General features: G+C 42.0%; 52 protein-coding genes and 2 CRISPR repeat arrays (2 of these 54 cut by a window edge). Of the genes, 18 read left to right on the forward strand and 34 right to left on the reverse strand.

Annotation, left to right across the window (positions count from 1 at the left end):
• The 3 genes from J8M00_RS16775 to J8M00_RS16790 form a co-directional block, all read right to left on the reverse strand.
• Positions 1 to 1421: the 5' portion of a S8 family serine peptidase gene (locus J8M00_RS16775; protein WP_211011684.1), read on the reverse strand. Its footprint begins 592 nt before the window's first position; 1421 of the gene's 2013 nt are visible here — the first part of the coding sequence; its start codon is at positions 1419 to 1421; its stop codon lies off the left edge, out of view.
• A gap of 323 nt (positions 1422 to 1744) precedes the next feature.
• Positions 1745 to 3835 (reverse strand): S8 family serine peptidase, encoded by a 2091-nt coding sequence (locus J8M00_RS28325; RefSeq protein ID WP_247687431.1) that lies wholly within the window; start codon positions 3833 to 3835, stop codon positions 1745 to 1747.
• Positions 3836 to 4413: 578 nt separating this feature from the next.
• Positions 4414 to 5253, reverse strand: coding sequence for a helix-turn-helix domain-containing protein (locus J8M00_RS16790; RefSeq protein WP_211011685.1), 840 nt, complete (start codon positions 5251 to 5253; stop codon positions 4414 to 4416).
• A 464-nt stretch (positions 5254 to 5717) separates the two neighbouring features.
• On the opposite strand from J8M00_RS16790, the gene J8M00_RS16795 reads away from it, so the two are divergent.
• Both J8M00_RS16795 and J8M00_RS16800 read left to right on the forward strand, forming a co-directional pair.
• Positions 5718 to 6596, forward strand: coding sequence for a DMT family transporter (locus J8M00_RS16795; RefSeq protein ID WP_211011686.1), 879 nt, complete (start codon positions 5718 to 5720; stop codon positions 6594 to 6596).
• Between the two features lie 41 nt (positions 6597 to 6637).
• Entirely contained in the window at positions 6638 to 7165 is a 528-nt protein-coding gene (locus tag J8M00_RS16800; RefSeq protein ID WP_211011687.1) for a hypothetical protein, read from the forward strand.
• A gap of 45 nt (positions 7166 to 7210) precedes the next feature.
• Here the strand turns inward: J8M00_RS16800 and J8M00_RS16805 are convergent, their stop codons facing one another.
• The 4 genes from J8M00_RS16805 to J8M00_RS16820 all read right to left on the reverse strand — a co-directional run bounded on the left by J8M00_RS16805 (position 7211) and on the right by J8M00_RS16820 (position 11927).
• A complete protein-coding gene (locus tag J8M00_RS16805; protein ID WP_211011688.1) occupies positions 7211 to 8227 on the reverse strand; it encodes a serine hydrolase domain-containing protein in 1017 nt (338 codons plus the stop codon).
• Positions 8228 to 8341: 114 nt separating this feature from the next.
• A complete protein-coding gene (locus tag J8M00_RS16810) occupies positions 8342 to 9340 on the reverse strand; it encodes an AraC family transcriptional regulator (RefSeq protein ID WP_211011689.1) in 999 nt (332 codons plus the stop codon).
• Positions 9341 to 9346: 6 nt separating this feature from the next.
• Positions 9347 to 10120: an SDR family NAD(P)-dependent oxidoreductase gene (locus J8M00_RS16815; protein WP_211011690.1), complete on the reverse strand. Its 774-nt coding sequence runs from the start codon at positions 10118 to 10120 to the stop codon at positions 9347 to 9349.
• 883 nt (positions 10121 to 11003) lie between these two features.
• The gene (locus J8M00_RS16820) at positions 11004 to 11927 is read right to left on the reverse strand and encodes a DMT family transporter (RefSeq protein WP_211011691.1); all 924 of its coding nucleotides are present in this window, start codon (positions 11925 to 11927) and stop codon (positions 11004 to 11006) included.
• Positions 11928 to 12127: 200 nt separating this feature from the next.
• On the opposite strand from J8M00_RS16820, the gene J8M00_RS16825 reads away from it, so the two are divergent.
• Positions 12128 to 13189: a bifunctional transcriptional activator/DNA repair enzyme AdaA gene (locus tag J8M00_RS16825; protein ID WP_211011692.1), complete on the forward strand. Its 1062-nt coding sequence runs from the start codon at positions 12128 to 12130 to the stop codon at positions 13187 to 13189.
• A 1132-nt stretch (positions 13190 to 14321) separates the two neighbouring features.
• Positions 14322 to 14649: direct repeats of the CRISPR family, unit length 28 nt; unit sequence TTTCTAAGCTGCCTGCGTGGCAGTGAAG.
• A 149-nt stretch (positions 14650 to 14798) separates the two neighbouring features.
• On the opposite strand, the gene cas6f is transcribed toward J8M00_RS16825, so the two are convergent.
• From cas6f to J8M00_RS16890, 13 genes are all read right to left on the reverse strand, one after another.
• Entirely contained in the window at positions 14799 to 15434 is a 636-nt protein-coding gene (gene cas6f, locus J8M00_RS16830; protein ID WP_211011693.1) for a type I-F CRISPR-associated endoribonuclease Cas6/Csy4, read from the reverse strand.
• Between the two features lie 7 nt (positions 15435 to 15441).
• Positions 15442 to 16512 (reverse strand): type I-F CRISPR-associated protein Csy3, encoded by a 1071-nt coding sequence (gene csy3 / locus J8M00_RS16835; RefSeq protein ID WP_348772559.1) that lies wholly within the window; start codon positions 16510 to 16512, stop codon positions 15442 to 15444.
• The gene (gene csy2 / locus J8M00_RS16840) at positions 16461 to 17639 is read right to left on the reverse strand and encodes a type I-F CRISPR-associated protein Csy2 (RefSeq protein ID WP_211011694.1); all 1179 of its coding nucleotides are present in this window, start codon (positions 17637 to 17639) and stop codon (positions 16461 to 16463) included. The genes csy3 and csy2 overlap by 52 nt, the downstream gene beginning before the upstream one ends.
• A gap of 2 nt (positions 17640 to 17641) precedes the next feature.
• Positions 17642 to 19138, reverse strand: coding sequence for a type I-F CRISPR-associated protein Csy1 (gene csy1, locus J8M00_RS16845; RefSeq protein WP_211011695.1), 1497 nt, complete (start codon positions 19136 to 19138; stop codon positions 17642 to 17644).
• A 1-nt stretch (position 19139) separates the two neighbouring features.
• Positions 19140 to 22502, reverse strand: a complete 3363-nt coding sequence (gene cas3f, locus J8M00_RS16850) for a type I-F CRISPR-associated helicase Cas3f (protein ID WP_211011696.1) — start codon at positions 22500 to 22502, stop codon at positions 19140 to 19142.
• Positions 22499 to 23512 carry a type I-F CRISPR-associated endonuclease Cas1f gene (gene cas1f / locus J8M00_RS16855; protein ID WP_211011697.1) on the reverse strand — a complete coding sequence of 338 codons (1014 nt, stop codon included), beginning with the start codon at positions 23510 to 23512 and terminating at the stop codon, positions 22499 to 22501. The genes cas3f and cas1f overlap by 4 nt, the downstream gene beginning before the upstream one ends.
• Before the next feature lie 95 nt (positions 23513 to 23607).
• Positions 23608 to 24438 (reverse strand): helix-turn-helix transcriptional regulator, encoded by an 831-nt coding sequence (locus J8M00_RS16860; RefSeq protein ID WP_211011698.1) that lies wholly within the window; start codon positions 24436 to 24438, stop codon positions 23608 to 23610.
• A 1006-nt stretch (positions 24439 to 25444) separates the two neighbouring features.
• Positions 25445 to 26193: a CRISPR direct-repeat array (repeat unit 28 nt; unit sequence TTTCTAAGCTGCCTGCACGGCAGTGAAC).
• A 699-nt stretch (positions 26194 to 26892) separates the two neighbouring features.
• Complete coding sequence (locus J8M00_RS16865) at positions 26893 to 27180, reverse strand: hypothetical protein (RefSeq protein ID WP_211011699.1); 288 nt, start codon at positions 27178 to 27180, stop codon at positions 26893 to 26895.
• Positions 27181 to 27669: 489 nt separating this feature from the next.
• Positions 27670 to 29418, reverse strand: coding sequence for an ABC transporter ATP-binding protein (locus J8M00_RS16870; protein ID WP_211011700.1), 1749 nt, complete (start codon positions 29416 to 29418; stop codon positions 27670 to 27672).
• 14 nt (positions 29419 to 29432) lie between these two features.
• The gene (locus J8M00_RS16875) at positions 29433 to 31244 is read right to left on the reverse strand and encodes an ABC transporter ATP-binding protein (protein WP_211011701.1); all 1812 of its coding nucleotides are present in this window, start codon (positions 31242 to 31244) and stop codon (positions 29433 to 29435) included.
• 437 nt (positions 31245 to 31681) lie between these two features.
• Positions 31682 to 32125 carry a hypothetical protein gene (locus J8M00_RS16880; RefSeq protein ID WP_211011702.1) on the reverse strand — a complete coding sequence of 148 codons (444 nt, stop codon included), beginning with the start codon at positions 32123 to 32125 and terminating at the stop codon, positions 31682 to 31684.
• A gap of 26 nt (positions 32126 to 32151) precedes the next feature.
• Positions 32152 to 32394 (reverse strand): hypothetical protein, encoded by a 243-nt coding sequence (locus J8M00_RS16885; RefSeq protein WP_023400036.1) that lies wholly within the window; start codon positions 32392 to 32394, stop codon positions 32152 to 32154.
• Between the two features lie 97 nt (positions 32395 to 32491).
• Positions 32492 to 32992 carry a hypothetical protein gene (locus tag J8M00_RS16890; protein ID WP_211011703.1) on the reverse strand — a complete coding sequence of 167 codons (501 nt, stop codon included), beginning with the start codon at positions 32990 to 32992 and terminating at the stop codon, positions 32492 to 32494.
• A 110-nt stretch (positions 32993 to 33102) separates the two neighbouring features.
• Here J8M00_RS16890 and J8M00_RS16895 point away from each other — a divergent pair, with 110 nt between their 5' ends.
• The 4 genes from J8M00_RS16895 (at position 33103) to J8M00_RS16910 (ending at position 36071) form a co-directional block, all read left to right on the forward strand.
• Entirely contained in the window at positions 33103 to 33402 is a 300-nt protein-coding gene (locus J8M00_RS16895; RefSeq protein WP_023400038.1) for a helix-turn-helix domain-containing protein, read from the forward strand.
• 216 nt (positions 33403 to 33618) lie between these two features.
• Positions 33619 to 34251 carry a hypothetical protein gene (locus J8M00_RS16900; RefSeq protein ID WP_211011704.1) on the forward strand — a complete coding sequence of 211 codons (633 nt, stop codon included), beginning with the start codon at positions 33619 to 33621 and terminating at the stop codon, positions 34249 to 34251.
• 292 nt (positions 34252 to 34543) lie between these two features.
• Positions 34544 to 35338 (forward strand): tetratricopeptide repeat protein, encoded by a 795-nt coding sequence (locus J8M00_RS16905; RefSeq protein WP_211011705.1) that lies wholly within the window; start codon positions 34544 to 34546, stop codon positions 35336 to 35338.
• Positions 35339 to 35468: 130 nt separating this feature from the next.
• Positions 35469 to 36071, forward strand: a complete 603-nt coding sequence (locus J8M00_RS16910) for a DUF998 domain-containing protein (RefSeq protein WP_211011706.1) — start codon at positions 35469 to 35471, stop codon at positions 36069 to 36071.
• Between the two features lie 70 nt (positions 36072 to 36141).
• On the opposite strand, the gene J8M00_RS16915 is transcribed toward J8M00_RS16910, so the two are convergent.
• Complete coding sequence (locus J8M00_RS16915) at positions 36142 to 36645, reverse strand: pyridoxamine 5'-phosphate oxidase family protein (RefSeq protein WP_211011707.1); 504 nt, start codon at positions 36643 to 36645, stop codon at positions 36142 to 36144.
• A gap of 19 nt (positions 36646 to 36664) precedes the next feature.
• Positions 36665 to 37243 (reverse strand): GrpB family protein, encoded by a 579-nt coding sequence (locus tag J8M00_RS16920; RefSeq protein WP_211011708.1) that lies wholly within the window; start codon positions 37241 to 37243, stop codon positions 36665 to 36667.
• A gap of 96 nt (positions 37244 to 37339) precedes the next feature.
• On the opposite strand from J8M00_RS16920, the gene J8M00_RS16925 reads away from it, so the two are divergent.
• Positions 37340 to 37900, forward strand: coding sequence for a hypothetical protein (locus J8M00_RS16925; RefSeq protein ID WP_211011709.1), 561 nt, complete (start codon positions 37340 to 37342; stop codon positions 37898 to 37900).
• A gap of 54 nt (positions 37901 to 37954) precedes the next feature.
• Positions 37955 to 38362, forward strand: coding sequence for a hypothetical protein (locus J8M00_RS16930; RefSeq protein ID WP_211011710.1), 408 nt, complete (start codon positions 37955 to 37957; stop codon positions 38360 to 38362).
• 133 nt (positions 38363 to 38495) lie between these two features.
• Here the strand turns inward: J8M00_RS16930 and J8M00_RS16935 are convergent, their stop codons facing one another.
• From J8M00_RS16935 to J8M00_RS16945, 3 genes are all read right to left on the reverse strand, one after another.
• Positions 38496 to 39515: a tetratricopeptide repeat protein gene (locus tag J8M00_RS16935; protein ID WP_211011711.1), complete on the reverse strand. Its 1020-nt coding sequence runs from the start codon at positions 39513 to 39515 to the stop codon at positions 38496 to 38498.
• Between the two features lie 93 nt (positions 39516 to 39608).
• Complete coding sequence (locus J8M00_RS16940) at positions 39609 to 40463, reverse strand: cupin domain-containing protein (protein ID WP_211011712.1); 855 nt, start codon at positions 40461 to 40463, stop codon at positions 39609 to 39611.
• Positions 40464 to 40546: 83 nt separating this feature from the next.
• On the reverse strand, positions 40547 to 41419 hold the full coding sequence (locus tag J8M00_RS16945) for a GNAT family N-acetyltransferase (protein ID WP_211011713.1): 873 nt from the start codon (positions 41417 to 41419) through the stop codon (positions 40547 to 40549).
• A gap of 181 nt (positions 41420 to 41600) precedes the next feature.
• Here J8M00_RS16945 and J8M00_RS16950 point away from each other — a divergent pair, with 181 nt between their 5' ends.
• Entirely contained in the window at positions 41601 to 42647 is a 1047-nt protein-coding gene (locus J8M00_RS16950; RefSeq protein ID WP_211011714.1) for a YjgN family protein, read from the forward strand.
• Positions 42631 to 43680 (forward strand): M48 family metallopeptidase, encoded by a 1050-nt coding sequence (locus J8M00_RS16955; RefSeq protein ID WP_211011715.1) that lies wholly within the window; start codon positions 42631 to 42633, stop codon positions 43678 to 43680. Before J8M00_RS16950 ends, J8M00_RS16955 begins: the two co-directional genes overlap by 17 nt.
• A 28-nt stretch (positions 43681 to 43708) precedes the next feature.
• Here the strand turns inward: J8M00_RS16955 and J8M00_RS16960 are convergent, their stop codons facing one another.
• The 4 genes from J8M00_RS16960 to J8M00_RS16975 all read right to left on the reverse strand — a co-directional run bounded on the left by J8M00_RS16960 (position 43709) and on the right by J8M00_RS16975 (position 48000).
• On the reverse strand, positions 43709 to 44677 hold the full coding sequence (locus J8M00_RS16960) for an LNS2 domain-containing protein (protein ID WP_211011716.1): 969 nt from the start codon (positions 44675 to 44677) through the stop codon (positions 43709 to 43711).
• A gap of 213 nt (positions 44678 to 44890) precedes the next feature.
• Positions 44891 to 45298, reverse strand: coding sequence for a hypothetical protein (locus J8M00_RS16965; protein WP_211011717.1), 408 nt, complete (start codon positions 45296 to 45298; stop codon positions 44891 to 44893).
• Between the two features lie 400 nt (positions 45299 to 45698).
• Entirely contained in the window at positions 45699 to 46361 is a 663-nt protein-coding gene (locus J8M00_RS16970) for a M15 family metallopeptidase (RefSeq protein ID WP_211011718.1), read from the reverse strand.
• Positions 46362 to 46671: 310 nt separating this feature from the next.
• On the reverse strand, positions 46672 to 48000 hold the full coding sequence (locus J8M00_RS16975; protein WP_211011719.1) for an ABC1 kinase family protein: 1329 nt from the start codon (positions 47998 to 48000) through the stop codon (positions 46672 to 46674).
• 225 nt (positions 48001 to 48225) lie between these two features.
• On the opposite strand from J8M00_RS16975, the gene J8M00_RS16980 reads away from it, so the two are divergent.
• From J8M00_RS16980 to J8M00_RS16990, 3 genes are all read left to right on the forward strand, one after another.
• Positions 48226 to 48948 carry a substrate-binding periplasmic protein gene (locus tag J8M00_RS16980; RefSeq protein WP_211011720.1) on the forward strand — a complete coding sequence of 241 codons (723 nt, stop codon included), beginning with the start codon at positions 48226 to 48228 and terminating at the stop codon, positions 48946 to 48948.
• A 129-nt stretch (positions 48949 to 49077) separates the two neighbouring features.
• Positions 49078 to 49914 carry a pirin family protein gene (locus tag J8M00_RS16985; RefSeq protein ID WP_211011721.1) on the forward strand — a complete coding sequence of 279 codons (837 nt, stop codon included), beginning with the start codon at positions 49078 to 49080 and terminating at the stop codon, positions 49912 to 49914.
• Positions 49915 to 50038: 124 nt separating this feature from the next.
• On the forward strand, positions 50039 to 50803 hold the full coding sequence (locus J8M00_RS16990; protein WP_211011722.1) for an alpha/beta hydrolase: 765 nt from the start codon (positions 50039 to 50041) through the stop codon (positions 50801 to 50803).
• A 78-nt stretch (positions 50804 to 50881) separates the two neighbouring features.
• Here J8M00_RS16990 and J8M00_RS16995 read toward each other — a convergent pair whose 3' ends face one another.
• The gene (locus J8M00_RS16995; RefSeq protein WP_211011723.1) at positions 50882 to 51355 is read right to left on the reverse strand and encodes an NYN domain-containing protein; all 474 of its coding nucleotides are present in this window, start codon (positions 51353 to 51355) and stop codon (positions 50882 to 50884) included.
• A 121-nt stretch (positions 51356 to 51476) separates the two neighbouring features.
• On the opposite strand from J8M00_RS16995, the gene J8M00_RS17000 reads away from it, so the two are divergent.
• On the forward strand, positions 51477 to 52232 hold the full coding sequence (locus J8M00_RS17000; protein ID WP_211011724.1) for an SDR family oxidoreductase: 756 nt from the start codon (positions 51477 to 51479) through the stop codon (positions 52230 to 52232).
• A 74-nt stretch (positions 52233 to 52306) separates the two neighbouring features.
• On the opposite strand, the gene J8M00_RS17005 is transcribed toward J8M00_RS17000, so the two are convergent.
• Complete coding sequence (locus tag J8M00_RS17005; protein WP_211011725.1) at positions 52307 to 52516, reverse strand: GrpB family protein; 210 nt, start codon at positions 52514 to 52516, stop codon at positions 52307 to 52309.
• Positions 52517 to 52701: 185 nt separating this feature from the next.
• Between J8M00_RS17005 and J8M00_RS17010 the strand changes: the two genes are divergently transcribed.
• Positions 52702 to 53169 (forward strand): GNAT family N-acetyltransferase, encoded by a 468-nt coding sequence (locus J8M00_RS17010; RefSeq protein WP_211011726.1) that lies wholly within the window; start codon positions 52702 to 52704, stop codon positions 53167 to 53169.
• On the opposite strand, the gene J8M00_RS17015 is transcribed toward J8M00_RS17010, so the two are convergent.
• Entirely contained in the window at positions 53151 to 53690 is a 540-nt protein-coding gene (locus J8M00_RS17015) for a dihydrofolate reductase family protein (RefSeq protein WP_211011727.1), read from the reverse strand. The genes J8M00_RS17010 and J8M00_RS17015 overlap by 19 nt on opposite strands.
• Before the next feature lie 102 nt (positions 53691 to 53792).
• Positions 53793 to 54368 (reverse strand): DJ-1/PfpI family protein, encoded by a 576-nt coding sequence (locus J8M00_RS17020; protein ID WP_211011728.1) that lies wholly within the window; start codon positions 54366 to 54368, stop codon positions 53793 to 53795.
• 358 nt (positions 54369 to 54726) lie between these two features.
• Between J8M00_RS17020 and J8M00_RS17025 the strand changes: the two genes are divergently transcribed.
• Complete coding sequence (locus J8M00_RS17025) at positions 54727 to 56889, forward strand: M3 family metallopeptidase (protein ID WP_211011729.1); 2163 nt, start codon at positions 54727 to 54729, stop codon at positions 56887 to 56889.
• A gap of 89 nt (positions 56890 to 56978) precedes the next feature.
• Here J8M00_RS17025 and J8M00_RS17030 read toward each other — a convergent pair whose 3' ends face one another.
• Complete coding sequence (locus J8M00_RS17030) at positions 56979 to 57368, reverse strand: response regulator (protein WP_211011730.1); 390 nt, start codon at positions 57366 to 57368, stop codon at positions 56979 to 56981.
• A gap of 187 nt (positions 57369 to 57555) precedes the next feature.
• Between J8M00_RS17030 and J8M00_RS17035 the strand changes: the two genes are divergently transcribed.
• Positions 57556 to 57671: the 5' end (the start) of a Rho-binding antiterminator gene (locus J8M00_RS17035; RefSeq protein WP_211011731.1), read on the forward strand. The gene runs 133 nt beyond the window's last position; the window shows 116 of its 249 coding nt (coding positions 1-116); the start codon lies at positions 57556 to 57558; its stop codon lies off the right edge, out of view.

Here is a 57671-nt window from a genome sequence, read left to right on the forward strand (position 1 = left end):
CCATCATCAACATCCAGCTGCTTTACCTTAAACCCTTGAATGTTATCTGTGTTTGTCACCTTTAGTTTGACTACATAGTCGCCTTCTTTGGCATACGCGTGGGTAGGGGATCGCTGTGTCGAACTTTTTCCATCACCGAACTCCCAAAAATATGAAACGATCCCTTGGTCATCCTGTGATGCATCTTGAAATGACACGGTTAAATGCGCCGCTTCATAGGTAAAGTCGGCCCGAGGCAAACCGGTTACCGGTTGGCACTCGAGGTTTTTAAGGTATTCATTGGCAGCAAAGGCTTTAACAATACCGAACCCATAGTAATCATCTCGGCCTTGCTCTCCTCTATCTTGAGCAGTTGCTTGCAGAGCTTGGCGGATCTGTGCATTGCTACAATTAGGGTGATGCCCCCAAATTAGTGCCGCAACACCCGAAACATGGGGCGTCGCCATAGAGGTCCCGCTCATAGTTCCATATTGACCTGAATTCAATGTAGAGAGTATGTCTACACCGGGAGCTGCCAACTCAACCTGATCATTATGGGTCGAAAAGCTCGCACGCTCACCTTGCTCATCAACCGCTGCAACTGCGATGACATTGTCATAAGAAGCTGGATAATGCTGGCTTTGCACGCCGCTATTTCCGGCGGCGGCGATGTGCAATACGCCTTGTGCATAAGTATCATTGAAAGCAATACGTTCAGCTTCGGAGGGCTGTCCACCCCCTAAGCTCATGCTGGTAATTTGGGCACCTGCAGCAACACATTGATATATTGCAGCGGCAATATCTGAACCATAGGCCCAGCCCCCGCCGTTATTGAAAACTTTGACAATATGCAAGCCGAGCGTGCCCGAGGGGTTCACGCCGACAACGCCAATATCATTGTTGCCAATCGCAGCAACGGTACCGGCAACATGGGTTCCATGGCCATGACCATCTTGATACCAATGACCGGTGTTGTGCTCTCCATGACCATCACTACCTGTAACCCCCAGATTTGGTAAATCAGGGTGACTCAAGGTATAACCAGTATCTAAAATACACACTTTTCGGTGCGGAGCACCGATATCACGGAGTAGATCTGCTTCGACCATTCTAATGCCGTATGGTGTAGTCTGCGCACTTAAATATCGCTTAGGGTCAACCTCTATTGATTGAACATCAGGATGGTTTTTTAAGCTGAGATACTGATCAGGCGTTAGCGTTAACGCCATTGCATATTGCTCTAAAAGGCGCTGTTTTGGCTGTGTTGATAGTTTTTCAGCTTGTATATCAAGATACCCTTGGGCATGTTCAAGCTGTTGAGCAGCTGAAAGGCCCCGCACTTTAGGGACATTAAATGTCACGATATAACGATTGCCCTCAATGGCAACATGTTTGCTCTGCAGGGCCACTGTGGTGAAATGAGAGAATAAAGATAAAGACAAAACTAAACCCCAAGCAGTTATTTTGCTGGGCTTAAAAAAAACTTTGGCGTTATTCATAATGAGCTCGATTGAAACACCTTGGCCACACGAATTGTGACCAAGGTGGATTAGAATAAAAAGGTGGGCGAACCCACCCCAGGTTGGTTAGCTAATACCAATCGGCATGAACAGAGTCACAAAAATGGCAATTAAATTGCACTCAACACCTCGCAATGCGCTCCAGTTGACGCTAACTACTCAAACGACTGCGATAGGTCATCAGCAAATTTACTCGCTCAAATTTACGCCCCTATGCATACTGATTGGTAAGTAATGAAACCGAATTAGTCACACTGTCCGTTGTTGATCCACACATCCCAGCGGCCAGAATATTGCTCAGGGTTTTTCCGTGTAGACCATTTCGCCGTGTACTTCACGTTGTTGAGGTGGACTTGATCGTCCATTATATAAGTTTTGTTGGCTTGCCAAGCAGGGAGCCCTCCACACGTTTGAACACCTTGATCGACTTTCACTGTCACTTCCTTACTACTGGAAAGCTGAGCTTGGTCTTGCACCGTCAACGTGATTGTATACTCCCCTTTGGTGGCATAAGTGTGTGAAGGTGCTTCGTGTGTGGAGCGATTGCCGTCACCAAAATCCCATTGATAGCTAACAATGCCGTTATCATCCCAAGAATTATTAATAAATTTGACAGTTAAGCCATTTGCTTGAGCGCTGAAATCCGCAGTGGGCGCAACATTGGCTGCATAACAACGGCCTTGTTTTTGCCAAATATCTGGGTAACGCGTTGGATAAGTCGCAAATGTGTCTTGCTTCGCAATATATTTGTAGTTTTGATAAAAAACCCGATCGCCAGGTGCATAAGTTTGATGCACTGAAAATCCAGGCAGCCCTTCACATTCGTCGGGAAGACCACTATCTACAATCACTTCTTGCTGGCTAATGCTCGCTTTACCTTGAGCATCGGTTGCAAGTAAAGTGACATAATAACGACCATCATTTACATAGGTGTAAGTTGGATTTTGCTCCGTTGAAATATCTTTCTCTGGGTTGTTCACATCGTTAAACTGCCAAAAGTGACTTATTACAGCGCTGTCATCGGTGGACTGATCAATAAAAGAGACCGTTTGTGCGTCTATCGAGTGGCTATAGTTTGCCACTGGTTGCTGATTGATCGCACTGTCACAACCATGCTCAGTTAAATAGTCACTGGCAGCTTTAGCCTGAACAATCCCGTAGCCATAGTATTGATCTCGACCTGTTGTGCCTCTATCTTGCGCACTTAGCACCAAAGCATTGCGAATATGCGCGTTAGAACATTCGCGGTGATTACTCCATACCAATGCAGCAACACCTGTCACATGGGGCGTCGCCATCGAGGTACCACTCCACGCTGCATAGCGATTGCCTGGCAAGGTTGAGTTGACCTCCACGCCTGGTGCTGCCAATTCAACTTGACCATGAAACTGAGAAAAACTCGCCCTATTACTGTGTTTGTCAACTGCGGCGACCGATATCACATTGTCATAAGACGCAGGAAAGTGCTCCATTGAAGAGCCATTGTTTCCTGCCGCAGCGATGTGTAAGATACCATCGGCATATGTTCGGTTGAACGCGTCGTTTTCCACCACAGAGAACGAAGTACCGCCCAAACTCATATTAATGATATCAGCACCAGCATCAGCGCACTGATCTACCGCAAACGCAATTTCCGATCCGTAAGTCCACTCACCCTTATCATCAAACACTTTGACAATATGCAACCCAATTGTGCCTGACGGATTTACACCTACCACACCAAGGCCATTTCCACCAAGTGCAGCAATAGTGCCTGCAACATGAGTACCGTGACCATGCCCGTCATGAAACCAATCTCCTGTGTCGTAATCACCATGACCATCATCTCCAGTTACGCCAGTACTCGGTAAGTCAGGATGCTCAGGTGAATAACCGGTATCCATCACACAAACTTTCACATTGCTCGCTTGTGCATCTGACAGCAATCTAGCTTGAACCAAATCTATCCCATAAGGTATGGCTTCAGCAGCCAAATACCGCTTTGGGTCTACTTCAATATAGGCAGTATCTGGATGCTTTAATAACGCTTGATATTGGCGCTCCGATAACTTTGCTGCAAACGCATTTTGACTCGGTAAAGCACGTAAGACTTGGCTATCAATGTCTTTGGCTAAATGTGTCATAAGTTGTGCTTTTGCCTGTGCTAGATGCTCACCTTGCATACCTTGAAGACTCAAACGCTGCGAAATTGCAGTGTCATTCATTTTGACGATATAACGCTGTGAGTCGTCCTGTGCGAGCAAATTATTGGATAACAAGGCACCTAAAAGCCCCAAATTGATCAGCGACAGCTTGCCGCATCTTCGTTTGTCTGTACCAACATATACATTATTCATGATGACTGTCCTTACATGCTCATAATTAAGTGTTTTGTATGCTGAAAAGCTCCACGCGTAACAAAACATCTTTCATTTCAGCCACATGCAAATCCCCTTTTAGCGATAAATCACGATATAGAGGTGTTACTAACTTTTTGCAATCTAGGTGAGCATTGCATTACACCAAGCTAATCACACTAGATGTGGCCCCGAAAACCGCCCTATTGTCTGTTTCATTTTATCTATATAAATCATAAGCTCGAACACAATGTATACAATATAAATTTGATTGCATACATATTTTTAACTTTTAATTCACACAAAGATGAGTTTGAAGTGTGTTGTTAGGCGCAAACCGGGAATACTCACCAGTTAAATTCACTGACAATTTAAAACCGACATAACAGCAAGTATGTGGCCTTAAAGCTTAAAACTCTGAGTGATTGATATGTAAGCCTGTTGTCGCATTACAATGATGGCAACATGTAAACATCAATGTTGTTTGGTCAGCTAGAAACACGTTACTTTGCAACAAACTCAACACAAAAATCGTGTATCGGCTGCACATATTAGTACTTATTGTCACTGCTATTTACTTATAATGACTGCGCTCCAAGCCACTGAACTCTAAATTGTTGGGGTGAAACGCCAGTCTGTTTTTTGAAGAATCGGCAAAAATAGCTGGCGTCGTCATACCCCAGCTCATAGGAAACTGTTTTGATATTTTTATTTGAAAAAGCAAGTAAGCGCCTTGATTCAACAAGTACTTTTTCATGCAGTAATTGAGTTACAGATTTACCAAATTGTGCTTTGGCTAGCTCACTTAATCGCTTATTTGTCATCGCTAACTGTCGCGCGTAAAAACGGGTATCCTTGTGCTGAGAGAAGTTGTCGTCGATAAGCTTCAGCAACTGGATCATTCTTTGGTCTTGCCGAGTCTGCGAGAATGCCTCAGGGCCTAGGTATCGCATGACATAGCGTAAAAAAGAGACCAGAAGGTTACTCATCATATCTCTATCAGGAGATGCTAAAGCCAACTCATCCTCAATGATCTTTATCAAACTCCTTAAGTGCTGATCACCTACTTCATCTAACGTGATGAAAGGTACATCGCTGCGATTTTGCAAAAAGAGTTTACCAATAGGCTGCTGACTTTTAATCTGGGAGTCAATAAATTCGGCGTTAAAGGAAATTGCATAAATATTGTCCGGCAGTTCGTGAACGTCATGGACCTGCCCGGGTGTAATAAAGAACATTCTGCTCGGTAACATAGCATACTCTACAAAATCTATACTCTGTTTCCCCTCACCGGAAAGAACCCAAAAAACCTCAAAATATTCATGTCGATGGGGCTGTGGAGATTCAGGCTCTGCATCGACATCTAAAAACTCTACATCAAATGATGTCCCTTTAGGCAACCTTTTGGTATCTAGCATGTTTCCTCCAACAAGTAAGCGTGTAGATAAAGTTGACTATCACGCCCTAAGAATTCAACCTCTTAGAATGGTTCCCTTGTCCATGACATGTATATAAGCTTTCACTTTGCCTCGAGGCACAATAGTAGAAAGTCAAAGTATGCAGTACCACGACAAATTTTAAAGCGCATAATTCAACTAATTTATAGGATTATGTGAACATTTTGGAAAGCCAACCTAATTGAAAGAAGGTAACGCAAACACTTCATCAAAACACCATCTAGATATTAAAGTACTATCAAGAAGAACCCGAAGAAGAGGCAAAGTCATTTAAATTAGGAAGTTAATAATACTTCTAAGGCAATTGCTGAAAACACCCCACACTTCTTGGGCAAAAAGTGCCACAAAATAGAAAGATCATCCATTTATCAACATCTGAGAGAGTGAAAAAATAATTGCACATTTTTTATATCTCAGGTGGAACAATGAACATAAATACTCTGTTTTCAAACACGCAGTTTCTAGGACTATCTACCGCGATACTAGGGATATTATTAATGAGCTTTGACCCCATATTCATTCGATATGCGGGTGTGGGCGGAACTGATACTGTTTTCCTTTTCGGGTTATTTACCGCGATATCCATGCCTGTCTTTTTAGCCATAACAGATAAAAGAGGAATTTACCGCGCAGTTAAACAAAGCGGTTGGCCGCTTGTCGTAGCTAGTCTGTTAATGCTATTGGGCAGTAGCACCTTCGTGGTCAGCGTGAAACATACCACAATAGCAAATACCTTTTTAATCCTTGCGACTACGCCAGTGATTTCAGCACTATTTAGCTGGCTCATTTTACGTGAAAAGTTAAACAAAGATATCTGGATGCCCATAACCTTGTTACTCTTTGGCGTCATTATTGTTGCCAAAGGGTCGTTGTCTTCTCTTAATTGGTTTGGAGACGCCATGGCACTGCTCTCAGTAACAAGCCTTTCTTTACTTTTTGTTTTACTTAGAAAATACCAACAAATAAGTAAAATCGCGGCAGTTGGTTTGGCTGGCATGCTGATAGCCTTAACCATGTTTTATTATGCCGATCCGGCAAGTTACACCACCAATACTTGGCTCATAATGGCTGCAATGGGTTTATTTACAGCCCCATTGGGCAGAGTGTTGTCTATGATGGCGACAACTTACATTAGCGCCGCTGAAGTGTCCATGACCCTCGTGCTCGAAGCCGTCTTTGCTACCTTTTGGGCCTATCTATTTTTTCAAGAAATCCCCTCTTTAGATAGCATTTTTGGCGGCATGATCATTCTCTTGTCACTCACAATCTACATCTGGAGATCCATTAAATCTCAAAAGCTTTGATCTAATTCTCTGATTTTATTCTCTTATCATTAGGAGGTTTTATGAAAAACCAATCACTGCCTATTTTTATCGACGCCTTGTCTAAGATATGGGGGCCTTTAACAGCCGATTTGACTAAACACAGTAAACAACTTTTAGAAACACTCGCAGCAAATTGCAGGGATGAGGAGTGGGTACACACATTGCTCGTAAACAAAGCTCCCAGTACTATCGTTTTTCACAGTGAAAAGCACGGGTTTATCTTGCAAGCCCATGTAGAGCAACAAGGTGACTATAGCGCCCCCCATGACCACGGTAATGGTTGGGTTTTGTATGCGACAGTGACAGGTGCAGTTGAAATGGGTGTGTTTCATCAAGTTGTTCAACCAGATGGCACGCTGACAGCTGTACAAAAAGATAAATATCAGCAGAGACCCGGACAGTGTCATGTTTATTTGCCTGGGGATATTCATGACACCACAGCCTTGCAAAACGGCACGCTTATGCTTCGGCTAACAAGCTGCGATTTTGAAAAAGAATTCAGCGAAGGCCGATTGATTCGCTATATCCACAACTGCGATAGATGGTAACGCCTCCTTACTGAGCTTTATTAAAATTGGCTTTTAACAAGGAAGTTAAATGCCCTTTAGCTTGCGCATAAGATCAAAGCCGAGCTTAGTGACTTTTTGCCCTTTGAGTTTATGCAGCCCTGAAATATTAGATAGGATGATATAGCCTGACTTGTTTTGTAAGTCGAGCAACATAACAGAGCTATAACCGCCAGTTCCACCATCGTGAAAATACACCGTATCGGTTTTATTTGAGCTGTCTAATAAATACCAACCTAAAGCCATTTTGGTAAAACGTTTTTCATACACAAGCTGCTGCTGGCATTGTGTCCAAGACAACATGCCGTCAAATTGTGCAGCGGCGAATTGACCAAGATCTTGAACGGTCGACAGTACAGCTCCAGCCCCTTGCAATACCCCTAAATCCCAATTGTTGGTTGGCTCGCCACTTTTACTCAGGCCCATAACCAACTCACCATGAACATCACGCCAATTGCAGAAACTACGATGCATATTGAGCGGCTCAAAAATACGTTTTTGCAATAGCTGCCCGTAATTCATGCCATCCATCTTAGCCAGCACATAACCCAGTAACCCCATCCCTAGGTTGGAATAATTGTGTGTGCGCTTGGTGTTGAGCTTTATATCATGGGCAAGATGCGTCAGAAGATCTGATTCCAAATAGGCAGCATAAGGGTTGTCTTTACGCTTAAACATTGCCTGCCAGAGCAGTCCTGGCGGCAGTCTTGGTAGGCCGGATGTGTGAGTTGCCAAAGACTCAAAGGAAATTTCCGCATTATCACGAATTTCAATCGCTAAATGTTCATTTATTGCATCATTTAAACTCAGTTTGTTCTCACACACCATTTGCGCCAGTACTGCACAAGTAAACAATTTAGTTAATGAGCCTATCTCGAATACCGACGTGCGATTATCAACTTGTTCAACACCTTTTCGGCCATGCCTCGCACCGTAGTAGTGGCAGTCACCGGCCACAAACTTTGCCACAGCCAGCTCAGTATTGGGCGAGAACAAACCTACAACACTCTTTATTGCTTGTATTTCTTGATCGTCAAACTGCATATTCGTGCCCTTCCTTCTGTACTACCTTTATTGGAGCACATGCTTGGGCACACAACAAAACGAATAACGTAAGCAAATGTTTATATTGAAATAGATTGCTTTACGCTGAACACGCTATATCGGCAACTGCTCCCGATAACTTCCAGGCGACACCCCACACCAAGTAGTGAATGCGCGAATAAATGAATTGGCTTCCTGATAACCCAATAAAAAAGCGATTTCGCTGAGCGACACATGTGACCGACTAAGATAATGCTTGGCCAATTGTAGACGCACATCTTGCAGAACTCGGTGAAAAGTAGTTTGCTCCTCAGTTAACTTGCGTTGCAGGGTGCGTTTACTCATAGTCAGCTTTTGTGCTACAAATTCTATGTCGCTATGCCCTGCTGGCAGAGATTCAACCAACACCGCGCGCACCCGTTCCACAATTGTGGCCGTCGCAGTGAGATCTGCTAACTTTTGCTTTAACCCACCTTCGAAGTAAGTCCACATACCTGAGTTTGCCGTCAAAAAAGGACGCACTGCATCTTCTGCTTTAAACATCAAAGATAGCTTGCTACCAAGCTTAGGTTTACACCCAAAAAACGTTTCGTATGCCGATAAATTATTCGGTAATTCCGGTAATATCACTGCCAGTGGGGTCACTTCATGACGAGTTGCTAAGCGCAACAATTTAGTAAAAAACACCATTTCAGTCAGCGCTAACACGGTTGGAACTGCACCTTCATACCCATAACAAGACAGCGCCATTTCTGTGCTCTTTTCATTCACGTCGAGATCCATTTTCATTGGGCCTATTAAAGGCTTGTAATGTTGGATCCGAGACAAAGCCGTGTTTAGATCAGGGCTACAAAGCGCAGCAAACAAAGGGGCGTCGAACACCTCAACGGTCAAATGCTCAGCTACCAATAAAGGCACATCCCGACCCTCTGCGGCCTTTTCAATCGCCAGCCACCAATCGAAATACTCTTTGGGTGAAAGCATGACCGAATCTCGGTTGAGTATATCCGCTGGCAGCTTGGAATAAGCCACCACAGTCTCAACATCAATATCCATGTCTTTGAGTAATATTTTACAATTGGAATGCACCGTGAACTTGCTAGCAATTTTCATAACTTGTTACTTTTCCATTGATTGACGAGACAACTTAAGCACCACTTTGCGTGGTAACAGGGGGGTGATCCAGTTTAGTAAAAACTGTAATTTCCGTTCATTAAAGGCCACCAGCTTGCCTTTTTGCATCGCTCGATATCCACATTCTGCCACCGACTTTGCCGACTTTGCATGTTTCCATACATCAACGCCTTCAAGGTTACCCGCCGCCACAAAACCTGTATTAACCGCCCCGGGACACAGCGCGGTGGCCGTCACACCGGTGCCGTCCAGCTCTTCCGCAATAGCTTGTGTATAAGAAGTCACGTAGGCTTTTGATGCATAGTATACCGCCTGCAATGGGCCCGGTAAAAATGACACGGTAGAAGACACATTTAAAATATGTCCGTGCTTTCGAGCAATCATGCCTTTTGAATATAAATGAGTAAGATCGGTCAGTGCAGTAATATTCACTTGCACCATTTGTTGATCCGATTCAAGATCACGCTGGTAAAACAACCCATGCCCCCCAAAACCAGCATTATTTATTAGCACATCAACCTCGATATTGAGCGCATTGGTTTTATCAAAAATACGCTGCGCCGCATGCTGTTGGGATAGGTCTTCACTTATCACCGTTGCTTTGATGTTGTATTTTATTTCAAGCTCCTTCGCTAACGCATTAAGCTTGTCTTGAGAGCGTGCAACCAATACCAAGTCGCCCCCTTGCTGCGCGTGAAGATGCGCCAGCTCAAGACCTATACCGCCCGATGCGCCTGTAATAAGTGCTGTATTTGCCATTTGTTTTACCTCTGTTTAAACCCCGCTGAACAATTAAATCCAGTATAAACATTCAAAACACGCCACACACTGACAATTTGTGACACCCAACATGCAAAAGATGCCAGCATTACTCAAAAGGTGCCAAAGTGGAAACCCCCATTACAGGTTTAAAGTAGTCTGAGACCGTGTTGCAGAAAAACTATCAACTTCCTCTTCCGTCATCCTGACGAAAGTCAGGATACATCTCACTCTATGTCATCAAACTCAACTGCACCTCACCCGTCATCCTGACGAAAGTCAGGATCCATCTCACTCTATGCCATCAAACTCAACTGCACCTCAGCAGTCACCCTGACGAAAGTAAGGGTACATCTCACTCTATGTCATCAAACTCAACTGCACCTCAGCAGTCACCCTGACGAAAGTCAGGATCCATCTCACTCTATGCCATCAAACTCAACTGCACCTCGCCCGTCATCCTGACGAAAGTCAGGCTCCATCTCACTCTATGCCATCAAACTCAACTGCACCTCACCCGTCATCCTGATGAAAGTCAGGATACATCTCACTCTATGCCATCAAACTCAACTGCACCTCAGCCGTCATCCTGACGAAAGTCAGGATACATCTCACTCTATGCTATCAAACTCAACTGCACCTCACCCGTCATCCTGACGAAAGTAAGGATACATCTTACTCTATGCCATCAAACTCAACTGCACCTCACCCGTCATCCTGACGAAAGTCAGGATCCATCTCACTCTGTGCCATCAAACTCAACTGCACCTCACCCGTCACCCTGACGAAAGTCAGGATCCACGTCCAAATAAGACTCACTTTTGATACGCATCGTCACTTTGTTTAGAGACACTCTGGTTTATTTCGCTAGACTATGAAAACACTAAGCGCCAGTCAGCCTCAGTTGTCGCCATAAGCGCCCATCAATTGCAGACAACCCTAAAGCAATAAGACCCATACCAATAAAGTGAATGGTTTCTAAAGATTCATTTAAGAACAGAGCGCCAAGAAAAACCGCCGAAACAGGCACAAGCAAAGTCACTAAAAGGACATTAGTCGCGCCAGCCAGCTCCAATACCTTAAAATAAAGTACATATGCTACAGCTGTCGAGCCAATGGCTAACCCCGCAACAGCTCCCCAAGTAATTACACTTATTGAACGGAAGTCTACAGCTCCCTCTAATAACAGCGTCAGCGGTATCATAATCAGAGTTGAAGCCGTCACTTGCCCTGCAGCCGTGCTCAGAGGATTAATTCCCATAGATTTAAATCGACGCCCATACACACCCGCAAATGCATAAGATAGTGCTGCCGCCACGACTGCTAGCTGGGCAAGTAACCTACCACTCCCTTCTAAAGCTGGCATGCCAATCATAACAACGACACCACAAAAGCCCAGCATAACCCCCACCAACTTCATAAAGCTTGGCCGTTCATCGGGCAATAAAACCCCGGCAACGATCACCGCAAAAATAGGCGTTGCGGCATTTAAAATAGATGCCAAACCCGATGCAATCTGCGTTTGACCCCAAACAATTAAAACAAAAGGGATAACATTATTGAGCAACCCCATAAAAAAGAATGCTCCCCACACTTTTAGGCTGTTAGGCGGGCGTTCACCTAAGGCAATGACCATCCCCCACAATACCAACGCAGCAATGCCCACTCGCAATGTTACAATTGTCAATGAAGGTAGCGAGCTAACTGCAACACCAACGAAGAAGAAAGAGCCCCCCCACAACATAGATAGCAGAATAAGCATGGTCCAAATTTTTATATTCATCGTGTGATTGATGGAAGTTGTCATAGTTCCTGTTACCAAGATATTTATAAGTATCAACCATGCTAGCGAGCGCACATATAACATAACATCCGAATCTTGCGCCCTATTTAAATTTAGACTGGCAGTGTGATGATTTAAAATAATTGCGTAGCAAGAATCAGATGTTATTTTAGAAACCGCTATGATGAAGTATGAATACTTTTAATTGATCAACGAACCTGACTATGATGAAGCTCACTGAAGCTGAAATGGCAGCAGCAGTAAACCGCCGAGATCCTTCATTTGATGGACAGTTTTACTATGGCGTGATTACTACTGGCGTTTTTTGTCAGCCTTCTTGCCCTACAAAATCAGCAAAGCCAGAAAACCTGAGGTTTTTTTACAACCAAGCGTCCGCCTTAGCGGCCAGTTTCAGACCGTGTAAGCGCTGTAACCCCATTGCATCAACAAAAAAAGTCGACACACTAATAAATGTCGCTCGCCATATAGAAAAGCACGCAGATGAAAAACTGACGCTTGTCCAACTGGGCAAAGTTGCAGGCTTATCACCCTCTCAACTGCAAAGGTCATTTAAAACAATGTTTGGTGTGTCTCCAAAACACTATCAGGATGCAGTCCGAATGCGCCAATTCAAATGTCATTTGAGGGCGGGTGAAGGGATCACTGACGCTATCTACTCCTCTGGATTTGGCTCAATAAGTCGAGTGTATGGTGAAACCACACGCAATATCGGCATGTCACCTAAAGCCTATCGAGCAGGAGGCCAAGGAGAAGTGATTTACTACGCATGTAGAGAAACCTCGCTTGGGCACATGGTGATGGCGGCAACAAGTCGGGGAGTATGTTCAGTGCAATTTGGAGATAATCAAAGGTCTTTAATAAACCTGTTGTCAGAAGAGTTCCCCAAGGCAAAACTCGTGCTATCAAAGGCACAGGATGCGCCTGAGCTTGATAACTGGATACATGCTCTGGACAACCATATCTCACACGGCGCCCCCAAACCTGATGTGCCGCTAGATATTATAGGCACGGCATTTCAGATTAAAGTCTGGCAATTCCTACTCAGTATTAAAGAGGGCGAGGTAATAAGCTATGGGGAAATCGCTGCTCAAATTGACAACCCAAAAGCGGTTCGAGCCGTTGGCACAGCCTGTGGTAAAAACCGTATTGGTATATTGATCCCCTGCCACCGAGTATTGCGCAGCGACGGCACTTTAGGCGGTTATCGGTGGGGATTAGAGCGAAAAAAAGCCCTGTTAGCCAAAGAAGGTGTTAAAAAGCAATAGAGGTTTAAATGTGTAAAACACAGCCCTGCTCGCCGCCACAATGATAAACGTCAGGATCCATGACGCCAAATACCAGCAACCACGCCTATACCTCCGATGTCATCCTGACGATGGTCAGGATCCCATAATGTCAAGTACCACCAACCACGCCTTTACCTCTGATGTCATCCTGACGAAGGTCAGGATCCATCTCACCCTATACCATCAGGCTTTCTGCACCCTTGAATATGGATCCCGAGGCAAGCTCGGGAAGACGGTTCGGATACACTTCCACACTGCAACTACGTATCTACAACCCCCATCATCCTGACGAAGGTCAGGATCCACTTTTGTGCAGTTTCCTATGTGTAATTTATTGGTGGAGAATCTGAAACGCTTTTAAGCTGCCTGTACGGCAGTGAACTGAAATTTTTTCAACACAGAGCTGAAATCCATCCATGGGGCTTGGTTACATCGGTCATCCATGACCTCACTTCTTCGTGCTGCGAAACTTCGTTTCGGTCACTCATCACCTAAGCTGCCTGCACGGCAGTGAACTGGAATTTTTTCAACACAGAGCTGAAATCCATCCATGGAGCTTGGTTACATCGGTCATCCATGACCTCACTTCTTCGTGCTGCGAAACTTCGTTTCGGTCACTCATCACCTAAGCTGCCTATATGGCAGTGAACTTTTTATACCGCTTTATACTATTTTTGCTATTTTTCTAAGCTGCCTATATGGCAGTGAACTATAAAATAAGTAAAAAAAGATAAGTTGCAACAGGCTATTAAGGTCAAAAACCTATATTTACCTTGTTAAAAACAACAAATCACAACTCTTTGTATTCTATGCAAATTTTAAAAGAGCAAAAATAAAAGGTAAAAACTCCCTTTTATTGATTTAAAATGTGGCACATATCCTTACCGATCTTTCCTGTGCACTTTTACCGCAAACATGTAGCTTTTCTTTGAACAATCTACCCATTACACTTTTGCCTGTATCAAGTAAAATATCATACTGCTCACCGTCATCCTGATGAAAATCAGGATCCATTTTTTGCATATTATTAGCGTCATGGAAGTCGGTAATGCTTTTTGAATGCTCGCGTGGCAGTGAAGGCACTCTGGCGCAAGAAGCTTTACTCTGGATATTTCTAAGCTGCCTGCGTGGCAGTGAAGTCTTTGTTGGCTTACCGCAAGCAAGGCAAGCATTTCTAAGCTGCCTGCGTGGCAGTGAAGCATTTTTGCGCGCAGCTAAAGATGTTGAAGCTTTTCTAAGCTGCCTGCGTGGCAGTGAAGATTTCAGACTTTCAACAAGAACATGGCGATAATTTCTAAGCTGCCTGCGTGGCTGTGAAGGATTGTCAGAGTCTACTGCTTCACAGCATATCTTTCTAAGCTGCCTGCGTGGCAGTGAAGAAATAGATAGTCGCGGTAAAACCAGAAAACATTTTCTAAGCTGCCTGCGTGGCAGTGAAGTATAGAATAAATGAAAAAAGATAAGTTACAACAGACTATTAAGGTAAAAAACCTATTTTTATCTTGTTAAAAACAGCCTATCACAACTCATTGTATTTTATACAGATTTTAAAAGAGCAAAAATAAAGGGTAAAAATACCCTTTAGCTGTTAAAAGTGAGGGACACACCCATATGTATTTTCATCATTTGCTTTTGCGCTCAGTCCATAGCAGTCAAATATGCCATGTGACTCACTTTCGCGTTCTTGCATGATGATAAACAGAGGATACTTACTGCTTTTGCCTGGTGAGCGCGCTTTAGTCTGCTGACTATGCAAAAAGATAAAAGGCAAGTTAGATTGTTCAGGTTTAGTCTCAGCTAGCTCAGCCATGCATTCATCGAAAGTTTTTCCACTTTTTTGAGCTCGCCGCTTCGCCCGCTCTTTCATTTCCAGCTCAACCCTAGCCGGACTTTTGACATTTTTTCGCGTAAAACTCACATAACTGACCTCATCTGGCACAGGTTTTATGCCTTTGACATGCGTATAGTCTTCAAGCCGACTTAGCCATTTAGCGATATTAAGCTGTTCAAGCTGTGCTTGTTCTTTAGCGAATAGCCTCAATTTTGAACCCAGTGGAAAACTAGCTTTACCATACTGAGGAAAACCAACGGCAATAGCTGATTTATTTTTATCAACCTTATGTTCAACAAGCGAAATATGCACTTGTTGAAACACCCTTTGCCAAATGTCACTGAGGGGGATTTCGACTTCTGGCAACAAGGTAATTTCTTGGTAATAGTTCATAGCTCACCTACTTACTTGAGCGGCTAAACACACCACCACGGATTAAATTAGCTGTAACGTAAGCTCGCTCATCTATGGTTAGGTTTTCATCACGTACCCATTTAACCATTAATGTGTACAAATCAATTTTATTTTTTCTGTATGCTTCACCGCGCTGGGTAACTGATCCAAAAGGCTCAATAGCTATTGGCTGACTGCTTTTGCCATACCAGTTATCAATAGTTCGTAATGCATTACCAACTTTTACATTATGAATGGCTGCGCAATCATCAAGCTTAAACAATACTTTACGTTTTTCATTCATATTCATTTCTTGAGATGGAAAAACGTGCTGACCATTGCCTAATTTGACATAGGCGTTTACTTTAATCAGAGCAAAGCTTTCATCATCGCCTGCTAACCCTTTTGCTATCGCTTCGGTTAATGTCGCTAATGCTTGGTTATTAGCTCCTTTTTCAAAGTTTTTTAATGAAAAATCATAAGCATCAAATATGAGTGTTTGATCAAACTCTGCAATTTCCACATGAATTGATATTGCTTCTGCTCCTACACGATTTCGCCATAAAAAGCGACCGTTGGCAATATTGTAGGCATAACGAAAAGCCAATGTATTCAGGCCGTCACTGGATTTAAACTCATCAACTTTATTAAAAATGGCTGATTCAAATTCGGGCGCATTACAAGCAAACGGCTTACCTAAATCACCCACCACTCGAAGTGAAAAGCTGACTTTTAATGTATCCGCATTTAAAGGTAAGTTAGCATCATCACTATCTGATGACGCAGGATTTGGTTTAGCTTTGTCTTCATCACTAATACCATGTGCACTCTGGGTTGAGCGGTTTTGTCTTTGTGATATTACAATTTTCGGCCATTCTGTTGAGTCTTCATTAAAGTTTTCTTGCCAAGTACCTGAAAACATTAATGCATCCGACACCTCTAATTTCCGTTCAAATGAAAGTAGGCTTGGCAGTTCTATTTGGATTTCTTTAGACATAATGGTTCCTAAAAAATAATAGTAAAATTTTAAAATTCTTCGAATTCGATAAAGGTGTCTGTCTCTAACACTTGTTTGCACAAGTACCAGTGAGGATTACTCTTGTCATAACTGTATTGCCATAAGCTTTTTTCCAATGCTTCTGGCGAACTGACTTTATGTATACCGCACCACTGCCCTATACCATGAGCCGCTTCGACAAAACAAATATCAGTTTCGTTGTCGCGCGTGATAGCAACTTGATTATTATCTTGCTTGGATGAAATAGCCTTATAGCCGATCATAATTGGTACTAAGTAGCCAGTATGTTTACGTTTTGCGTAGTTCCAATCTGCGGGAGTTTTATTACTTGGCTCACAATAGTGTTGCCATTGCTCTAACAACTTTTTGTTATGTTTATCCGCCGGTAAACCAGCAAAGTACTCGGTTAGTTGGTGTGGGATATGCTCTGGTCTAAAAATTTCTTGTTGAAGATGCTCTTGCCAAACTTCAAACAGCTGATTGACATTGTCGTTACTTGAGTCTTGGTGTAATAAATCCAACAGGTGTTTACCAATCAAGTTCGATTTTGGCCTTGCACGCTGCTTTAATCGTGAAAAATCTAACCAAGCATCAAGCAGTTCTGCGTCATTATTTTGAGTTAATAACTCGCTATAGCACTCAGCTAAATAATCACTTTTATCGAATAATACAAAGCCAGGTAGTAATTGGCGATGAAGCCTTATAACATCTTGATCGCTTTCAACCGTCTTTAATGAAATATCTTTTATGCTCACTATTGAACCACCAGCGAGGCGCTGACGACGACAAATCGCGTTTAGCCAGTTGATAAAGCTAGTTTCTCTGTTACCGACATTGCCTTCATAGGCTATTAACAAAGAAACGGTCAAGTTCATTTTTCCTTCTTCAATAATGGGCGGTGCATCGCCTAGTTTTGCCGCAGCAGTACCATGCATATAAGGTGGATTTTTACTTTGCAAAAACTCGATGTCTCTTGAGGCTTGATAAGTATGTACTTGGTGTTGATGGGCGATTATCGCGCAGCCACCTAGCGAGGTATCATCAAAACCACTGTTGTTAGCCAGCTTTCTCGATAAATTATGGATAAAGCCCAAAAAGTGAGTAATCGCAGGAAATCCCCATGTAAAACCAGCAACGGCATTGGCGTTTTGCACTTGAATATGGCTGAGTAATATATATTGCTTCATCGTTATACCTCCTCCGCCAAGTTTTGAGTCGACTGCGCTAAGTTAACTTGAACTTGTGATTCAAACTTTCTTAATTGATGTTCAACAAAAGATTGCCAAAGTTTTCTATGGGCAGTTGTAGCGGTAAAGGTTTTGTCTTTGCCTACTAGCCAGCGGTTTAACCACTTAGCGAAATCTCTACGCACTACAGTTTGCCAATCGATGGTTTTTCGCTTTGCTTGAAAAGCCTGATCTTGCCAATAAGGGTCTAAAAAGCATTGGTATTCATCAGTTAACTCACTGTTTTCCGACCAACCCGCAGGTAAAGCATGAAGATAAGAAACGCGATCAAGTATTTCGTCAAAAACACTTTGCACCCATTTCTCTAACCACTTTTTACGTTTAGGATCTTTAATACTCAGTGCTAAGTCATTAAATCTAATTATAAAGTCTCTGATAAATTCAATATTTACCTGACTTGCTCTTGAGAGATATAAGCCATCAAAATACGATGCTTTAGTTAATGGCGCTTTTAACTGTGACTGCCATACAGGAGGCTGTGAAGAAAATAAATGAACTTTGCCCGCTCGTTTGCCATTTAGTACCGATACATTTTGAGGCTGACTAGCTACAGTAGCAATTTTCGCCGTATTAGTTGTTCGTACATAAGTATGGTCACTATAAGTTTGCGCCTTGACTGCTTTGCCATCTTTTTCCTGTTGCTTTTTTACATCTTTCGAAAAACACTTGTCATAGATAGCTTGGCAAGTAGCTGACGATGTGAGCGGAGTTAATAAGTGATAACCGCCATCAACAGGAAAGTAAACTTGTTTGGCTAAACTATCACTTTTAAGGGGTGCATTAAAAATGGCATTAAAACCGGCCATCCACGACGCTAGCTCTTGCCCATCATCGGCAAAAGACGATAATGGCTCACTATTCCCATGGTAAATTTCCTCACTTAGTAACCCCCCATTGTCGAGCATTAAAAACTTTACATTTTTTGAAAGTGCACCATTAGGGTAAGCGCCATCAATAACGGGGGAGCGTAATGACGAGGTGGTAAGATAGCGATCGTCTTGTGCAGAAATACGATCAAATATTGATGATGCGCCACTGCTTGAATGGGTTAATTTGGCAATATGAGTGGCAGGAAATACACCGTCACCTTGCATTAATGCCTTACAAATCCAAATATTATAAAAGCAAGATTTTGCTTGTAACCTTGCTAATTGCTCTGCATTTCCTTTTATCCAAGCCTTACCAATAAAATCAGCATAAACTAACGATAATTTATCGCACTCTTTAGCTGTGACTTTGATTTTTTCAGCCGCCTTACATGCTTTGTTAAACGCTTTTAAATCATGCTCCTCTGGCGCTTTGGCGGTGAGTAATTGTGATTTATAAAAATCAGCTAGCAATAATTGCCTGTACTCTAACAGCTTATTTTGTTCTCCCGTGCTATCAATATATTCCTTTATCAATGCAGACCATGGCCTGCTTTGTTCATTTTCATTCATATTAACGATCTCTTGTTTTTTTATTCGGTAATTGGTGTAAGCCTAAATTTTCGTGGTAATGATATTGGTAGATCTTTGCTGGATTAGCTTGATACATAATTACTCTAAGCTCAGCAAAACGCTTGGTGGCTTGCTCTAAATCTATTTGAAAATAGTCAGCTAACTGTTGATAAATTGGATACGGCTTTAAATCAAACCAAAATTGATTGCCATTGGCGATTGTCAGATTTTCAATCTTATCTATGTCTATAGCGTTTAGCTCTGGCGTAAACTCATTTGGGTAAGTGGCTTCATTTTTCCATACCCAGCGGTGTTCACCATCTTCATCAACAAATAAGTAATAAGCCTCATCTTTTTGTGATTGCCTAAATCGTTGTTGTTTTTGTATCTCGCCACACCAATGAGGTGAATAGTCCCACCAAGCCGATGCGGCTTTTTGGTTTTTATCTTGCTTATCCTTCAATTCAAATAACTGGTATTGCAGCGCGGCATATTCCAACTCAACTAAATTGAAAAATTTGCCACTTCTGTCTCTTTTATAAGGCGTTTTTAGTGAAATACTGTGAGTTGCATCGACTTTTTCATACTGGTCTCCACTCAATACGCTATTAAGGTCATGACTAATAAGACTAATTTTTTCAGATTCATAACCTGGCTTTTCAAAGCAAATCTTCTCTTGTTTTAATGCTTTGATATTATGACTTAAGAGAAAAATATTAGGCTTGGATGGTAGTAGACTTCGATGCCTCAAAATGCGGCCTGCTAATTGTACTATCGAGCGCATCGAGCTTGGTTCAACTATTGCCCAGTCATAGTCATGATCTCGCCCTACTTCAGCTACCGGAGATGCAAGCACCAAAAAAATATGATGTTTTTTTGGCTGTTGCTTTAACTTATCAGTTAGCTCCTTTGGTGGCCATGACCTATCTTTAGCATTGCGTTTAAGGCAAACATCAAGCTGTTGCTCTAAGTAAGAACGAATAGCAAGCGGATAAGCAGAATGATAAACACAATAATGAATGCAGATATCGCTAGGGCTAGTAAGTGTTAATAGTGCTTTGGCAACCGCTATCTGCGGGTTAATATTAGCCATTCGCACTAAACCAATAGAAAAGCTTATTCCGTGGTAATCATTAGCGTGTTCATCATGTAACTTTAAAATACCTTGATGAAGTGTTTTTGCGTAGCGTTGATAAATACAGTCTTGGTTCTCTTGCTTAATGATATCCAAAATATAACCAAGACGATTAGGCTGTATTTCCTTAGCTAATAATTGAATGCGCTTTGATACAAACTTGCTATGCGCTTGCCTAAAGTTGCTATCATCAGCTATTAGCTCATTTTTAACTTTAAATTCATCAAACCAAGCACAACTTATTTCACCATTAAAGTTATCAATATTAGCGTTGGCAAATTGCTGCCAACCTTTTTTATAGGCTCTAAATAATGCATTAGCTAATGCTTGTGGCATAGTCGCAGTAGAAAGCAATACACGACTACCTAGCATACCACTCCAGTAAACAAGCCGAGTTAATGCTGGTAAGTCTTGTAGGCCAAAATCATCAGGTTCATCGAGTATTAGATCAGAGGTTAATAACCTTAAGCTGGCTGGGATTTGTTGGCCACCTCTTATGCCCTCACATGCCGGCATAAGATGATCTATAGTGCAAACAAGTAGCGGCGCATTAAGTAGCTTTTCTATCTTATCATTGTGCTTTGTCCACCTTGATAAGCTATGGTGCTGGCCCGTATACTTGCAATCGATGTATAAGTCTTTATTTAATAACTCTTGTTCTGACTCACTGCCTTTACTTTCAAGACTAGGTTGCTCCTTAATGGTGACTTTACTTTCGTCCTTTTCGTTCATTTCGAACAGTTGACTTACCGCCGAGCCACCAACCAAGATTGCTAATTCTTCATCCGTAAGTTCTAGCTCTTTTCGATACTCTTTACCCGTTTGTAATGTTAACGACCTTAAGCCTAAAGCAACATTAAAGCGAATTCGGCCACTTCCTTGGCCTAAGGCAAACATTATTTTGGCATTGGCTAACGTTTTACCCTTGCCAGTTGACGCCATATTAATACCGAAAAAACCTTGTTTTTTAGTTCCTTTACCTAAGGATTTAGCTAGCTTTTTGGCATCATCTTGCCAACCAAAGTGCTCTTTATACTCTTCAGCAACATTCGACGTTAGTGTATTACTCTGCTCTAATTGCGGTAAATCACTGTTTAGCCTTAATAAGCCATCTGAAATTTTTGCTGCATAATGGGCAACGCCAATCAAATGCTCATCAAGTTGCTGCTTAGTTACTTTTTCTCCCTGCTTATTTTTTTCCGTATTGGCAATAACTGGATAGTTTTCACTACGCCAATCCAGGCGAATATCGTCAACAGGCTTGGCAGAATAAGTATGATCAGCCAGCATTAAACAGAGCCGAGCTAAGTGAGTAGTAAAAGCATCATCAGTCAGCCAATTTTTATCTTGATTGAAATTTAATTGTGCTTTAGCTTTTGATGCTACAAAACAGGCTTTAGAACACCAATGAAAACTATTAATGGGGCTACCATATTCTGTTAAAGCCCAATTATCTTGCCACCTTTCTTGCTCATCATCATTGGCTGATTTGGGCGAGTTCCATAAAGCGGAAAAATTTTTTTCTTGCCAATCCTCGACTGCCGAAAATGGAGCGTTTTTTATAGAGATAGGCAACTTGTGATGAGAAAGGATCAACCAGCCAACTAATCGAGCAAAACCAGATAACTCCGTTAAAGGGTTGCTATGCTCTTTGTCTTTATCGATGCCGTCTCTAATAAAGTATTCAAAATCACTTTTATTTAGTTGAACTAAGGCATTTATCCACTGAATATCTTTTTTATCGCCAACAAATGCTTGAAACATTCTTAAAGAAACCCACTCGTGGCGAAACGGCTCATGAGAAACCTTCGACTGCCCTCTCAACTTCTTTTGAAACAGCACATTGGCTTTACCAAAGTCATGAAATAAACCTGCTATTGCTGCTGCGTGTTTTATTTCAGTAGATGTTTTCCAGTAATGAGAATCATAATAATCAGAGGTATCGGCGTGAGTGTAGTTCACAGGCACCACGCCCTCTAAATTAAACTTACTTTTATTCCCCACTACCCACAAAAACTGACTTCGAGCGCGGGATCGAATCCAGTGGCAACTCACCGCAGTACTGCGGCTGGCGGTTTTACGCAGCATCTTTTTAACGGTATCAAGCCCGTCTTGGGTGATCACGGTTTGCCATGTGTTGTCGCCAATGCGGTTGGCGAAAGCATCCAGTACCCGTCTGGTTTTCTTCAGCGCATTTTTCTCACACTGAGACACGAATGTGACCATCATAGCGAGTCACCTTTTTGGCTGTTTTCAATTTCTGCGATTTGCTCTTCACTGAGATCTTGAAGCGCCACTTGTTTTACTTGCTCGAACATATAATCCAGTGCTTTGTGATCAGTAAACGCTTGTAGGATTTGCTGACGAAATTCTTGCTCGGTGGCGTTTTCTTTGGCACAAATAAATGCCCAAGGCAGCACCAATGCATCTTTGATTAAATCGGCAATGTCGAACACCAAGGCTCCGCGACGGGTTTTTCCATGCATCACGGCGAAACCATGAGGAATACCAAGCACCCACAAAGTGCAGGCTGCCAGACCATAAGCGAGATAATTACCGTGGTTTAAAAAGTCGTTCGCTTTGCCTATATCGACAGATTTTGATGACTGATGCTGGCGCTTAAAACCCTCGCAATTGGTGGCATTGGCGGCATATTTATAAAGCACTTTGGTGAGCTGCGCCTCTGTGAGTAGCAACGCTTGAGAACTTGTCGCGGCCTGCGTCCGTGTAAAAAACGTATCCAACGCGGTTTGAATAGCTTTATCGTCAAAGTTAAAGCCTTCATTTTTTAAGTCTCGGTCTTTTTGCCAAACCTGCTTTAAAAACGCGATCCGTGCCTGCTGAAAGTCCTTTGCAGCATCCAAGCGCTTTTCATCATCAAACCAAAAGCCCATCCAGCCTTGCAGGTACTCTGTGGGGCGATATTCGTTTTGTGGGGTCATCCACTCAATTTCACAGCCCATATAAAGTGGTGTGCCACCACCGCCACAAAAGCCCACCAAAACGCCAGCTTGAGCAAGCATGCGCATCGCAGCTTGTGTAATTGAAGTGCCATTACCCAGCAAAATAACCGTGGTATTGGCTATGGGAATGTTAAAATAGAGGTTCTCTTTGGTGGCTTCAGTTAAAAATAAAACGCGGCTATCTTTTTGCATTACTCGGCAGTATTCTAGATAAAATAAATTGGCACGTTTTGAGTGCAATATGGCTTTTAAATCGCTTGGGCTTAAGTCTTCCATCGTCTTCCACTTCCTTTGGGTTTAGACATAACGTACTTTTATCTATGCACGGCTTCAATGCTGCACGTTTCACCAGTAAAATTTTTTACAGGTGTTTAGTTCCAAAGTAGCTTTTGCTCTCTAAGTGCTCGGTAGCAATCGGGATCCATCACTATTTGCTGGGCTTCTGGGCTTGGGTGCTGTACATCTAAGCGGAGAATGCTTATCAAATAATTAACCAGCGCGGCATTGGTTTTGAGCTGTTTTCGGTTTCCACTCATATCAAAATCATGGGCAATGACTTGCTGGGCATAGTCACTTAAACGCGGATCTGGCATGATGGTTAACGTTACCTCTTGTTGCCATGCTTCGTCATCTTGTTTGTACTTTTGTGCTTTGCATTTAAATTCAGGGCTCGCAGATAAAATGCGAGATAACGAAAAGTCTCTAAATCCCTTAGCATCTTCGCAATATGCTCTTAAGTGATAACGAAGCCCTGAGTTAACAAGTGTATGAGGACGAATAATACGCTCCGCCTCTCCATCGTCTTTTATCGATTGATAGCGGATATCGAGCACACTTTGCCGACGACAAGCGTTTAATATGGGCCGTAAAATGGTGGGGTTTAATTTTCTATGAGGTAAAGGCAGAGTCGCAATCGTTGAGGTACTTAAGTTGTGTACATACTGCTCACCAATTAAATTGGCATATTCAGTGAAATCTTGGGAAATATAATTAGGTGTAAAGGGGGTTGCCAATACATAGGCTTTTTCCGACTCACTGTAATTCGCGTCAATTTGGTAACGTACGATAAAGTCTGTTAAATAGCGCCTTGCGCTGGGTCTTGATAGTTTAAATTTATCTTGAAAAGTACCCGTTTGGATCTCGCCTTGCCAAAATAACACTGCCTCAATGTATCTAAAATATTGCTCTTCCTTAGCTTGCATATGCCACTTTTAGTAAATTTTACGTGAAATAAATGTATCAAATGAAAATGTAAAAGTCATTGATCAGCGACAAGGTGATATTCGAACACACGACCATAGCTCAGCAAAAGTAATGTAATGCCAAAAATACAAATGTATGTAGGCACATTTTATTTGTGTTCGCTTCAATCGTCTCGCAAGCAGGTTTATTGGAGGTGACGATTTATCACTCAATATTTTCCTGCTAAGTTGAGCAAGGCAATTATTGATGACAAACATGAATTTACCAATGAAGACAATGCCACAGAATTCTAGTCACCACCTATTTGAAATTGTCGCCAGTAGGATTTACTGCATGCTTTTGTCTGAGTCACTCTACCCTTTGTGCATACTGGGCAGTGCGCTTTATTTGTGAATCACAAAGGGCTGGCTTGTCGCACTTATTGGAGCCCCATTTTTGGCGCGGTTACAGCGCTTGGGATAGTTTTAGCCACCTTTTTAATTGGCTTATTTTGTATCGCCAGCTACATCTTTTATCTAACAATATCATTTATTGTAATGAACTTTATGGCCAACCCCTTGAAAGTGAGTAAGACACGTTTACCTTGATCTTTAATGACTGGCCTACAGTTAAAGCGTGCAAAACCCTTTGTACTTGGTTATAAACTTTTAAACATGGATTCCGAGGCAAGCTCGGAATGACGGCTGTCGGTATCCAAATGCTTGGAGGTTTCGTGTCGATTTCTATCATCTCAGCAGCGTGAATGACGGTAAAGTAGTGATAAGGTAAAGCTCGGTGTTGAATTTCATGGAGCGCAGCTACATCGGTCATCCATGACCCTATTCTAGGCTACTCACCTCTTGTGCTGCGAAACTTCGTTTCGGTCACTCATCACCTAAGCTGCCTGCACGGTAGTGAACCGGAGTTTTGCCAACACGGAGCTGAAATCCATCCATGGAGCTTGGTTACATCGGTCATCCATGACCTCACTTCTTCGTGCTGCGAAACTTCGTTTTGGTCACTCATCACCTAAGCTGCCTGCACGGCAGTGAACAACAAGCCGCATCGCTTGCAGATATGCTGTTTTTTCTAAGCTGCCTGCACGGCAGTGAACCGCAACTGTGATTGTTGTTGCTCAGTTAGTAATTTCTAAGCTGCCTGCACGGCAGTGAACATGGATTGGTTTAAACCCCATCGCCGCTAAGTTTTCTAAGCTGCCTGCACGGCAGTGAACCAGCTGATAGCGCGTTAGCGGTGAGTGTTGACTTTCTAAGCTGCCTGCACGGCAGTGAACACCAGTACTATTGGGCTTTTGTTCGCATGACTTTTCTAAGCTGCCTGCACGGCAGTGAACGTGTGGTGTATTGAATGCTGCGCACCTGCAACTTTCTAAGCTGCCTGCACGGCAGTGAACGCATAGGTTGTTACCAGCGCTGAGAGCAGGGCTTTCTAAGCTGCCTGCACGGCAGTGAACCTATGTCACCACGTCATTCTATGTCAGTTGACTTTCTAAGCTGCCTGCACGGCAGTGAACGGTTTCAGGCTTAAATAAACGAGTCTCAGATGTTTCTAAGCTGCCTGCACGGCAGTGAACTCAGTACTGAAAGTGATATTAATCGCAATGCTTTTCTAAGCTGCCTGCACGGCAGTGAACCCATGCGTGTCCAAAACGCCCTTGAGGCGCTTTTTCTAAGCTGCCTGCACGGCAGTGAACGGAAAAACCTCAATGGCAACTGCGGCTTGTTGTTTTCTAAGCTGCCTGCACGGCAGTGAACTATAAGATAAATGAAAAAAGATAAGTTGCAACAAACGATTAAGGTAAAAACCTCATTTTTACCTTGTTAAAAACAGATAGTTTTAACTATTTGTATTCTATGAAAATTTTAAAAGAGCAAAAATCAAAGGTAAAATTCCCCTTTGATTGATTATAAATGAGATACACACGTTTTCAGGTCTTTTCTGTGCATCTCCACCGAAAATATGCTGTTTTTCTTTGAACTATTTGCCCATTGCTCCTGACCTGTATCCCCGCAATACATCACGCTGCTCACCGTCATCCTGATGAAAATCAGGATCCATTTTTTGCAGTTTCGTATATGCATATTATTGTTCTCATAAAGGTCAGAAACATTTTTTGACTGCCTGTAGCACAGGCAAGCAGACTCAATTATTTCTGGCTGCGTTTTAGCATTTCTAAGCTGCCTGTACGGCAGTGAAGTATCGGTTTTTAGCACAAAAAATATAAATTACAAACACATACCCTACTATAAGTAAAAATACCTTATGTTTTAGAAAGACTGTAACTTTTGATTTTTAAAGCCTCTGTATTACCGAAAAATAAAAGGGTATTTACCTTTTTTGAATTGCAAGGCAAATGCGGGGACTTTCTAGATGTACTTAACGTCAAAAACCACTACTTTGCAGGTTAAATCCAACCAAAGAGGTCGTGAAACGACCTCATAGACTCTTGATACTTAGTTTGACTTATTTGCACAGTTTCTCGTACAACTCGTAAGATATGCACGGCAGTTTTTCCAAGGCGGAGCCCATTTAACACAGGCTTCATACTCATATTGACATCTATCTGTACAGGCATTTGACGGAGTTAACTGGTCCAAAATAGTTGCTTTGGTTGTATAAGTTGCCGATGTTATCCCATCAATATTGGCCGTTTGATTTGGAGTTGCTGACTGAGTACCTGCTGCATTCGCCGCAACACTTATTCCTAAACAACTGACCACTACCAGTAGCACTTTTCTCATTCGCTTTTCCTTAAATATCTAGTTGAATAAACACTTGTAAATTGACGCTACAAAAAACACACAAAATTAACAATTGAGTTATTTTCAACCACATTCCTTTTTACACCTTCACTGCGATAAACAATTTTTAAAATACCAGACAGAACATAATAGTATTAAGGGGCGCGCTATCTATTCCCTCTACACATAGCTAAGCGTCCTCAAGTACACTCATAGTCACTAAAAGTGACGGCTCGGCCTCTCCTATCTATTTAATCCCGCTGAATTTAACCCCGTGTATATCGAACACATTCAAAACAATGTTAGACAGTTTAATATTTACGGTTTAACCCCGTTTTCATAGGAAACACTTTACAAGTACACCAAAAATTATGACTCAATTTCTATTTCCCAGATTTTTAAACAGCATTGTGGCCCCCATTAAAATGCAGTGGGACAACACAAATAGAGTGATGTGTTTCTAGCAGGGAAACTGGCCGTCAACCCCCTTTACGCGGCTCGCGACTGTGCTCGCCACAACCGAGTGTAATAGCCGCCGATTGATAGTAAACAGCGGTGAGTACCTGACTCCACCAGCTTTCCCTCATTTATCACTAAAATGTTATCGGCGTGTATTATGTTCGATAAATGATGTGTCACTATGACGACCGTGCGATTTTTCATTAAGCGTGTAGTTGCACTGGCCACATCATTATGTGTAATTGGATCAAAAGATGTTGTTGTCTCATCAAGTAAGACAATCGGTGCGTTTTTCAGGAATGCTCTAGCGATGGCAATTCGCTGCCGTTGATGGGCGGATAACCTTATGCTCTTGTCGCCGACTTGAGTCGTTGCGCCATTTGGTAACTGATTAATAAACTCAAGGCAATTGGCCTGTTCACAGGCCTGCAAAACGTCTTCATTGCTGGCATCTGGTTTCGCTATTCGAATATTGTCCATTACACTGGCATCGATCAATTGCGCATTTTGCAGCACCATACTGAGCATGCTGAATACCCCTTGAGAGCCAATATCTTTTATATCTACCCCCCCGATTTTTATATGGCCGGAAGCAGGCTCCACAAAGCGTGAACACAATTTAAGTAATATCGAGGTGTCGTCACCCACTTCACCTACGATAGCAGTGACCGAGTTTTCAGGCACATAAAAAGAAGCATGCTCTATACCTTGGTCGATACCATTGCTGTATGACACACGCTCAAATTTAATACTATAACGCTTTGGCATGTGTGCCTTAACAGGTTCAGTGAGTGTAGGCTTTCCTAACCATGATTCAAGATTTTGCTCAGATTGAACAGCAGTGCGCAATGCTCTGAATTGTTTATCAATACCGTATAAAGGGCAGAGTATTTGCATTAACAGTAGAGCATATATAATGGCTTCAAAGTCAATAGTTAAGACACTTTGCTCTGGCCGTGTCACCGCTAACATAGCGACAAATAGCACCACTATCATATTGAGTGCAATTCGGTAAGCCAATGCAGAACTGCTCTGCCATAACCCCATCTGCAAGCTGTGATGCTTATTGATTTTGAGCTGCTTTTCAACACGTGCGAGCCAATGGCACGATTGGCTGAACAACTTGAGCACCCGTAATGCCTCAATATAATCAGTCACCGTTCGACTAATTTGATTATCAGATAGCGCTTTTTCCTTTGTCATTTGCGCAAATTTATTTTTTGCGATACGCATCACATACAATGCGCTCATTACGCTTAGACAAACACCTAAAGTGTACAATGGTGAAATCAACGCCAATATGGCAACACCTAGAACCGTCGGTATGAATACAGCCAATAAATTCGGTACTATGTGAGTTAATCCATGTTCAACTGTTTTAATATCTTGGTTTATTTGCTTAGCAAATTCCGTGTTGGGTGTTTGATTAATTTGACCAAGTGGCAGTATTTTAATGTGGTTTATTAACTTTACTCTATAGGCATGAATTATCTGGGAGCTGGCGATAAAACTCTGTGAATAACCTAAATAGGCGCACACTAATTGCATAAAAAACAATCCGACTAATACAATGAGGTAACCGCTTAAACTCATAAATAATACATTTTCGTCACTTGTCGTGCGTAACTCACTATAGAGCCAATAAAAGCACAGTACGAGGGGGGAAATAGACAAGCAGCCTGCTACTACTCTAAACAAAACGCCGTTCACGTAGCGTTTTTTTCCCTCTTCGACATGCTTAAATACACGAAAAATACTGGTTATAGTTTGTCTATCCATATTAATGCTCGCATTTAGTGCTCATAACTTGCCTGAGGGGTTTGAGAAGTTGAAAGTGTTGAAGACTGGGTACCTTCACTTCTCTGTAATTGCCAACCCTTTGCGTAGTAGTCACACCGTGCTAACAGAACTTCATGCGTACCTTGCGAAATAACTTCTCCATTGTGAAGCACATTAATTTGTTGACCATTTTCAAGGCCGAGATAGGTACATGTAAATACCAAAAACGTGGTGTTAGGATAATGACCTTTCAGTGCTTGATAGAATTTGGCATGAGAGTAGTTATCCATTGCCAAATCCGCATCATCTATGATCACCAAAGGAGGCGCATTGATGAGAGCTCTTGCGATCGCGATAAGTAACTTTTCACGACGAGATAAGTTATCACCTCGCGTTTGGAGCTGGGTTTCTAAGCCATTGGTTTGCTGCTGTAACCAAGGTTTTAGCTGAGATGCCACTACCGCATGCTCAAGGGCTGCGGTGCTCACTCCACTGCGCCCAAGCAAAATATTGTCACGTACAGAGCCTTCAAATAGGTAACTCTCCTGAGTCACTACTCCCATGTAGTTTATCCGCTCGCTATCCGATAACTCAGATACATCTTTGCCAAAAAGCTGCACTCGGCCTGATGACGGTGATATCAAGCCACTGGCTAACATTGCCAAAGTAGACTTACCATAGCCTGCACCTGCAAAGACCACATTGATCGCATGTGGGCGTAGCTCAAAGTGCACATTTTTCAGTATCGCGTGTTGCTTATAATTGAAGCCCACATTGTAAAATTGTAGCTGTGGATACTTTAGATCGATTGCTTGCGGGGCGCTTTTTTGGAGTGAATATTGGTTACCATACCAAGGCGTAATACGACGGATGCTATCTTGCAACCCGCTGAACTCCTCTAAAAGATGATGAACACTGAGTATTGGCACAACCATACTCATGACCAATAACATGCTCAGAAGCACATGCTCTAACGTTAATAGCTCTGCACTGTGCAACCATATCGCTGTCGGTAGCATAAAAATGAAAGAGGAGCCTAACAATGCCGAACACAGCACCCGGTTCAATGCCACTTGCTCAACAAAGCGGTGAGCTGCATCATGATAGTTATCAGCTTTATTGCCTAAAGTGGCAAAATACTGACTATCTAAATCATGCACCTTCGTCAAAGGGGCGTATTTTACATAATCAGAAAATGTCGAATTTAGCTCCGTTTCAGCATCATTGACTTTTGCTTGGTATGAAGCCATTTTTGACATGAATAGACTACTAGATATTCGTGCTATAGATACCACTGTGACAATACTCAGTGCCAGCCGCCAATCAATAAGGTACAGAGCAATAACTATCGCTAAACAAGATATTACAGCCTGTACAAGCTCAACACTGTGCTGTGAGATTACATCTTCTAACTTCTTAACATCATCAATCAGGACATGTTTAAGCTCTTCTGGTTGATGTTTTGATAAGCATTTCTGCGATAAGGCGGCAAAGCAATTTACCAGCATCAGTCTAAGCTCGGTCAACGCTTTCAACGCGACCTGATGGCTAAAATAATACGCAGCCATACTCAATGCGGACTTGATTAATATTGCTCCAACTAAACCCAAAACAATCCAGGTCAATTTATCGACTGTACTGGGCAATGGTGAAAGCAATGTCTGAATAGACAAAAATAAAAGATAGACAGACAATAGCTCTGTAAGACTGATCGAGGCTGCTAAACTCAACACCAAAGTCACTTTACCCTTGCAAGGTGCCAAGAGCGAAATAAAAACAGACCAAGGTTTTATGCTTTCCTCGACGTTATAAGGCTCAACACGCATATAAACAGCTCCTTGAAATGCGTTTTTAATTTAGGGCCGAACGGCTAGCCAGATAATATTAATGTCACTTAGCAATGCAATTGCCTTGTGATCAACAGCCAGTTTTGTTTAAGAGAACTTGTTTTGCATCAAACAAGCCTCACTCCTTTAAATAAAACTCACCATAAAGAATGAGTAAAGACTACAAGTATTACTCTACAGATCAACTTAAATTATTTCATGTCTAATATGCAGTTAACGTAATTCAAACGAATTGAGCTGCTTCAAAATAAAAGTTTATTCATAGTCAGGCGATTAAAATAGTCGACCTATAAACGAAAAAATACACATAATAATCAAGGATCTCCCCATAGAATAACAACAATATTCACTTTTAATAGCTGGAACTCATTCTTTTCTATTAGCTAACAGACACTTACCGTTCGTGCACAACAAGCCTAATTGCTACTGCCATTTCGACTAGTACCAAATACATATCCAAGTAAAGCCGTTAATGTCGGGAATAACACATTGAGTAATATGAGCTGTAACGTATCAAACCAAAAAGCGCGAAAATCGTTTCTCTGTTGAGTAAGCTGATCCAGAAAGTCCGAGCTGGTTAGCTTGTTAGTGAGCATCAATTGCTGAGTATCTCGCATTGCAGTAAAAAACTGGTATTCACCCCACATGAAAATACTTAGGATGACCACCAAAAAACCGATCAATATGCTAATGATCCCCCAAGTTAATTTGACACCCGCCTTTTCCTTACCAGTGAGCGGCTCTGAAACAGGCGCATCTTCGGGGGTATAATCCTGTGCAGATGCAAGATCAATATCTTGCCAAGATTCCTGTAGGGTGGATTGCGTCGATTGTGTGCAGTCCTGTGCACTTGAAGACATGACTTAACTCATTACTAATTTGGTTTTTAGAGATTGGATTTGGAGATATTATTTAGCTCAGGTATGACAAGACGGTGTATGTCTTTGCCCTGTTTGTTTGCGGATAAAATCGTTCTATCATGGACGACTTCGTCTGATGCCCAGTCTAACAACGTCAATGCAACTTTGGTTAAATCGCTAGACTTTTTCAACCCTAGCCTGCTTTGCAGCGCAGCTAAATAATCTGCATCTACTGAAAATCTAACTTCTGTCTTCTTCGAATCCGCCATAAAAACTCCATAAAATATCCAGCTTTTTTCCGATTCTAGTGGATCTTTTGTTTATTCGCAATAGCCTGTTATTTCCCCAGCCACTAGGTTACAAAACCTATATGACGGATGAGCCAATACATGTCGACTTGGCCATAGCCTTAATCAACGGATCAACCCCATTGAGCATATCAATCAGCTGCGCTGCCACGCCAAAGTCGGATTGCACTCGACTTTTAGCTTCGTACTCATCCACGCCACCAACTAACTCTGCCGATGTGAGAAAAAAGCCACTATTACACTTGTTGCCAATCCCCTTAAGAGTGACGCACACCATGACATTACTAGGCTGACTGCCGGTATTTAAAATCACACGTAACAATTGCGCAGACATGCGGGTGTAAAGGCTCTCTAGTGACTGAAACTGGTATTCTCCTATCTGGGTATAGATAACCCACAATGGCGACCGCTTACTGTATAAAGGTTGGTAGCTCACCACTGGGTATTTATCCGTCGACAATATGTCTACACGTTGGCTTTTAACTTGATTGCTCAAGCGCTGTTCAACCGTGCTTTGAAACCTATTTATCAACGTAATGTCATGTTCTATCCTTGTCATTCAGTTATGCTCCATATATAGTATTTACATATTTTAACATTTTTATAATAAATGCTTAAACATCTAAAAATCTTTAGATTAATTAACATTTTTATATGTAGGGCGAGACATTGAATAAAACTGTTCGGCCGCACGATGAGCAAAGCTTAAGTGACTTAAAGGTAATGAGGCTTGCAGCAAACAAGACTCAAAAGCAAATGGCCAAGGTGCTCGGTACCAGCGAAGCAACAATCATTAACTATGAAAATGGTGTCAGTGATATTAAATACAAAGACTATTTAAAATGGTCACTTGCATGTAGATTTGATTTAAGCGCCATAGAGGAACAACTCCAGACTTTACGTGAGCTTGTAGTAGAAAACAATTTGCACAGATATCGCAAAGTCAACAAACTCAAACACGAAAAGTAACGTGTGGGTTTCAATTACAATCGCTGAAATAACTAAGCCGGATTGAGTTAATACGGCAAGTATAGGGAAAATAAACATGAAAATACCACTTCGAGACAAACTCCTTACCCCTGACAATTGCAAACTTGTTTGTGGCGCATATAAAACTAAACGACCGACAACAAAACCAGTAAAACCAACCGAACTAATTAATCAACAACAATAAGCTTTAACTCCATGAGCGTTTTGCGCATATCTTGTGCAATTTCTATGATCATTGCCTTGGTATTTGTCTATTCGTACGATTGGGTGTTTATGTCGCTCGCTACAATCTCTTGTTGCTTTGGCGTATTGCTGTTCAGAATAGACAACATCAATGCCAAATCTATTGCCACATTAATACTGGCAATGTCACTATTTGAGTTCACCTCATTTAACTATTTGATACCTCTAGAGTCAGATACTCTGCCAATGATATGGCTTGGCACCATTGTCTACGGCGTGCAATTTACTTTATTTCTCAGTACGTGCCTCCTTTTACTGCTCAGAGTCAGGTTAACTAAACACTTTTTCAATCAGGTGCCCCATGTCGCCCCAACCTACGCTGAGGGCCTTATCGCTTTTTCACTATTTTTGACGGCAATTTTGATGGCATTGATGCTCATCGAAAACTTACTAAGAAATGTCGTAGATCTGGGTTTTAATTATGATTTTTTCAGCGTGCTGACGAAGTTAACCATCATTTATGATAGCTATGAAATCATCGCCTATACATTGCGTGCCATACTGTGCGCACTGTTGATATCTATGCTGTTTGTCGTAGAAATAGATACAAGTAAATTACAAGAACCAGCTGAAATAGGGAGCTGATCACAGCTTTAAGGTGGAAGATAGCCATTTAGGCAGTAGTCGATGTCACTATGTCACCTCACAGTCACCATTTTGTGCATGTTCGTCACCCAAATCGTACAAAGTTCAAACATTCTTTCCATAGATGTTTATTTTGTTATTATGAATAATATCATTTCTTAATAAAAATCTCTCAAACTGCCTTTTTTAGATGACAAAGCGATATATATCTGAGAGAATCCGCCACCATAAACAGAAGATAAGTCAGTATTTACTTACTCCATAGCAATTTATAATTATAAGTACATTTAGAATGCACAACGTCTTGATCTCATTTATTTTACTGTTTACTTATCTCTCCATATTTACACCGGAAGTACGTGCCAGCAACGCTTACTACAAAGTAACCCACCACTATAAAATTGGTGATGTATTCACAATTAATGATGGTGGCTTATGGCACACAGCTAAAATTCTTGATATTGATACAAACGCGCAATCTTCTACTATTCATGTATTGCGTTATCAACCCGCAGCTGACAAGCCTGCTCTAAAGCAATTGCGAGCGCTCCCTATATCGGCCTACCATTCAACCATTGCACACGCGAAATTGGCGCAAAAATGGCAATTTATCGGACATGAGGTGCCACTAAAACCTGAGTTAAAAGGGTATATTAACTACTTAAAGCATAACGATTTTAACAAGTATGCTGAAGTGACGAATCAAAAAGTCGATGATCTCATTTTTAGGGCAAATACACTCTACACAAAGGGCTATGCGCTAAATCAAGCAGCACAGTACGTACAAGCAATTGAAGCTTATCATCAAGCCATCAATATCTACCCCCTTTACTTTGAAGCCATAGACAATATTGGTTTTGCTTATATGGACATGGGAGATTTTAATACCGCTATAGATTATTTTAATCAATCTCTAGAGATCCACCCAGCTGGCACGACGGCCCAATATTACAAAGGGATGTGCTACATCAATCTAGAAGACTACGAGCGTGCGATGGCCACATTTAAACAGGGAATGGAAAGTTTCCCTGAGCAAAAGCAGGTTTTTGAAGAAATATATAAAAAACTAAAAGAAACAAACCTTTAACCTATATCACCATTAAGATTTTCTGTCTTTAAACGTCGGCTCTTATGGCTGTACATTGACACTTTTAGATCATTCACGTATTTTATTTTCAACATTAACAAAATAAATAATAAAATACAGGAGGGATCCCATGGAAGGAAACATCTTACTGTTGGCGGGCTTGCTAGCAACAATTTGGATAACCCTTGGCGTCTATGTTGCCGGGCGGTTTTACCCAAACTACAATCATAAAACACAATTTTGTAGTGAACTAGGCGCAGCAGGTAGCCCGACAGAAAAACTTTCCCCACTTATCAATAATTATCCGTTAGGCGTATTATTTTGCGTGTTTGGTTGGGCTGTTACGCAAGTAGCCAGCGATACGCTATCACTGACTTTTGTTGGCTGGTTAATTGTCATCCATGGTGTTGGCACTTGGGTTGCTGGTTTTTTCCCCATGGACAAAGACCCTTACACTGACTCTCCGACCTTGAGCTGCCAAATCCACTCTCATGCTGGATTCATCATGTTACTGTCTTTGCTTGTCGCTCCAATTATTGTCGCTTTCAGTGATGTAGCGATTGAATTTCGCGTTTTTTCAGGTTTGTCTGCAAGTGCCGCATTTTTCTATCTATATAAGATGTCACGGGCATATAAGCTACGACACAATTTAGGCCTGTATCAGCGTATTTCTTACTGGATCAAACTTGTCTGGTTAGCTGCACTGTCTGTGCTGCTGTGGCAGGCCACTTAAGCAACAGTCCCTCTGCTTATTGAACGATAAAAAGGGACAAAGCAGAGGGCCATTAATAAGGTGTTAGACATTAAAAGAAACGTTTAGTCATCGCACCAATCTTAACTTGTTCGACTCTATCGAATTCAATCTCCCTGACTTTAGACATATCTTTCCACAACAATTTATAACCTCTGGTAAAACGTGTGCTTTTAACGCGCCTTTGAAAGCGCGCCTGTTCGGCATCAGTCGCATCACGCAATGCGCCCAAGGTGCCATATAGCCTCACCGCAGGTCGGCTGCCAAACTCCCCTTTAATCAAGGACTTTAGCCAATACCACATGCCACCATTGACCGCCAATACACATACTTTTGGCTGCGTCCGCGCATTGTTAGGTAACCGCTTGGTGAACTTTTCAAAATAGTAGCCCTTGCCAGGCTCCGCTAAGATTAAGGAGCCTATGGGTGTAATATGCGGCTCGCCATCGTCCGTAACGCTGGCAATCGCGTAGTGAAAAGAAGATTTAAAAGAGCACTTAAACAAAGACTTTATTTCTGACCAATCCGTTTCTATATCCATATCTAGCTCGCTCATTGATTATCAACTTATTTTATTAAACCTGATTTACTTGTTTATTCATACAAGCAACACTAAAAATCGTATCCATATAGGGATCTTTAATCGCGTAATAGGCGATTTCATCATTGGGGAATCGTAGAGCAAGCTCCCGTTTGATCTTCTCATAGGCTTGCGACACAATCGCGTTATCACGTAAAAAATCCCTAAATAACAGCGCATAAACTTGGTTAACTCTACCTACTTCTCTAATATGAATATGAATTTTTCGCTGTCCTTGCGGTTCGCGAAAGTACATTTTTTGCATATTCAAATCATCCTCATTGTAGCCAATGAGATTGTCACGGGTTATGTCAGCTCTGTACCTATACCCCGCTTCACTGAGCGCGTTTTCTATTTTTGGATTGTCAAGGGCCTTTACACTTACTTGAATGTCTATGACATCTTTGGCCGCTAACCCAGGAACTGAGGTCGAGCCGATATGATCAATAGCGACAGCAAGGTGACCTAAAGCTTGCTTTAAAGCTGCTGCAATCCATTTAAACTCTTCAGCCCAAACAGGACGATAATCTACAATTTCTATTTGGCTCATTGCTGCACCTATGACGTTATTCATTTATTCCCATGACTATATAGCCCGTTTCGCCGTGTTTTAAACCCCACTCACTTTCATACTTGAGATACCAATACATTTATCTAATCGGTGGTTACAATGGATAGCAACCCATTGAAAAGAAGCAACTCCATCATTGCTTTAGAAAAAAACGAAAATAGTACTCCAGACACAATCGAAGAATATATACAAAATAACTGTTTTGTCGTTCGCAGACTATGCCACCCCATCGAAGCCTACATGATTTTGTACCATGACAAAGGTGTTGGTGGTTGGGATGAAGATAGATCGGCCACACTCACTGAACAAACCTTAGCCGATAAGGATTACACAAAGCAAAAAGGGCACAATGAAAGTGACTACAATCCATCTAGCCCCAGAAATACACCTTGGGATAAGCTGAGTCCAGCCAATTACCAGCAAGCATGGGATGACCTTGCAGCTCTGTTTAAAAATCGGCAACTCTATGAGTTTTACCAAGGAGGTTTAGCTTTCAACTGGCCAGGTGTCACATTGAGACTCGCCATCGATAAAAACTACATCCTAGGTATGGGAAAAGATGGCGATGTCATTGACGAAGGGGAAATCAAGGGGTGTACATTTTTAGCCAGAAGAGGCGCTCCTATCAAGGTCGCACAATTTGAGCGCTCACATCCATAAGCTGCAATTACTTTTCAATGTATATCAAAATCTTTGTAATCAAGGGGAATCATTATGACAATAGATTTTAAGTTTTATTCCGGTGGAATAGTCACAAACACAGGCACTGGTGACGTCAATGACTTTTACACGGCTTTAAAAAAGCACGAAGCGACCATCAATACGCTGGCAACATCACAAAAGCCACTTAAAATTTATGTTGGTTATCACGGTAGCGCTGGCGATGCAAGTTCAGCCAAAGGGGGTTACAGCCACCCTTTTACTGATGTCGAAATGCAACAGGTGGAAAAAATTGCAGATCTATTTCAAGACCGAGTTAGATTAATTGTAAGCCAAAATTCGCCGTTCAGCGATGCGGTTGTTGAAGCTGCAATAGATGAAGGAAATGCCTTCTTTACTTGGTGCTATAGTGATTCACGTATTAGGCAGTTTTTTAGAATTTCAAATAGCTATAACGATTAGTTCAATCGGGCGGTGATAGATTAATCACCGCCTTCGATTAGGGTAAGCGCTTTATTCCCATCTTGTTTTTGTTCTCAAGCAACATTGTCATAGTTAAAAAGCTGGCAGCACAGGTTCAATCCTTATAACGCCATTATAACCACTCACATAAGCGAACTTTATCAAACCATTTGGCTTGAAATGGCGGTACTTTTTCAACAGAGGCCTTTGGTACTTCAATCTGAACAATCGGCGCCAGGTGTTGGGCAACTAGGGTTTTAACCTTGTTACTTTCAAGTTGTGAAAAATAATTCAGTAGTGCTTGGTGCTCTTCGGTGGATAACTTAGCCCCTTGTTGTACCGCATGTGCAGTGTTGATCCAGTGCAAAAATGCTTTTTTAGATTGATTGGGAAAGGCATCTGTCATCGCTTTTATCGGTGAATACAGGCGCTGGTAGTTCAATGCTTCACCTTTAAGCACAAACAAAAAGAGTAAATTCACCCCCGCAGTAATATAGCCTGAACGTTTATCGACGCTTTGATACCCTTCAAGTGCAGCTCTAAAATAACGGTCGGATCTCACATAGTCTGCTCGGTCTAAGGCGATTGCCCCCATATTATTGTTTATCGTCGCCGACATAGAGCGATGCTGTAATTTTTTCGCCAACTTTGCCGCACGCTGGTATAATTTAACGGCTTTTTGGTGATTTTCCATATGCCTTGCAACCAGTGCTCTACTATTTATTAACGTTAGCCTCTGAGCATCCCCCTGAGCATGTTTAAGTGCACACTGCAAACTCATGTCCGCTTCCGCCAAATAGCCTTTTCTGCGCAGCCAAATACCCAACGCACTCAACACAGTAGGTAATTTATTCATAAAATAGGGGTGTGTTTCAAATTCAAACAGTGCCTTTAGGGATTGCTCTAGCGTGGTGAGCTGGTTGGTTGGTACTGAGGCTCTAACACGTATGATATGCCAGCGGATCTTGAGAGCCACAGGCAGTACATCTCGGTGTGACATTGCATTCAACAGGCGCAGTGAGTTTGAAGGTTTTACAGTCAGGTAGTCTTCCGCTTCTTGTAACACCTCCATTTGCTTTTCAACAGATGGTTTTGCCTCAAGAAAAGCGGAGAACAGCAGCCAAGCTACGATGAATAAAACCTTATTTATCAAAACCAAGTTCCTATTAATTTGTCACTGCTCAATACAGAGGAACAATACAAACAGACCAAATGCACAATTTAGGCTTGGCCTTAATCTGCTTAGCTAACTTGCAAACCCCTTTGGCATTTTCGTCTCATGATTGTTAACTGCCAATCTAGCAAAAACTTCAGCCATAGCCGGATACTTGTTTTTTAAGAGGCCATGATCTGCTGCTTCAAAGCACGAACCGGTAAACCCTGGAGCCATAGTGCATCCAAACAACGCATATTTTCCTGATCCTACCAACTCTCCTGCTTGCCAAACGCCTGCTGGGATTCGGTACTGGATTTTTTGACCCTGTTTAAAGTCACTTCCCATGACCACAGTTTCTGAGCGTCCATCGGGGTGGAGCAAATACAGATAAAATGCATCACCTTGATAAAAGTGCCAAATTTCGTCGTGTGTTAAACGATGAAAACAAGATACGCTTTTCAATACATGGCAGTACATGCCAATCATCGCCGTACCTATTGGCTCGTTACCGTCTAACTCCTCAGTTGCACGCCAAGTGCTTTTATACAAAGTACCTTCTACTGGCAAACGTTCAAAGCGATAGTGAGCCAATACATCCAGGATATCCAAGGCAACATCTTGGTGTGTGAAGTGGGAGTATTCAATAATATCTACAATAGCACCTGTGTTAAGTTTACCATAAATATGAGGGAATTCTGTGTGATTGCAAATGGGCTCTGATGGTGCTTCAAAAACCACCTGTGCCTCAACTAAACGAAGATCTATCACCGCAACTTTGACAGCGTCTCCCCCCAGATAGAAATGCCTGTACACATCGTGAACTTGCTCAGCTTTACAAGCGTGTATATACCCTTCTTGTTGCAATGATAGCGGGGCAAAATAACGTGCTTGAAGCGTTACGTCATCACCACTAAAAAGAATAAATATCGCGTTGGGCACTGTCATATACTTCCTAATAATTTAAAAATTTTTAATTTAATTGTATGCATCACCCTTATGCCAATTGACACATGCTAAGGGGTAACCTGCTAGCCAATTTCAAATGACGCTACACCAAACGTCTGGCCAATTGGCAAGTCTGGAAACTTCCCCGTATACATACGTGCAGTTTCAAAGGCAACACTCATACCTAACGATTCTGCGACAGCCATTGCTGCACTGTTTTGCTCTGGCATATCAATAAAGACAGTCACGGGCCCAGCGATGCTTTTTTCGACCTCTGAGACCAACGCCAATACTAGTGCCTTAGCATTTTGTGCACAGTCCGCATATAACGGTCCAATTTTATAGCCTGTTTGGCAGGCTCGAATCACGCCATAGCCACATATTTTATCGCCTTTTTTAAGATTTAATGCGCACGCATTGGCCTGAGCGCGCCACTGGTGATTAAAGCGCGTCCTTTGCGCGGGGAAAAACTGCGATTCATAATCTTCAATGAGATCTTCATCTACTTCGCAAATCGTGCCACTGTCTGGCTGGGACTGGCACATATAATGCGAGGTTTCCAACACGCCTTCATATCTAATATTGCGATATGCTAGTTCAAACCCTGACTTGCGGTAGTTATCTTGTTGTGTAACGACCCCATCTAAACCCACATTACATCCTGACAAATAGGTCATCGCCGCTTGCCAAATTTGGTAGCCATAGCCCAGCCCACGAAATTCAGGTTTTACAATGTAAAAACCGATGAAGCCAAACGTTGTGCCATATTTAATCGCTGAAATAACCGCAATAGGTTGATTATTTAATAAGCCAATCAAGAAACCATTTGGATCAGCAGAATAATAGCTCGATGCATCACAGTCACCGGGATTCCAGCCCTCTTGGGCAGCCCAATTGATGGCAATATCCACTTCACTTTTATGCATCGTCCTAATTACAAAATTATCCTTGTCCATGCCTCTACCTCTGAGTTACTTTTCTACCACACTTAAACATTTTTACAGCTTAATCAACAAATAACGAATTTCAACTACAACACAATAAACTCACACTAAAACCATCACTCCGGCGCCAAAGCGTTGCCTTTTTTGGTACGTTGTGTGTATTATGTACACATATTTAAAGGAGATTTTTTTAATGGATTTAGCTAATTCACCTGTTCAGTCAGGCCCTCACACCCCTAAACTTGTACGATTTTCAGGCAATAGCCGAGACTTTTTTGGCATTTGGATTGTTAACCTATTATTGAGTGTCGCGACTTTAGGCATATACTCAGCGTGGGCAACAGTGCGTACAAAGCAATATTTTTACAATAATACGAGTATTGATGGCCATCGCTTTGAGTATTTAGCCACTCCAATGCAAATATTAACCGGCCGGGTTATCGCAGCGCTGCTATTGGTTGCCTATATGTTTTGTATTCATTACTTCCCTATCGTTGGTGCAGTTTTGGCAATTTCTTTGACCTTTTTAGCACCTTGGTTCATCAATCAGAGTTTCAAATTCAATATGCGAATGACTCGCTTCAGAAACATCCGTTTTAGCTTCAATGGAAGTTACGGCGGTGCTTTTAAAGTCTTTGTTTTATTCCCAATCTTGAGTGTCTTCACAATGTATCTATTGATGCCTTGGGCATTGAAAAAGATAGATGAATACCTGTGCAATAATATTCAATTTGGCGATCAGCCATTTTCAACTAAGTTGTCTACTAGCACATACTTTAGCGCGGCAGTCACGACTTTACTCTGCTCACTAGTTGCCATTCCACTGGTATTGGGTGGGATCTTTGTAGTCGGCGGTAACATTACGGACTCTTCACAAGTTCTATTTATTTTGATACCTGCTTACTTTGCATGTATATACCTGTTAAAAGCCATTTATCAGGCGATGATTAGAAACCACATTTTTAACAGCACGTCAATTGACCAAGTCGCCGAACTGCATTCTAATTTATCTCCAGCGAATTTTGCCATTGTAGAAGTGACCAATATACTCGCCATTGCAGCTACGCTTGGGCTGGCTTATCCTTGGGCAAAAGTGCGCAAAGCAAAAATACTAGCCAGCGCCAGTGCACTCACAATGTTGGCAGGTGCGGACAATGTCTTTGACATCCTAGATAGCGCAGAGTCGTCTCTGGGGGATGAAGCCGCGACACTGTTTGATATAGATGTATCTCTTACCTAATATGCGTGTCTCAGGCTTACTCTATCCATTTTCGAACAGCACTGCGTTTAATGTAGAGGCGCTGCTCGAAAATGGTCAATTATATATTCACTACGGAGAAAACCGGGCGGCTCAGTGTGCGTTAGACGCATTGGCTTTGTCTACGCCAATTCCCGGCGTACCAGTGCAAGCCACACTGCCATCTGGTGAGCGCTTCGTGCCCAATGATCCCAACTTTGTTTGGCCCGGACGTGCCACATCCACAAGTATCGCAAGTTTAGAGCGCCATACCATGGTGATCCTGTCGGCATTATTACTAACGCCATTATTGATATATGCTTTGTTATTTAAAGTTGTGCCGGCTTGCGCAGTTTGGCTCGTCGAATATGTACCCGAATCGGTAGTAGATACAATGGGCCAGCAATCTATGTACGTGATTGAAGAGAGCTTCTTATCACCTAGCGAGCTGTCTGTTGGCACCCAGCAACAAATTCACACGCTTTGGAGAGATGCGCTCAAAGCGTTAGATTTGCCTGGCGATCAATATCAACTGAGTATTTACGACTCTGAGCATTTTGGTGCGAATGCATTCGCACTACCTCATGGTCAAATTGTAATTACCGATGATTTAATTGAAGCGCTAAAAGATAACCCTAGCGCAATTCGCGCGATACTCCTCCACGAAATAGGGCATGTTGAAAGAAAACACAGTATCAGACTTGCCGCACAAGCCTTCGCAGGCACGATTGCTATGAGCTTTATATTTGGTGATATGGAAGGGATCGTTGAGCTGTTAATTGGATCTGGAAATGTGGTTATGGGCGCGCAGTTTTCACAAGATATGGAATGGGAAGCTGATCAATTTGCACTAGATAGGCTGGCACTTTTGGGACATTCAAATGACGATTTTACTCAAGCATTGCAACGCTTACAGTCTCTAACACACGACAAAGAGGAACCGACTCAAGCCACACCAAAATGGCTAGAGTACTTATCCACCCACCCTAGCCTAGAAGACCGTATAAAACACGCACAGTCATACCAAAAAAATTGACCATACTGGCTTTTCAGTGCGGTAATGGTTACTCACATTTCGCAGCTGGAAAGTCATTAACATGCGTTTCTATATGATGATAATAGTGATTGCTTTCTATGGCGGTTGTTCCATAATGACCGGCATCAGCCCCGATTGTAAAGCTGTTATCGCTACCTAATCCAGCGCGAATAAATGCTTCAGCATCCGTTTTTGCATTGCCATATGCACGAACGATATCCAGCCCTTGCCCTTGCAACTGGTTTATTTCATTGATTTTATATTCGGCAGTGCGGAATAAGCTGGTTTCATTACTCGAAGATGCTCTTAAAAAGCCTTGAGGTAACCCAGTCCAACGTAGCCAGCTGCGAGTGCCTTTGGCATACCAATATACACGTGCCGTCAAATAGATGGGTTGATAACCGAGATCTAAATAACGGCGCACTAATGAATACGCGCCTTCTTTCTGAGCGGCTCTATCAATCCCAGTATAATCCCCAATTTGCTCTGCATCCGACTCAGTGAGCGTACCGTCAATATCAAAAAGCACAGCCTGAGTGCCTGGCTGAACAACAGTCACATAACCTTGGGTGCCGCTGCCATCCGCAGGGACACCCGCAAAAATTCGATATTGCCCGGCCTGCAGTGCAGGTAAAGCTACGCTCGCCTTGCCATCACTGTTGGTTTGGGCATTAGCAAGAAAATGCCACTGGGTATCTTGCTCTGAACGGATGTAAAATTTCACCGTCTCATATTCAAGATCTTTGTGTGCAATAGCGCCATAGTCAAACTTCGCCGTCACCTCCACTGAGTTACCTTCGGCGACAACCTGATCATGCACCATATGAAACTCAGGCAGCCACGTAATTAACTTATTGAGGCGGTTGTTGTAATTCATCCTAGGCATAGTAGGAGCGTCAAATTCAGCTTCTAGCCAAGCGAGGTTGGGACAGGTAGGCAGTGCATTTGCAGCACCCGAAAAACTAGCCATTAAAGCAATGTAACCAAGTAATCTCATCGAAGTTTCCATCATAATTTCGTCACATTAAGAGTAAATACTCCAGATTACAAAATTATTAACAATATTTTTTCTTTTTCCAGTTTAATTGAGAAGTTTTATAGATATGATTTAATGAGAGAACTATTAAAATGCTGAAAAATATAAACTTTAACCTAACTTCAGCACATAAGTATTTTACGCCGATGACCTATGTAAAAAAAATGATTCGAGTTACTTTTTAGCAACAACCTCTTTGGGTTTGGCAAATTCTTCAGGATATTTTAAATATTGTTTTTTGCCTTCATATTGCGCAGCAATCCAACCATATTGCGCATGAGAGCGAAATAAATACTCTCCTTTAGTTGTTTGTAAACGCCCCGACACAGAGCGCCCATCTAACTGTAAATCAAGTGCAATATGTCGTTGTGCATCATCTGAAAAATAACCTGCTATGCGCAAACCACCCAATTTAGTCTGTTGAATGTCTTCTATCACAATCATGTAACTGCGCTTTTGCTGCGGAACATAAAATGCAACCAAATCAGAAGCTTGCAAGTTTTTAATGCGTCTAATATCAAACTCAATATATGCCTGGCTAATATATTGATGCTCATCAAATAATGCCTTTCTTGCATTCATAGAAGCTCTATTAATGACAAAGTGCTTTTTATCACTTTGAGCCGAGGTGGAATTGGTTTCCACGCCGGAATTGGAGGAATCATTTGCAGTGCTTAGAGTGTACTCCTTTATTCCATTTGCACATACATTGCTAAGCCCTCCCCAAAGAAGGTATCCAACAAAAAACGCGATCGTGCAAGCTATTCCCTTATACATATCACTATTTTAACAATTATCAGCTATTTAGGTACATTAAATGGTGCTATCAAGTTAATCAAGCACTAAAGAAGCTTAATCAATCACAAAATTTTCACAATGAAATAAAGTAATACTATTGACACATTAAATTCAATAACTTGCATACAAATCAATGTTTACTTTTATTTACAAACAGCACTCACTATGCTCTATCAACCAAAACTCACTTTACAGGTAGCGTAAAGTACTGATCTGCATATGGCTCATCAATCAAAGTAAAGTGCCACCACTCTTCAGTCAGCCCAATAAAGCCAGCGCTACGCATAACTTTAGCCAATAGCTTTCGATTGGCACGTTGCTGAGCACTGATCCCTTGATAACTTGGCCACGATACTTTTGAAAAGAAGTCCCAACCAGATCCCATATCAAGTTCAACGCCGGTCACTAAATCAACTAAAGTAACATCTAGTGTACTGCCTCGAGAGTGTCCTGATCGCGCCGCGATATAACCCCGTTTGAATAATTCGTTTTTAGGTACTTCTGGATAGTATTTCGCTTTATTCTTAGTATCTTCAAGATCTTTTGCCCAGCGTACGAAGTGATCCACAGCCATTTGTGGTCGATAACAGTCAAAAACTTTCAACCCCAACCCAAACTCATTGAGTGCATACTGTGCCTTTGTCACTGCTTTCACCGCTTCTTTACTCAGTAAACATTTGGGCGCCAAATAACCATCAATTTTTTTGCCAACAAAGTTATCAGCTGTAAAGTAGCGGATCTCAGTTTGTATACTAGGCACTTGAGCCACAACGTCGACAAGCTCCGCCGCTGACAACTTTAGGCTCACCAAAGCAGCCAGCGCTAACCCATAAGTAATTGTTCTCATTGAATACCTCGGGGTACCTTTCCTAACTACAAAGAACACAGTGTGGAATGAAATTATGGAAGAAGTATGGACAGTAAATCAGGAATTACAACTTCTGTCAGATACCCACAATCGGTAAAGTGCTGCACATTGCCAACTAGTACGGTTGCCACATAGTGCAAATACCGCAATGAGTCAGTGCTCACTTACACTTTTTTACTTATTATCACACTCTATAACGGTAATTTTCAAACCATAGCATATGCTGTATATAAGTAACTTATGGGATGGAAATATGCTATAAGCATTATTTTTCAAGGACGATGACTTTTTATAGCCCCAAACAGTCAGGCTTTTTAAAGCCACTAAATAGCTCTCTCACACCTACTTTAGCGTTTAGCCTTGCTGCAATTAAATATAGCCCAGCCAATTTACGATGAATAAATAAAGCATCGACAGGGGGAGTATGCCACTGCCCTTCCCTCGAGCTTAATGCCATGCCCATGTCTCGGATCCGCTGAGCAATATCGCTTTTTGCAAAGTCATAAGGTTGTTCGGCCCGCAATGGCTCCGTGGCCATAAAAAATAAATCCAATACAATATCTCGGTAGTCGTCTTCAATCTGTTCGCCAAAATAACCTATCGACTGCACGGCTTTAGTCATCATGTCTCTGTCATGCTCTAAACCAGCTTTAAGCAATAACCAATACCCTACAGCTAATTCATGACGAATACATCGAGAAGCCCCAAAGTCGAGCAGCACTATTTGCTCTTGTGCTTCATCATACAAATAATTCGCTAAATTCGGGTCACTTTGGATTGCGCCCAGTTCAAACATTTCAATAAAGAACAATTGTATTAAGTCACTGGCAATTTTATTGCGCACGGCAGGCAAGGCGTGTACCTGTGAGTCTAGTGACTGACCAGATACAAACTCCATCGCCAATATATGCTCTGTTGAATATTGTGGGAAATATTCCGGCACCTTAAATTGTGCATAGGGTTGTAAACCCGCTTTAAACGCCTGAAGGCGATCACCTTCTATTAAATAATCAGTTTCCACTAGTAATTGCTGCTTTGCTTCTGCGATCAGCGGATCGATGGCCACCTGTTTGGGCATAAGGCCTGATATTTTGATTAGCATGGCTACGTTGTCAACATCACTATCAATGCTATTTGCGACACCCGGATATTGAATTTTTAACGCCAGTTTTTGACCTGATTCAGTGGTTGCTTCATGAACTTGACCAATCGATGCTCGTGCAAAACTTCTAAGTTCAAAGTGACTAAATTTATCAAGCCAATTTGAACCCCAATTAAGCTTGAGTAAACCGATAAGCTGTTTATGTGGCATTGGTTGTGCGTCTGCTCTGAGCTTTTCTAATAACAACGCCAGTTCTTTTGGCAAAAGATCCCCTGAGTCCATTGACAATAGCTGCCCGAGTTTCATTGCGGCTCCTCTCAAATGAGCCAATTTATCGGCAACAGCGTGGATATTTTTTGGTTGTAATAACAACTCCTTTTTAGTTACGGTTTGACCACTGAGCACTTGTCTAGCTCCGGAAATTACAACATTAGATGCCACTTTTCCTGCCAGCCCACCTAAATGAGCCAACCTAGAAATTCGAGAAGAAGGAACCTTTTTACTTTTATCTGTCATATTTCTATACCAATCAAACCTACGTCTACGTGCGCACAATACAGGTACTTTGCTCCCTGCATTTTGGATCAATACATTGATCTCTAGTTAAAAAATATCGCTTGAGGAACACCTTGAGTATATCAAAGTCAGCCTACTCTCCCTACTAGATATACAGACACTTTAATTACTTTTCGTGTGCGCTATACTTTGATTAGTTTTGTTTTATTAAGCCTTTGCTCATCAATGAAGTATTTGCTAGTCGCATTTTTTTTAGTTTTAACTAGGCCCCTTTACGCTGAAACATATCACTTTGTATCGATCAACTACTTAATAGAACAAGAGGTCGGCCGTATTGTTCTAACCGAAGTTTATAAACAATTGAATATCAAAATAACCATCACGCCACTTCCGGGGAAACGAGCTCAATTCAGAGCCAAGACAGGGTTATCCAATGGGGAGATCATGCGAATATTTAGCTATGGAATAGAAACTCCGACAACAATTCGAGTACCGACTCCATATTACTACCTAGAAACAGCGGCATTTGTTCGCAAAGATAGTCAAATAGACATCAAAACAGCAAAAGACTTACAAAAGCACCATATTGTCAAAGTCAGGGGGGTGAAGCATACCAACAACATCACTCAAGGTATGAAGCATGTTGAGGATATGGATACCACCGCTCAAATACTTAAGCTGGTTTCCAAAGGCTTAGCTGATGTCGCGCTCACGAACCGAATGGATGGCTTAATACACTTAGAAAAATTGGGTATTGATAATGTGATCTCTAGCCAGAACCTCGCAGTACTAGATTTGTTTCACTACATTCATGAGTCTCAGCAACACCTTGTTCCTTTGGTAAACAACAAACTAATTGAAATGAAACAGTCAGGAGAGTTAGCAAAACTCATCGCACAAGCTGAGCGACAAGTCATGCTACACAGCCAGAGCTTAGACCCACAGTAAATCATTGTAATTACACTGTAATTCTGCATTTATTCTTTTTTACAGAATGTTCTCTTCGCTTTTTGTCAATTTTATTCGTATAGATAGCAACATAAAGTAGCTTCATTGGCGCACATAAGCGAGGTAACTATGAAGATTTTAAATGTAACAAGATCACACTCAACGCAAGACGGCGCAGGAGTCAAAATACAGCGTATCGCCGGTTTCGACGGGAAAAGTCTAGATCCGTTTTTGATGATAGACGAACTTAAATCAAGCAATTCGCAAGACTATATAGGCGGCTTTCCTGCCCATCCTCACAGGGGGATTGAGACTTTTACGTACATACGCAAAGGCGGATTTGAGCATCAAGATCAGATGGGTAATAAAAAAGCGATTCAAGCAGGGCAAGTTCAATGGATGAGCACTGGCCGAGGCGTCATTCACTCAGAAATGCCGTTGGCCGATGCACAACATGGTATGCACGGCTTTCAAATCTGGTTAAACATGCCCGCAAAAGACAAGATGAACACACCCAAATATCAAGATTCAAGTGACCGTGTATTGCCTTCTATCATCAATCAAAGCGGCGCACAACTCACCGCACTTGCTGGCAGTTGGACTGAATCGCAGCAGACTATTTCTTCTGGCCTAGATGAGTTGGCTGGTGCTGGCGCAATTAGCGATATCTGGCTGCAAGCACACAGCGCCATGCACCTCGATTTGTCCCACTACGGAAAAGTATTGCTCTACATTCATACAGGCGCTTTGAAAGATAGCCGCCATCAATCCGGCTACTTGCTTAACATAGACCCTCAAGCGCCAATTCATATAGAAAGTGGAAACCAAGAAGTGGGACTTTTATTATTAGCAGGCCAACCTATTAACGAGCGCATTGCACACATGGGTCCATTTGTAATGAATACTCAAGAAGAGCTTAAACAAGCTGTTAGGGATTACCATGCGGGTAAATTTGGTGCTATCTAAGCGACAGAGTCGTTCGTTTCTATAATTCTTATTGATAGCTACAAAACCTGTTTTTTCATGCGTTTACTATTTATTGAAGGCGGCGTATACTCGCGCCGCACAATATCTAAGGGAATGTAGTACGATGAAAAGAACAGTTTTAGCACTTTTAATAACAATTGCGGCCAATGCCAATGCGTCGGAACAACCACTCAGCGTATTGCATGATAAAGAACGCAATAGAGCTGTGCCCATTGAGATACAATCGCCTAAAACAAACAGTCATTGCCATGCAAAAAAACCATGCCCCGTGGCATTCATTAGCGCAGGCTACGGCGTCCCTCACCAAGATTACCAATTTTTAAGTGAAACCTTAACCAATCTTGGCTACTTTTCCGTCGCAATTAGGCATGAACTGAAAACCGATCCACCGCTATCTGTATCAGGTAACTTGTTTCAAACACGCCAAGAAAATTGGCTACGTGGCGCCAAAACGATTGAGTTTGTCCGCACAAAGTTAGCGCCTAGCTATCCACAGTATGACTTCGATAATTTATTGCTCGTGGGTCATTCCAATGGAGGAGACTTATCTGCGTTATTAATAAATCAAGGCAAAAGTTATATTTCTGGCTTGGTAACATTAGATCATAGGCGCGTACCGCTTCCTCGCAACATAAACGTTTCGGTACTGTCTATTCGAGCGAGCGATTTCCCCGCAGATGAAGGTGTCTTATACTCAAGCAGAGAACTCAAAACATATCCAGGCTGTGTGATAGAAGTTCCAGAATCTAGGCACAATGATATGACAGATCATGGGCCTATATGGTTGAAACAAAAAATACAACGCCTGCTTGGTGGCTATTTAAAAGGGCAGTCTTGTAGCACCCTAAAGCGGCGCTTAACCACCTAATAAATATTCAGTGAGCGTGCAAATGCAAGCGGAGCAAACACTCCTCTTGCTTTCAAACACAGGTAATGTCGCTCAATTCTATAGTAGCAAAGTGTCTTCAATAGGTATAAATCGGGATGCTGCATTCATTAAACTAGCAGCTGTAAGTGATGGGACACCATACACATGAGCCTCAGCTTGGTATTTGTCTCGCACGGTATTGAGTAATATATCGAAGTCACCATCTCCTGATGCTAACACCACAATATCTGACTGTTTGGCAGCCTCCAACACATCTATCGTAATTCCAACATCCCAGTCACCTTTTGCCGAGCCATCGGCACGCTGAATAAAAGGCTTTAATTTCACCTCAAATCCAATTGCCCTAAGAATGTTTTGAAACTGACGTTGCTTCTCATCGCCTCTATCAATCGCGTAAGCATATGCATTTACTACTTGACGATTATCCGTCACCTCAGCCCAAAAACGATTGTAATCAAAGTTGCGTTTATAGGCACTTCGTGTGGTGTAATAGATGTTTTGTACATCCACAAAGATACTCACTGTTTGCATTCTAGGCTCTCAATGTAAATCGACGATTATGACAAGGATAAGTCTAACATCAATGAAAATAATAGACACAGCGTAAAGCAGCTATAGTTAATATGACTATAAGTATGAAAAGGAATGTATTATGAGTACAGGTTTGAAAGATAAAGTTGTCGTAATAACGGGTGGCGCAAAAAATATGGGGCAGGCTTTTGCCTTAAATCTTGCTAAACAAGGCTGTGATATTGTCATTCATTATCACAGTGACAGCTCTTTTATAGAAGCTGAAAAAACAGCACAAAAAGTCACAGAAATGGGACAAAGAGCACTCGTGATCCAAGGGGATCTCACTCAGCAATCTCATGTTATAAATCTTTTCACACAGACAAAAGAAGCATATGGAAAGGTCGACATTGTTATAAATAATGCGGGCCAAATCTCTAAGAAAGCCTTTATCGACTATACCGAAGACGACTTTAATCGATTATTTAACATAAACTGCAAAGGCGCTTTTTTCGTTATGCAACAAGCGGCGCAATACCTCGAAGACAATGGCAGAGTGATTAATATCGGAACCTCTCTTTTGGATGCGTTTACTGGTAATTATGCACTGTATGCAGGCTCAAAAGCGCCGTTAGAACAATTTACTAAAGCGCTCGCGAAAGAAGTTGGTGCAAGGGGGATCACCGTAAACATGATTTGTCCTGGTCCCATCGATACTGATTTTTTTCATCAGCAAGAAGACCCAGACTCTGTGGCCTTTCTAAACACAGCCAGTGTCGCAGGCAGATTGGGAAAGGTAGAAGACATCGTTCCTATTGTGGAATTTATCGCCTCCCCTAAATCGCAGTGGACAACTGGGCAAACGCTATTGATTAATGGGGGCTTTGTTACACGATAGAGTGCTGATGATAAATTTAGATAGCTGGGCAAGTCTTTTACTTGCCTTAACCTCTCATAGTCTCAGTAGGCTTTTCACAGCTCTAATACATTTTGAATAAATGGCCACTTTTCACGTGTGAATGCTTCTCTATTGTCGCGATTATTCTGAGCCAAAGACAGCTTCAATTGCGCATACGGATCGGCAAGTGCGCGATTACCACGCAACCTATCTCGAAATTTTATTCTTTCAATTTCAAACTTATCTAGCCAAGTTGGCTCATAGTCAAACAGCTCAATTTTCATGTAATTGCCCCACACCTTTACACTATCATGCGACTTCACCTAACAAACTTTTGGTCATAACAACATCATCTACTTATGTTTATCAGCATACCTTTTTTGTCACGTAGCCATGTTAATGTCGCCATTGAGTTGTTTCAGTAGTCTCACATTACGCATTCCAATATACAGATAGCTAGGATGAGCACATGAAAATAACACTTCAGCCCGCTACCGAGTCAGATAAGCCATACCTCCTGTCATTGAGAAAAAAAACAATGACAGAGCACTTAGAACGACAAGGCATATTCCTGTGCCATGAAGCACATATCAGCCGCTTAGAAGAACACTTCCAAGGTTCAAAAATCGTGTTTATTAACAGAGATAAAGTCGGATGCTTAAAATACCATGCAAGCGATGAACGCCTCGAAATTATGCAATTGCAAATTGCTCCCCAACATCAAAATCAAGGGTTTGGCACCGCCATATTGCGCTGCCTCCTCACCCAACATGCTCATACACCTGCATATTTAACTGTTCTTAAAGGCAACCCAGCTATTCGGCTCTATCGGCACCTAGGATTTAATATCTGCTTTGAAGATGAATTTGAATACGAAATGGTGTTGTATGGGGCTAATTGTCAACCCCCTTTACAGCGCTACCTCGATTCTATTTGATAATGCGACTGCACCAATTCTCCCAATAGAACCGACGTTGCCAATAAACTTATTTTACAATTGAGTGGTTGCTCTGGTAACCACTTTAGTCCCTTTCCTAACACCACCGGTACTGTTATAACAATCGCTTCATCAATTAGCCCTTGGCTCAAAAAGTTTTGTACCAACTTGCCGCCATCAATATACAGCCTGTCATGGCCCAATTGATGAAGCTGAGCAATAACCTCACGCTCACTCGCACATACAAGATAGGCCTTACCTTTACTTTGCTGGGGCAGCTGTTTTAGAGACTTGCTGAGCACAAAAACCGGCTTATCATAAGGCCATTGACCGTACTTCATCACCTGATCAAATGTATTCCTTCCCATCACAATTGCATCTATATCCGCCATAAACGCGCCAAACCCTAGATCACTGTGGTTTGGGTTGTCTATTTTAGATAACCAATCTATGTTGCCCTGCTGATCTGCAATAAAGCCATCAAGGCTTTGTGCCAAATATACTGTATTCTTTTTGCTCATTACTTTAACCGCTTGCCTTAGCCAATGACTAAGTATCGGCTAAAAGTATAGATATATTAGCAACTTTGGCAAAATTTTTAGTGCTCAACGAAATCGCTTCTGTTACAGCTCTGCCCATAGATAATCCATCTGGTGAGCTGTCTTTCGCGCAACATCGAAACCAAACCTCTTTTTTACCATATCGAGACTCATGTCAATGCCCGATGCAACACCTGCTGAGCTAGTAAAATTTTGATCTGTGACGAACCTTTTATCGTTAATCACTAATAAATGTGGGTATTGTTTGCTCAGCTCGTCTACCCGCTCCCAATGAGTAGTGACCGTTTTCCCTTCGATCAGTCCGGCTTTTGCAAACAAAAAGACACCACTACAAATTGAGGCACAGTGTCGTGTGTGAGTTGCGGTTTCCGCCAACCAATCCAATACTGCTTGATTATTAATCATGCGATCTAACTTTCCACCAGCGACAATTAACAAATCAAATCTTGGATGACCGTGAATACAAAAATGAGGGTTTATTGACAAGTCCCCGCGCGCTCTGATGGGCGAATTACTCGGAGCTATCAAACTGACGTTTATAGGGCGATTTGCGATACGTGAGGCGGTGCTAAATACCTCTAGTGGACCACAAAAGTCCAACGCTTCAACACCGTTATATATAAAGATACCAATTTCCATGACTTCATCACGGGTTTACAGTATGTGTAATTTAAAGTGGCTCAATTTTAGCCAACAATCAAGAGAAAGTTTTATGAACACATTTAAAATTCACGGCTCTCTACCATAGAAAAATAAATAATTTCACCAAACTTCGATGAATAGTAATTTAAAAGCGATAAACTCAGTGCAAAAAATCGATTTCACATTTTGCAATACTTTAACTGTCAATCCCATTTGCACTTTATACTGATTACAGTACTATGTTCCCGTTATAGCAAGCTTGTATCTCCATAAGAATAAGATATAGGGACCAATCTTTGGTCAATATTGCAACTCAAATACTCACAATTATCAATCCAAGCAAACTGAGAACACTATGAAATTAAAAATGTCATTTTTGAGCGCAGCAGTGTGTTTAGCGCTAGCAGGGTGCACAGCGACACCAAGCTCACAAGACTCAGCCCAAGTTGAACAAGTCAAAAAACAATACAACAACCATTTGCTGAAAGAATACACAGGCCCTTATCAAGGTGTTCCACAGTTTGGCGAGATGAAACTCGAAGACTTGGTACCCGCCGCTGAAATCGCAATTGCCGAAAACTTAGCGGAGCTTGAAGCTATTGTGAATACCTCAGATGCTCCAACATTTGAAAATACCATTGCTGCACTTGAGCGTTCAGGTAGCGCCACAAATCGCCTTTACGCTTATTTTGTCACGTACATTACTAATCTCTCTTCGCCAGAAGTACGCGAACAACAAGCAGTTGTAATGGCTAAGTTATCTGAATTTGAATCTAAACGTAACCAAAATAAAGCACTGTTTCAGCGTGTAAAAGCTGTTTATGAGGGTGCAGAATATAAAACCCTAACACCTGAACAGCAACGAGTAACATGGACTCAGTACAATAGCTTCGCGCGCCATGGTGCAACATTAGAAGGGCAGGCTGCTGAGCGCTATGCAGAAATTAACCTCGAGCTATCAAAGTTATATACTAAGTTTGGTAATAATGTCCTTGCCGATGAAGAAGGTTACACTACTTTCTTAACAAAGGATCAGCTATCTGGTTTACCACAAGCATTTATTGATTCAGCTGCGAGTGCTGCTGAGAAAAAAGGCCAGCCGGGTAAATTTGCGATCACCAATACTCGCTCTTCTATGGATCCGTTTTTAACCTACTCAACAGAACGTGAATTGCGTAAAGCTGTTTGGCAAAATTACTATAGTCGCGGTAACAACGCTGGTGAACACAATAACAAGGCCGTTATTTCAGAGATCTTAAAACTACGCCGTGAACGCGTTGAGCTACTTGGTTTTGAAGACTACGCTCAATGGCGACTAGAAGACCGCATGGCGAAAAATCCCAAGAATGCCATCGCTCTGATGGACAAAGTGTGGCCAGCTGCAATTGCACGCGTGAAAGAAGAAGTTGCGGACATGCAAGCAATTGCGGATAAAGAAGGCGCAAACATCAAGATCGAGCCTTGGGATTACCGTTTCTATGCTGAAAAAGTGCGTAAAGCCAAGTACAGCTTAGATTCAAACGAAATTAAACAGTACCTACAGCTAGACAAATTAACTGACGCGATGTTCTATGTTGCGGGGCGCTTATTTAATTATGAGTTCTCACCTATCCAAGACGGGTCAGTACCTGTTTACCACCCAGATGTCAAAGTGTGGGAAGTAACTGACAAAACGACTGGCAAGCACATTGGTTTGTGGTACCTTGACCCATTTGCTCGTCAAGGTAAGCGCTCTGGCGCATGGGCTGTTTCTTTCCGCAGCCACACATCTATCGATGGCAAGACAAACGTTCTGAGCACCAACAACTCAAACTTCGTAAAAGGCCCAGAAGGGCAGGCGACGTTAGTTTCTTGGAGCGATGCAGAAACCTATTTCCATGAATTTGGTCACTCTCTGCATGCATTGTCTTCAAATGTAAAATACCCTAGTTCAAACTCTGGTGTACGTGATTACACAGAGTTTCAATCTCAGTTGTTAGAACGTTGGTTATCAACAGAAGAAGTTATCAATAAGTTCTTACTTCACCATGAAACAGGCAAGCCGATGCCACAATCTTTGGTTAAAAAGATCAAAGAGTCTTCAACTTTTAATCAAGGTTTTGCCACTACAGAGTACCTAGCATCGGCCATTATGGACATGAAATTCCATACCACAGATCCAGACAAGATCGGTGACCCAGTTGCATTTGAGAAAGCGCAACTTGAAGCGATTGGCATGCCAAGCGAAATTGTTATGCGCCACAGAACAACGCACTTTGGTCATGTTTTCTCAGGTGAAAGTTATGCGACCGCTTACTATGGCTACCTATGGGCTGAAGTACTGACTTCTGACGCAGCTGAAGCCTTTGCCAATGCACCAGGTGGTTTCTACGACAAAGATGTTGCAAAACGCTTAGTTGACTACCTATTTGCGGTTAGAAACGCAATGGACCCAGCAGAAGCCTATCGTAAATTCCGTGGCCGTGATGCCGACGTAAGCGCCCTGATGCGTGACCGTGGTTTTCCTGAAACCAAATAAGGTTAGGTTTTAAATAATAAAAAGGGCATAATTTACATGCCCTTTTTATTGCTATTGACCCGTCCTAAATAGCGTTGACACTTTTCAAACTATTCACATAATTGACCGTGCTCATCTAACACTTTAATTCGCTTGAGCTGCTGTATTAGAGTTGCCATATTGAATGGCTTTATGACAAATCCATCAACTTTTTTCAGCAATATTTCCTGTACCCGCTCTTTGCTATTTTCGCAAGTTACCATTAGCACAGGTACTTTTGCCAATTGAGGCGTATCCCTAATGGTTTTTAACAATGTTAATCCGTCGACATGTGGCATATTAAGATCTGAGACAACCAGCTGATATCTGCGTCTACCCAACAACGTCAGCGCTTGTTTTCCATCGATTGCTTCGTCAATATCATCAAAGCCTAGCTTTCTAAGCATATTAATCATCACATGACGCATAGACGTCATGTCATCAACCACCAAAATTCTCATCTTATATCCCTATCAGCACGCTTGGATTAAGTGTCGAACTTCAAAATTAGACAATTTTTAGCCACTTGTCTAACCCCTTTACAGTAACATCCAAATCCAGTGCGACGACCAATATTTTTACTCAAGCAGGACGCTTCAACTATGATAAAATTTAACGATACAATTCATCGGTCTAAAGGGAAGGAAAATGCGCTGTGAAGAGACAGATCTCATTGAAGTAGCATGTATGAAGCACTTTATACTCAATGTCACCACACCCAGTAAAATGTATCAGGGTATGGCGAAAGACATCGTGTACAATAG

Origin of the sequence: Pseudoalteromonas luteoviolacea (assembly GCF_018100925.1) — a bacterium.
Lineage (GTDB): Bacteria > Pseudomonadota > Gammaproteobacteria > Enterobacterales > Alteromonadaceae > Pseudoalteromonas > Pseudoalteromonas obscura.

Excerpts from the sequence above, each read along its gene's own strand:
- J8M00_RS28325 (WP_247687431.1), bottom strand. The coding sequence starts at position 3,835 with ATGAATAATGTATATGTTGGTACAGACAAACGAAGATGCGGCAAGCTG.
- J8M00_RS16790 (WP_211011685.1), bottom strand. The coding sequence starts at position 5,253 with ATGCTAGATACCAAAAGGTTGCCTAAAGGGACATCATTTGATGTAGAG.
- J8M00_RS16795 (WP_211011686.1), top strand. The coding sequence starts at position 5,718 with ATGAACATAAATACTCTGTTTTCAAACACGCAGTTTCTAGGACTATCT.
- J8M00_RS16800 (WP_211011687.1), top strand. The coding sequence starts at position 6,638 with ATGAAAAACCAATCACTGCCTATTTTTATCGACGCCTTGTCTAAGATA.
- J8M00_RS16805 (WP_211011688.1), bottom strand. The coding sequence starts at position 8,227 with ATGCAGTTTGACGATCAAGAAATACAAGCAATAAAGAGTGTTGTAGGT.
- J8M00_RS16810 (WP_211011689.1), bottom strand. The coding sequence starts at position 9,340 with ATGAAAATTGCTAGCAAGTTCACGGTGCATTCCAATTGTAAAATATTA.
- J8M00_RS16815 (WP_211011690.1), bottom strand. The coding sequence starts at position 10,120 with ATGGCAAATACAGCACTTATTACAGGCGCATCGGGCGGTATAGGTCTT.
- J8M00_RS16820 (WP_211011691.1), bottom strand. The coding sequence starts at position 11,927 with ATGACAACTTCCATCAATCACACGATGAATATAAAAATTTGGACCATG.
- J8M00_RS16825 (WP_211011692.1), top strand. The coding sequence starts at position 12,128 with ATGATGAAGCTCACTGAAGCTGAAATGGCAGCAGCAGTAAACCGCCGA.
- cas6f (WP_211011693.1), bottom strand. The coding sequence starts at position 15,434 with ATGAACTATTACCAAGAAATTACCTTGTTGCCAGAAGTCGAAATCCCC.
- csy2 (WP_211011694.1), bottom strand. The coding sequence starts at position 17,639 with ATGAAGCAATATATATTACTCAGCCATATTCAAGTGCAAAACGCCAAT.
- csy1 (WP_211011695.1), bottom strand. The coding sequence starts at position 19,138 with ATGAATGAAAATGAACAAAGCAGGCCATGGTCTGCATTGATAAAGGAA.
- cas3f (WP_211011696.1), bottom strand. The coding sequence starts at position 22,502 with ATGATGGTCACATTCGTGTCTCAGTGTGAGAAAAATGCGCTGAAGAAA.
- cas1f (WP_211011697.1), bottom strand. The coding sequence starts at position 23,512 with ATGGAAGACTTAAGCCCAAGCGATTTAAAAGCCATATTGCACTCAAAA.
- J8M00_RS16860 (WP_211011698.1), bottom strand. The coding sequence starts at position 24,438 with ATGCAAGCTAAGGAAGAGCAATATTTTAGATACATTGAGGCAGTGTTA.
- J8M00_RS16865 (WP_211011699.1), bottom strand. The coding sequence starts at position 27,180 with ATGAGAAAAGTGCTACTGGTAGTGGTCAGTTGTTTAGGAATAAGTGTT.
- J8M00_RS16870 (WP_211011700.1), bottom strand. The coding sequence starts at position 29,418 with ATGGATAGACAAACTATAACCAGTATTTTTCGTGTATTTAAGCATGTC.
- J8M00_RS16875 (WP_211011701.1), bottom strand. The coding sequence starts at position 31,244 with ATGCGTGTTGAGCCTTATAACGTCGAGGAAAGCATAAAACCTTGGTCT.
- J8M00_RS16880 (WP_211011702.1), bottom strand. The coding sequence starts at position 32,125 with ATGTCTTCAAGTGCACAGGACTGCACACAATCGACGCAATCCACCCTA.
- J8M00_RS16885 (WP_023400036.1), bottom strand. The coding sequence starts at position 32,394 with ATGGCGGATTCGAAGAAGACAGAAGTTAGATTTTCAGTAGATGCAGAT.
- J8M00_RS16890 (WP_211011703.1), bottom strand. The coding sequence starts at position 32,992 with ATGACAAGGATAGAACATGACATTACGTTGATAAATAGGTTTCAAAGC.
- J8M00_RS16900 (WP_211011704.1), top strand. The coding sequence starts at position 33,619 with ATGAGCGTTTTGCGCATATCTTGTGCAATTTCTATGATCATTGCCTTG.
- J8M00_RS16905 (WP_211011705.1), top strand. The coding sequence starts at position 34,544 with ATGCACAACGTCTTGATCTCATTTATTTTACTGTTTACTTATCTCTCC.
- J8M00_RS16910 (WP_211011706.1), top strand. The coding sequence starts at position 35,469 with ATGGAAGGAAACATCTTACTGTTGGCGGGCTTGCTAGCAACAATTTGG.
- J8M00_RS16915 (WP_211011707.1), bottom strand. The coding sequence starts at position 36,645 with ATGAGCGAGCTAGATATGGATATAGAAACGGATTGGTCAGAAATAAAG.
- J8M00_RS16920 (WP_211011708.1), bottom strand. The coding sequence starts at position 37,243 with ATGAATAACGTCATAGGTGCAGCAATGAGCCAAATAGAAATTGTAGAT.
- J8M00_RS16925 (WP_211011709.1), top strand. The coding sequence starts at position 37,340 with ATGGATAGCAACCCATTGAAAAGAAGCAACTCCATCATTGCTTTAGAA.
- J8M00_RS16930 (WP_211011710.1), top strand. The coding sequence starts at position 37,955 with ATGACAATAGATTTTAAGTTTTATTCCGGTGGAATAGTCACAAACACA.
- J8M00_RS16940 (WP_211011712.1), bottom strand. The coding sequence starts at position 40,463 with ATGACAGTGCCCAACGCGATATTTATTCTTTTTAGTGGTGATGACGTA.
- J8M00_RS16945 (WP_211011713.1), bottom strand. The coding sequence starts at position 41,419 with ATGGACAAGGATAATTTTGTAATTAGGACGATGCATAAAAGTGAAGTG.
- J8M00_RS16950 (WP_211011714.1), top strand. The coding sequence starts at position 41,601 with ATGGATTTAGCTAATTCACCTGTTCAGTCAGGCCCTCACACCCCTAAA.
- J8M00_RS16955 (WP_211011715.1), top strand. The coding sequence starts at position 42,631 with ATGTATCTCTTACCTAATATGCGTGTCTCAGGCTTACTCTATCCATTT.
- J8M00_RS16960 (WP_211011716.1), bottom strand. The coding sequence starts at position 44,677 with ATGAGATTACTTGGTTACATTGCTTTAATGGCTAGTTTTTCGGGTGCT.
- J8M00_RS16965 (WP_211011717.1), bottom strand. The coding sequence starts at position 45,298 with ATGAATGCAAGAAAGGCATTATTTGATGAGCATCAATATATTAGCCAG.
- J8M00_RS16970 (WP_211011718.1), bottom strand. The coding sequence starts at position 46,361 with ATGAGAACAATTACTTATGGGTTAGCGCTGGCTGCTTTGGTGAGCCTA.
- J8M00_RS16975 (WP_211011719.1), bottom strand. The coding sequence starts at position 48,000 with ATGACAGATAAAAGTAAAAAGGTTCCTTCTTCTCGAATTTCTAGGTTG.
- J8M00_RS16980 (WP_211011720.1), top strand. The coding sequence starts at position 48,226 with ATGAAGTATTTGCTAGTCGCATTTTTTTTAGTTTTAACTAGGCCCCTT.
- J8M00_RS16985 (WP_211011721.1), top strand. The coding sequence starts at position 49,078 with ATGAAGATTTTAAATGTAACAAGATCACACTCAACGCAAGACGGCGCA.
- J8M00_RS16990 (WP_211011722.1), top strand. The coding sequence starts at position 50,039 with ATGAAAAGAACAGTTTTAGCACTTTTAATAACAATTGCGGCCAATGCC.
- J8M00_RS16995 (WP_211011723.1), bottom strand. The coding sequence starts at position 51,355 with ATGCAAACAGTGAGTATCTTTGTGGATGTACAAAACATCTATTACACC.
- J8M00_RS17000 (WP_211011724.1), top strand. The coding sequence starts at position 51,477 with ATGAGTACAGGTTTGAAAGATAAAGTTGTCGTAATAACGGGTGGCGCA.
- J8M00_RS17005 (WP_211011725.1), bottom strand. The coding sequence starts at position 52,516 with ATGAAAATTGAGCTGTTTGACTATGAGCCAACTTGGCTAGATAAGTTT.
- J8M00_RS17010 (WP_211011726.1), top strand. The coding sequence starts at position 52,702 with ATGAAAATAACACTTCAGCCCGCTACCGAGTCAGATAAGCCATACCTC.
- J8M00_RS17015 (WP_211011727.1), bottom strand. The coding sequence starts at position 53,690 with ATGAGCAAAAAGAATACAGTATATTTGGCACAAAGCCTTGATGGCTTT.
- J8M00_RS17020 (WP_211011728.1), bottom strand. The coding sequence starts at position 54,368 with ATGGAAATTGGTATCTTTATATATAACGGTGTTGAAGCGTTGGACTTT.
- J8M00_RS17025 (WP_211011729.1), top strand. The coding sequence starts at position 54,727 with ATGAAATTAAAAATGTCATTTTTGAGCGCAGCAGTGTGTTTAGCGCTA.
- J8M00_RS17030 (WP_211011730.1), bottom strand. The coding sequence starts at position 57,368 with ATGAGAATTTTGGTGGTTGATGACATGACGTCTATGCGTCATGTGATG.